Origin of the sequence: Priestia aryabhattai, assembly GCF_023715685.1 — a bacterium.
Lineage (GTDB): Bacteria > Bacillota > Bacilli > Bacillales > Bacillaceae_H > Priestia > Priestia aryabhattai_B.
Genome location: NZ_JAMBOQ010000009.1, coordinates 1 through 56,358 on the forward strand (window position 1 = coordinate 1; position 56,358 = coordinate 56,358).

General features: G+C 33.9%; 66 protein-coding genes and 8 pseudogenes (1 of these 74 only partly in view). 29 read left to right on the forward strand and 45 right to left on the reverse strand.

Going from position 1 to position 56,358, the window contains the following annotated elements; translation table 11 throughout:
* The first annotated feature begins 266 nt into the window (after positions 1–266).
* Positions 267–1,238, forward strand: coding sequence for a helix-turn-helix domain-containing protein (locus M3225_RS25070; protein ID WP_251399160.1), 972 nt, complete (start codon positions 267–269; stop codon positions 1,236–1,238).
* A gap of 234 nt (positions 1,239–1,472) precedes the next feature.
* Here the strand turns inward: M3225_RS25070 and M3225_RS25075 are convergent, their stop codons facing one another.
* Complete coding sequence (locus tag M3225_RS25075) at positions 1,473–2,057, reverse strand: DJ-1/PfpI family protein (protein WP_251399162.1); 585 nt, start codon at positions 2,055–2,057, stop codon at positions 1,473–1,475.
* 137 nt (positions 2,058–2,194) lie between these two features.
* Between M3225_RS25075 and M3225_RS25080 the strand changes: the two genes are divergently transcribed.
* On the forward strand, positions 2,195–2,638 hold the full coding sequence (locus M3225_RS25080; protein ID WP_251399164.1) for an Lrp/AsnC family transcriptional regulator: 444 nt from the start codon (positions 2,195–2,197) through the stop codon (positions 2,636–2,638).
* 576 nt (positions 2,639–3,214) lie between these two features.
* On the opposite strand, the gene M3225_RS25085 is transcribed toward M3225_RS25080, so the two are convergent.
* The 4 genes and pseudogenes from M3225_RS25085 to M3225_RS25100 form a co-directional block, all read right to left on the reverse strand.
* Entirely contained in the window at positions 3,215–4,366 is a 1,152-nt protein-coding gene (locus tag M3225_RS25085) for a suppressor of fused domain protein (protein ID WP_251399179.1), read from the reverse strand.
* 30 nt (positions 4,367–4,396) lie between these two features.
* Positions 4,397–4,821 (reverse strand): annotated as a pseudogene (locus M3225_RS25090) (DUF6985 domain-containing protein).
* Between the two features lie 359 nt (positions 4,822–5,180).
* Positions 5,181–5,608: pseudogene (locus M3225_RS25095) on the reverse strand (YrhA family protein).
* 2 nt (positions 5,609–5,610) lie between these two features.
* Positions 5,611–5,847: pseudogene (locus M3225_RS25100) on the reverse strand (HNH endonuclease); the annotation flags it as partial.
* Between M3225_RS25100 and M3225_RS25105 the strand changes: the two are divergent.
* From M3225_RS25105 to M3225_RS25135, 7 genes are all read left to right on the forward strand, one after another.
* Positions 5,815–6,099, forward strand: coding sequence for a hypothetical protein (locus M3225_RS25105; protein ID WP_445164677.1), 285 nt, complete (start codon positions 5,815–5,817; stop codon positions 6,097–6,099). The pseudogene M3225_RS25100 and the gene M3225_RS25105 overlap by 33 nt on opposite strands.
* Positions 6,100–6,112: 13 nt before the next feature.
* Positions 6,113–6,445 carry a YolD-like family protein gene (locus M3225_RS25110; RefSeq protein ID WP_251399182.1) on the forward strand — a complete coding sequence of 111 codons (333 nt, stop codon included), beginning with the start codon at positions 6,113–6,115 and terminating at the stop codon, positions 6,443–6,445.
* Positions 6,446–6,496: 51 nt separating this feature from the next.
* On the forward strand, positions 6,497–6,646 hold the full coding sequence (locus tag M3225_RS25115; protein WP_170959627.1) for a hypothetical protein: 150 nt from the start codon (positions 6,497–6,499) through the stop codon (positions 6,644–6,646).
* A gap of 461 nt (positions 6,647–7,107) precedes the next feature.
* Complete coding sequence (gene map / locus M3225_RS25120; RefSeq protein ID WP_251399185.1) at positions 7,108–7,854, forward strand: type I methionyl aminopeptidase; 747 nt, start codon at positions 7,108–7,110, stop codon at positions 7,852–7,854.
* Positions 7,855–7,974: 120 nt separating this feature from the next.
* Positions 7,975–8,121 (forward strand): hypothetical protein, encoded by a 147-nt coding sequence (locus M3225_RS25125; RefSeq protein ID WP_251399410.1) that lies wholly within the window; start codon positions 7,975–7,977, stop codon positions 8,119–8,121.
* Between the two features lie 477 nt (positions 8,122–8,598).
* Positions 8,599–9,579 (forward strand): aldo/keto reductase, encoded by a 981-nt coding sequence (locus M3225_RS25130; protein WP_251399188.1) that lies wholly within the window; start codon positions 8,599–8,601, stop codon positions 9,577–9,579.
* Between the two features lie 604 nt (positions 9,580–10,183).
* A complete protein-coding gene (locus tag M3225_RS25135) occupies positions 10,184–10,483 on the forward strand; it encodes a hypothetical protein (RefSeq protein ID WP_251399191.1) in 300 nt (99 codons plus the stop codon).
* Between the two features lie 142 nt (positions 10,484–10,625).
* Here the strand turns inward: M3225_RS25135 and M3225_RS25140 are convergent, their stop codons facing one another.
* The 3 genes from M3225_RS25140 to M3225_RS25155 form a co-directional block, all read right to left on the reverse strand.
* Positions 10,626–10,916, reverse strand: a complete 291-nt coding sequence (locus tag M3225_RS25140; protein WP_251399194.1) for a hypothetical protein — start codon at positions 10,914–10,916, stop codon at positions 10,626–10,628.
* A 366-nt stretch (positions 10,917–11,282) separates the two neighbouring features.
* Positions 11,283–12,086, reverse strand: coding sequence for a DUF5677 domain-containing protein (locus M3225_RS25145; RefSeq protein WP_251399198.1), 804 nt, complete (start codon positions 12,084–12,086; stop codon positions 11,283–11,285).
* A gap of 403 nt (positions 12,087–12,489) precedes the next feature.
* Positions 12,490–12,843 (reverse strand): hypothetical protein, encoded by a 354-nt coding sequence (locus M3225_RS25155; RefSeq protein WP_251399203.1) that lies wholly within the window; start codon positions 12,841–12,843, stop codon positions 12,490–12,492.
* Positions 12,844–13,230: 387 nt separating this feature from the next.
* On the opposite strand from M3225_RS25155, the gene M3225_RS25160 reads away from it, so the two are divergent.
* Positions 13,231–13,704, forward strand: coding sequence for a GNAT family N-acetyltransferase (locus M3225_RS25160; protein ID WP_251399206.1), 474 nt, complete (start codon positions 13,231–13,233; stop codon positions 13,702–13,704).
* Positions 13,705–13,844: 140 nt separating this feature from the next.
* On the forward strand, positions 13,845–14,201 hold the full coding sequence (locus M3225_RS25165) for a cupin domain-containing protein (protein ID WP_251399216.1): 357 nt from the start codon (positions 13,845–13,847) through the stop codon (positions 14,199–14,201).
* Positions 14,202–14,435: 234 nt separating this feature from the next.
* Here the strand turns inward: M3225_RS25165 and M3225_RS25170 are convergent, their stop codons facing one another.
* Both M3225_RS25170 and M3225_RS25175 read right to left on the reverse strand, forming a co-directional pair.
* Positions 14,436–15,686 carry a CynX/NimT family MFS transporter gene (locus M3225_RS25170; protein ID WP_251399219.1) on the reverse strand — a complete coding sequence of 417 codons (1,251 nt, stop codon included), beginning with the start codon at positions 15,684–15,686 and terminating at the stop codon, positions 14,436–14,438.
* 271 nt (positions 15,687–15,957) lie between these two features.
* Positions 15,958–16,527, reverse strand: coding sequence for a helix-turn-helix transcriptional regulator (locus M3225_RS25175; protein ID WP_251399222.1), 570 nt, complete (start codon positions 16,525–16,527; stop codon positions 15,958–15,960).
* A 318-nt stretch (positions 16,528–16,845) separates the two neighbouring features.
* On the opposite strand from M3225_RS25175, the gene M3225_RS25180 reads away from it, so the two are divergent.
* Together M3225_RS25180 and M3225_RS25185 are read left to right on the forward strand one after the other, a co-directional pair.
* Positions 16,846–18,012: an MFS transporter gene (locus tag M3225_RS25180; RefSeq protein ID WP_251399225.1), complete on the forward strand. Its 1,167-nt coding sequence runs from the start codon at positions 16,846–16,848 to the stop codon at positions 18,010–18,012.
* 510 nt (positions 18,013–18,522) lie between these two features.
* A complete protein-coding gene (locus M3225_RS25185; protein ID WP_251399228.1) occupies positions 18,523–18,903 on the forward strand; it encodes a hypothetical protein in 381 nt (126 codons plus the stop codon).
* Positions 18,904–19,037: 134 nt separating this feature from the next.
* Here the strand turns inward: M3225_RS25185 and M3225_RS29710 are convergent, their stop codons facing one another.
* The gene (locus M3225_RS29710) at positions 19,038–19,166 is read right to left on the reverse strand and encodes a hypothetical protein (RefSeq protein WP_285886028.1); all 129 of its coding nucleotides are present in this window, start codon (positions 19,164–19,166) and stop codon (positions 19,038–19,040) included.
* 193 nt (positions 19,167–19,359) lie between these two features.
* A complete protein-coding gene (locus M3225_RS25190; RefSeq protein WP_057240453.1) occupies positions 19,360–19,551 on the reverse strand; it encodes a hypothetical protein in 192 nt (63 codons plus the stop codon).
* A 675-nt stretch (positions 19,552–20,226) separates the two neighbouring features.
* Between M3225_RS25190 and M3225_RS25195 the strand changes: the two genes are divergently transcribed.
* Entirely contained in the window at positions 20,227–21,375 is a 1,149-nt protein-coding gene (locus tag M3225_RS25195) for a tyrosine-type recombinase/integrase (RefSeq protein WP_251399241.1), read from the forward strand.
* A gap of 467 nt (positions 21,376–21,842) precedes the next feature.
* Here the strand turns inward: M3225_RS25195 and M3225_RS25200 are convergent.
* The 3 genes and pseudogenes from M3225_RS25200 to M3225_RS29715 form a co-directional block, all read right to left on the reverse strand.
* Positions 21,843–22,700 (reverse strand): annotated as a pseudogene (locus tag M3225_RS25200) (Rpn family recombination-promoting nuclease/putative transposase); the annotation flags it as partial.
* A gap of 237 nt (positions 22,701–22,937) precedes the next feature.
* Positions 22,938–23,258, reverse strand: coding sequence for a hypothetical protein (locus M3225_RS25205; RefSeq protein WP_251399243.1), 321 nt, complete (start codon positions 23,256–23,258; stop codon positions 22,938–22,940).
* A gap of 32 nt (positions 23,259–23,290) precedes the next feature.
* Positions 23,291–23,422 (reverse strand): hypothetical protein, encoded by a 132-nt coding sequence (locus M3225_RS29715; RefSeq protein WP_285886029.1) that lies wholly within the window; start codon positions 23,420–23,422, stop codon positions 23,291–23,293.
* Positions 23,423–24,269: 847 nt separating this feature from the next.
* Here M3225_RS29715 and M3225_RS25210 point away from each other — a divergent pair.
* Complete coding sequence (locus tag M3225_RS25210) at positions 24,270–24,467, forward strand: IDEAL domain-containing protein (protein ID WP_251399245.1); 198 nt, start codon at positions 24,270–24,272, stop codon at positions 24,465–24,467.
* Between the two features lie 118 nt (positions 24,468–24,585).
* Here M3225_RS25210 and M3225_RS25215 read toward each other — a convergent pair whose 3' ends face one another.
* The 4 genes from M3225_RS25215 to M3225_RS25230 form a co-directional block, all read right to left on the reverse strand.
* The gene (locus tag M3225_RS25215) at positions 24,586–24,804 is read right to left on the reverse strand and encodes a helix-turn-helix transcriptional regulator (RefSeq protein WP_251399247.1); all 219 of its coding nucleotides are present in this window, start codon (positions 24,802–24,804) and stop codon (positions 24,586–24,588) included.
* Positions 24,805–24,994: 190 nt separating this feature from the next.
* On the reverse strand, positions 24,995–25,414 hold the full coding sequence (locus M3225_RS25220; protein ID WP_251399250.1) for a universal stress protein: 420 nt from the start codon (positions 25,412–25,414) through the stop codon (positions 24,995–24,997).
* Between the two features lie 112 nt (positions 25,415–25,526).
* Complete coding sequence (locus M3225_RS25225; protein ID WP_308215770.1) at positions 25,527–25,979, reverse strand: MFS transporter; 453 nt, start codon at positions 25,977–25,979, stop codon at positions 25,527–25,529.
* 305 nt (positions 25,980–26,284) lie between these two features.
* Positions 26,285–26,752 (reverse strand): GNAT family N-acetyltransferase, encoded by a 468-nt coding sequence (locus M3225_RS25230; protein WP_251399253.1) that lies wholly within the window; start codon positions 26,750–26,752, stop codon positions 26,285–26,287.
* Between the two features lie 202 nt (positions 26,753–26,954).
* Between M3225_RS25230 and M3225_RS25235 the strand changes: the two genes are divergently transcribed.
* The 3 genes from M3225_RS25235 to M3225_RS25245 all read left to right on the forward strand — a co-directional run bounded on the left by M3225_RS25235 (position 26,955) and on the right by M3225_RS25245 (position 28,452).
* On the forward strand, positions 26,955–27,416 hold the full coding sequence (locus M3225_RS25235; RefSeq protein ID WP_251399256.1) for a hypothetical protein: 462 nt from the start codon (positions 26,955–26,957) through the stop codon (positions 27,414–27,416).
* A 232-nt stretch (positions 27,417–27,648) separates the two neighbouring features.
* Positions 27,649–27,999, forward strand: a complete 351-nt coding sequence (locus M3225_RS25240; RefSeq protein ID WP_251399259.1) for an ASCH domain-containing protein — start codon at positions 27,649–27,651, stop codon at positions 27,997–27,999.
* Between the two features lie 12 nt (positions 28,000–28,011).
* Positions 28,012–28,452: a DUF2269 family protein gene (locus tag M3225_RS25245; RefSeq protein ID WP_251399261.1), complete on the forward strand. Its 441-nt coding sequence runs from the start codon at positions 28,012–28,014 to the stop codon at positions 28,450–28,452.
* Between the two features lie 297 nt (positions 28,453–28,749).
* Here the strand turns inward: M3225_RS25245 and M3225_RS25250 are convergent, their stop codons facing one another.
* Both M3225_RS25250 and M3225_RS25255 read right to left on the reverse strand, forming a co-directional pair.
* Positions 28,750–29,271, reverse strand: coding sequence for a GrpB family protein (locus M3225_RS25250; RefSeq protein WP_251399274.1), 522 nt, complete (start codon positions 29,269–29,271; stop codon positions 28,750–28,752).
* 449 nt (positions 29,272–29,720) lie between these two features.
* A pseudogene (locus M3225_RS25255) lies at positions 29,721–30,876 on the reverse strand (IS3 family transposase).
* Positions 30,877–31,477: 601 nt separating this feature from the next.
* On the opposite strand from M3225_RS25255, the gene M3225_RS25260 reads away from it, so the two are divergent.
* Positions 31,478–31,711: a hypothetical protein gene (locus tag M3225_RS25260; RefSeq protein ID WP_116515711.1), complete on the forward strand. Its 234-nt coding sequence runs from the start codon at positions 31,478–31,480 to the stop codon at positions 31,709–31,711.
* 276 nt (positions 31,712–31,987) lie between these two features.
* On the opposite strand, the gene hepT is transcribed toward M3225_RS25260, so the two are convergent.
* Entirely contained in the window at positions 31,988–32,395 is a 408-nt protein-coding gene (gene hepT, locus M3225_RS25265; protein ID WP_251399277.1) for a type VII toxin-antitoxin system HepT family RNase toxin, read from the reverse strand.
* Positions 32,385–32,792, reverse strand: coding sequence for a type VII toxin-antitoxin system MntA family adenylyltransferase antitoxin (gene mntA / locus M3225_RS25270; RefSeq protein ID WP_251399279.1), 408 nt, complete (start codon positions 32,790–32,792; stop codon positions 32,385–32,387). Before mntA ends, hepT begins: the two co-directional genes overlap by 11 nt.
* Positions 32,793–33,155: 363 nt before the next feature.
* Between mntA and M3225_RS25275 the strand changes: the two genes are divergently transcribed.
* The 3 genes from M3225_RS25275 (at position 33,156) to M3225_RS25285 (ending at position 35,810) form a co-directional block, all read left to right on the forward strand.
* Positions 33,156–34,337, forward strand: coding sequence for an Alp7A family actin-like protein (locus M3225_RS25275; RefSeq protein WP_251399282.1), 1,182 nt, complete (start codon positions 33,156–33,158; stop codon positions 34,335–34,337).
* 17 nt (positions 34,338–34,354) lie between these two features.
* Positions 34,355–34,729 carry a hypothetical protein gene (locus M3225_RS25280; protein WP_251399285.1) on the forward strand — a complete coding sequence of 125 codons (375 nt, stop codon included), beginning with the start codon at positions 34,355–34,357 and terminating at the stop codon, positions 34,727–34,729.
* A gap of 436 nt (positions 34,730–35,165) precedes the next feature.
* Positions 35,166–35,810, forward strand: coding sequence for a hypothetical protein (locus tag M3225_RS25285; protein WP_251399288.1), 645 nt, complete (start codon positions 35,166–35,168; stop codon positions 35,808–35,810).
* On the opposite strand, the gene M3225_RS25290 is transcribed toward M3225_RS25285, so the two are convergent.
* The 6 genes and pseudogenes from M3225_RS25290 to M3225_RS25315 form a co-directional block, all read right to left on the reverse strand.
* Entirely contained in the window at positions 35,755–36,117 is a 363-nt protein-coding gene (locus M3225_RS25290; protein WP_251399291.1) for an AbrB/MazE/SpoVT family DNA-binding domain-containing protein, read from the reverse strand. The two genes, M3225_RS25285 and M3225_RS25290, sit on opposite strands and share 56 nt — an antisense overlap.
* Positions 36,118–36,220: 103 nt before the next feature.
* The gene (locus tag M3225_RS25295) at positions 36,221–36,433 is read right to left on the reverse strand and encodes a hypothetical protein (protein ID WP_057240527.1); all 213 of its coding nucleotides are present in this window, start codon (positions 36,431–36,433) and stop codon (positions 36,221–36,223) included.
* A 169-nt stretch (positions 36,434–36,602) separates the two neighbouring features.
* Complete coding sequence (locus M3225_RS25300) at positions 36,603–36,725, reverse strand: hypothetical protein (protein ID WP_308215771.1); 123 nt, start codon at positions 36,723–36,725, stop codon at positions 36,603–36,605.
* A gap of 479 nt (positions 36,726–37,204) precedes the next feature.
* On the reverse strand, positions 37,205–37,867 hold the full coding sequence (locus M3225_RS25305) for an MBL fold metallo-hydrolase (protein WP_251399294.1): 663 nt from the start codon (positions 37,865–37,867) through the stop codon (positions 37,205–37,207).
* A 292-nt stretch (positions 37,868–38,159) separates the two neighbouring features.
* Positions 38,160–38,675, reverse strand: coding sequence for a DinB family protein (locus M3225_RS25310; RefSeq protein WP_251399298.1), 516 nt, complete (start codon positions 38,673–38,675; stop codon positions 38,160–38,162).
* A gap of 621 nt (positions 38,676–39,296) precedes the next feature.
* Positions 39,297–39,506, reverse strand: a pseudogene (locus tag M3225_RS25315) (IS3 family transposase); the annotation flags it as partial.
* 488 nt (positions 39,507–39,994) lie between these two features.
* Between M3225_RS25315 and M3225_RS25320 the strand changes: the two are divergent.
* The gene (locus tag M3225_RS25320) at positions 39,995–40,255 is read left to right on the forward strand and encodes a hypothetical protein (protein ID WP_251399301.1); all 261 of its coding nucleotides are present in this window, start codon (positions 39,995–39,997) and stop codon (positions 40,253–40,255) included.
* Between the two features lie 6 nt (positions 40,256–40,261).
* Here the strand turns inward: M3225_RS25320 and M3225_RS25325 are convergent, their stop codons facing one another.
* Both M3225_RS25325 and M3225_RS25330 read right to left on the reverse strand, forming a co-directional pair.
* On the reverse strand, positions 40,262–40,720 hold the full coding sequence (locus tag M3225_RS25325) for an SMI1/KNR4 family protein (protein ID WP_251399304.1): 459 nt from the start codon (positions 40,718–40,720) through the stop codon (positions 40,262–40,264).
* A gap of 109 nt (positions 40,721–40,829) precedes the next feature.
* On the reverse strand, positions 40,830–41,087 hold the full coding sequence (locus M3225_RS25330; protein WP_251399307.1) for a YolD-like family protein: 258 nt from the start codon (positions 41,085–41,087) through the stop codon (positions 40,830–40,832).
* A gap of 521 nt (positions 41,088–41,608) precedes the next feature.
* Between M3225_RS25330 and M3225_RS25335 the strand changes: the two genes are divergently transcribed.
* Together M3225_RS25335 and M3225_RS25340 are read left to right on the forward strand one after the other, a co-directional pair.
* A complete protein-coding gene (locus M3225_RS25335) occupies positions 41,609–41,881 on the forward strand; it encodes an AbrB/MazE/SpoVT family DNA-binding domain-containing protein (RefSeq protein ID WP_251399310.1) in 273 nt (90 codons plus the stop codon).
* A gap of 297 nt (positions 41,882–42,178) precedes the next feature.
* Entirely contained in the window at positions 42,179–42,592 is a 414-nt protein-coding gene (locus M3225_RS25340; protein ID WP_251399313.1) for a hypothetical protein, read from the forward strand.
* Positions 42,593–42,871: 279 nt separating this feature from the next.
* Here the strand turns inward: M3225_RS25340 and M3225_RS25345 are convergent, their stop codons facing one another.
* Positions 42,872–43,138 (reverse strand): HNH endonuclease, encoded by a 267-nt coding sequence (locus M3225_RS25345; protein ID WP_308215772.1) that lies wholly within the window; start codon positions 43,136–43,138, stop codon positions 42,872–42,874.
* Positions 43,139–43,190: 52 nt separating this feature from the next.
* Here M3225_RS25345 and M3225_RS25350 point away from each other — a divergent pair, with 52 nt between their 5' ends.
* Positions 43,191–43,898: an IS6 family transposase gene (locus tag M3225_RS25350; RefSeq protein ID WP_251399316.1), complete on the forward strand. Its 708-nt coding sequence runs from the start codon at positions 43,191–43,193 to the stop codon at positions 43,896–43,898.
* A gap of 115 nt (positions 43,899–44,013) precedes the next feature.
* Positions 44,014–44,169 carry a DUF1540 domain-containing protein gene (locus M3225_RS25355; protein WP_182528226.1) on the forward strand — a complete coding sequence of 52 codons (156 nt, stop codon included), beginning with the start codon at positions 44,014–44,016 and terminating at the stop codon, positions 44,167–44,169.
* A 79-nt stretch (positions 44,170–44,248) separates the two neighbouring features.
* On the opposite strand, the gene M3225_RS25360 is transcribed toward M3225_RS25355, so the two are convergent.
* Entirely contained in the window at positions 44,249–44,494 is a 246-nt protein-coding gene (locus tag M3225_RS25360; protein ID WP_251399319.1) for a hypothetical protein, read from the reverse strand.
* A gap of 342 nt (positions 44,495–44,836) precedes the next feature.
* Between M3225_RS25360 and guaC the strand changes: the two genes are divergently transcribed.
* Positions 44,837–45,820, forward strand: a complete 984-nt coding sequence (gene guaC, locus M3225_RS25365) for a GMP reductase (RefSeq protein ID WP_251399322.1) — start codon at positions 44,837–44,839, stop codon at positions 45,818–45,820.
* 146 nt (positions 45,821–45,966) lie between these two features.
* Here the strand turns inward: guaC and M3225_RS25370 are convergent.
* The 8 genes and pseudogenes from M3225_RS25370 to M3225_RS25405 form a co-directional block, all read right to left on the reverse strand.
* A pseudogene (locus M3225_RS25370) lies at positions 45,967–46,161 on the reverse strand (KGG domain-containing protein); the annotation flags it as partial.
* A 787-nt stretch (positions 46,162–46,948) separates the two neighbouring features.
* A complete protein-coding gene (locus tag M3225_RS25375; protein ID WP_251399325.1) occupies positions 46,949–47,716 on the reverse strand; it encodes a 3-oxoacyl-ACP reductase in 768 nt (255 codons plus the stop codon).
* 13 nt (positions 47,717–47,729) lie between these two features.
* The gene (locus M3225_RS25380) at positions 47,730–48,746 is read right to left on the reverse strand and encodes an ABC transporter substrate-binding protein (protein ID WP_251399328.1); all 1,017 of its coding nucleotides are present in this window, start codon (positions 48,744–48,746) and stop codon (positions 47,730–47,732) included.
* The gene (locus M3225_RS25385; protein WP_251399331.1) at positions 48,743–49,498 is read right to left on the reverse strand and encodes an ABC transporter permease; all 756 of its coding nucleotides are present in this window, start codon (positions 49,496–49,498) and stop codon (positions 48,743–48,745) included. Before M3225_RS25385 ends, M3225_RS25380 begins: the two co-directional genes overlap by 4 nt.
* Complete coding sequence (locus tag M3225_RS25390) at positions 49,495–50,241, reverse strand: ABC transporter ATP-binding protein (RefSeq protein WP_251399333.1); 747 nt, start codon at positions 50,239–50,241, stop codon at positions 49,495–49,497. The genes M3225_RS25385 and M3225_RS25390 overlap by 4 nt, the downstream gene beginning before the upstream one ends.
* 10 nt (positions 50,242–50,251) lie before the next feature.
* Complete coding sequence (locus M3225_RS25395) at positions 50,252–51,700, reverse strand: acyl-CoA reductase (protein WP_251399336.1); 1,449 nt, start codon at positions 51,698–51,700, stop codon at positions 50,252–50,254.
* The gene (locus M3225_RS25400; protein ID WP_251399339.1) at positions 51,697–52,785 is read right to left on the reverse strand and encodes a LuxE/PaaK family acyltransferase; all 1,089 of its coding nucleotides are present in this window, start codon (positions 52,783–52,785) and stop codon (positions 51,697–51,699) included. The genes M3225_RS25395 and M3225_RS25400 overlap by 4 nt, the downstream gene beginning before the upstream one ends.
* Before the next feature lie 836 nt (positions 52,786–53,621).
* Complete coding sequence (locus M3225_RS25405; protein WP_251399341.1) at positions 53,622–53,960, reverse strand: cupin domain-containing protein; 339 nt, start codon at positions 53,958–53,960, stop codon at positions 53,622–53,624.
* A gap of 314 nt (positions 53,961–54,274) precedes the next feature.
* Here M3225_RS25405 and M3225_RS25410 point away from each other — a divergent pair.
* Positions 54,275–54,403: pseudogene (locus tag M3225_RS25410) on the forward strand (transposase); the annotation flags it as partial.
* Positions 54,404–54,551: 148 nt separating this feature from the next.
* Here the strand turns inward: M3225_RS25410 and M3225_RS25415 are convergent.
* The 4 genes from M3225_RS25415 to M3225_RS25430 all read right to left on the reverse strand — a co-directional run.
* A complete protein-coding gene (locus M3225_RS25415; RefSeq protein ID WP_251399345.1) occupies positions 54,552–55,040 on the reverse strand; it encodes a hypothetical protein in 489 nt (162 codons plus the stop codon).
* A 162-nt stretch (positions 55,041–55,202) separates the two neighbouring features.
* A complete protein-coding gene (locus M3225_RS25420; protein WP_251399348.1) occupies positions 55,203–55,517 on the reverse strand; it encodes a hypothetical protein in 315 nt (104 codons plus the stop codon).
* Positions 55,518–55,573: 56 nt separating this feature from the next.
* Positions 55,574–55,792, reverse strand: a complete 219-nt coding sequence (locus M3225_RS25425; protein ID WP_251399351.1) for a hypothetical protein — start codon at positions 55,790–55,792, stop codon at positions 55,574–55,576.
* 109 nt (positions 55,793–55,901) lie between these two features.
* Positions 55,902–56,358, reverse strand: the 3' portion of a protein-coding gene (locus M3225_RS25430) for a L,D-transpeptidase (protein WP_251399354.1). 104 nt of this gene lie beyond the right edge of the window; 457 of the gene's 561 nt are visible here — the last part of the coding sequence; its start codon lies off the right edge, out of view — the gene reads right to left on this strand; its stop codon occupies positions 55,902–55,904.

Here is a 56,358-nt window from a genome sequence, read left to right on the forward strand (position 1 = left end):
TAATGTTTCCACTTAAATAAGGGTTGCTTTTCCATACTGATCACGTCCTTCTTTTAGAATAATAGTATCAGTATGTTCAAGTTTCAGAGATTACTTGCAATTGTCCTGAAATTTTTGCACCAGAACCAAGTAAATAATAAAACATATATTTTAATAAGTTAGTTGTACCATTTACATATCTACTTTAAAAACTTTTAATCTGTAACTCAACGTAAATATGATATAATAAATTACTAATTAATATAAGAATAAAAGGAGTGTTCTTTATGATTGATAATCCTAGTAAAATTATTACTATCGAAGATGTCATGGATATGTTAACTATTTCATCGAAGAAAACGATTTATACATATATTCAGCAAGGAAAATTAAATCCTATAAACAAAGATGACTGGCATATCGAAGGTCGTTATGAATTTGATCTGGAAGATGTGGTTCGGTTACAAGAAGAATTAAAAAAGCCAGGACTTACAACAAAAGAAGTGGCTCAACAATTGGATATATCGGTCACAACGGTCAATAAGTACATTAAACAAGAACTGTTACCTGCGTTCCAAGCAGAATACCGGGGAATGAATTGTTATTTTGTTCACGAAGAAGCGTTAGAAGAGTTTAAGAGTACTCATGAGGTAGGGAAAAAACCTAGTAAGCGTCATTTTTATCACGCCGAGAAAAACATTGCGCTATTTCAGCTTTTCGTGAAAAAACAGGACGAAAAAGAAGAGTTTGCCCGTATTATCTCGGTAGAAGATTCGATTATGGCGATTACAGAAAAGCACGAAGAGTTAACATTAGAGGAGTTAATTCACCGGGGCTTTGAAGCAGCCTATACTATTGAGTCTAAAAAGATGATTACCAAAGAAGGCTATGCCACGTTTGCCTTTAAGCAAACAGCTTATGCAAAATCCCATCTTTATAAACTCTTGGATTTATTTTATCAATATGTCAGTCCGACTAATATGAGAATTACGCCACAAGAAGAGAAAGAGCAATTTTTGATTGAAATCAAACCTGTATTGCTGACAGAATCCTCACAAGAACTCGTTGAGCTATTAGAGTCGGTTCTTGTCTCAGGAAAAATTAACAAGCGTAGCCGTGGCATTTATATTGATAGCGACTTAGAAGTTATACGAGTGAAAGTAACAAGTGATTTGAAAGAAGAGTTACAGCATAAAGCGAAAGAATTAGGTAAACGAAACATTGAGGAATTGTTATTATATGCTGTACAAAAATTATAAAATTGACTAACCAATCTTAAAAATAGCAAACAAGGCAAGCCAACAAGAATGGTTTGCCTTTACAAATGAATAAGATATCTATTTTAAATTTATGTTATACGCAGAGCAAGTTTACATATAACGTGTTATCGGAAATAATAAAGAACCCTTTTTTAATAAATAAGGGTTCTTTATTATTTAAAAGTTATAAATTTTCGTCTCTCAGCTGAAAGCAATACTTGTTCTAATTCTTAATTATTGAAATCCCATTAATTCTTTAACTCGTTTAACATTTTCTACTGAAGTTAATTTTTCTAATAGCAAAAATGATACATCAAATCCGGTACTAGGGTTTGAGGAAGTAATGATATTATTATCTACAACAATATAATCATCTTGAACAAATGCACCCATTTCTCTTAACTGTGCCTTTCTTATACTGCTAGGGTGATTATATGTAGTGGCTTTTTTGCCTTCTAAGATTCCACTTTTTCCAAGTGAAAGAGCCGCCACACAAATACTAGCTATAGGTTTTCCCATCTCATGAAAGTCTCTAATAACCTGTAAAAACCTCTCATCGTAAGCATCTTCATAAAAATTTGCTTCTTCAAAACCGCCAGGTATCGCAAGAGCATCAAATTCTTTCACATTAATATCTGATACTAATATTTCTGGGGTTACAGTAAAATTCCATGTGCAAGTTAGTTTTGGATGTAAACCTGCTGTCACCAATTTAGTTGTGCCGTCTCCCTCAAATTTATTCCACCCAAACACATCTGTAAAAACACTTGCTTCTACAGCTTCAAATCCATTTGCTAAAAGTAATAATATTTTCTTCACATTATCAGCTCCTTTCAATAAATTTTAGTAAATATCTATAACATTTCACATATAAATGATTAGGTTATTCCCAAAGATAACTTTACTAAATTAGGTAATTATTCAATAATAATTAATAAAAAAAGGTTGACGATAAAATGGACTTAATAGATAAAAAAATACTTCATGAATTGCAATTGAATGCTAAGATCTCAATGAAAGAATTAGCCCAAAAAGTTTACTTATCTTCTCCATCTACAATTGAACGCGTTAGAAGATTAGAGGAAAATGGCATTATAAAAGGATATAAAGCCATTATCGATGCAGAAAAATTAAATAGAAATATAACTGCATTTGTTTTATTTGAAACAACAAAGTGTAAGGATCTTGCAGCATTTTGTAATCTCCACCCTGATGTAACGGAGTGTTATCGTGTGGCTGGACAAATAAGTTACGTAGCAAAAGTATGTACAGAGTCAGTGCATACTTTGGAAGAATTTATTGATAAAGCTATGGCATTTGGTACCCCATCTACAAACATAGTTTTATCATCAAATGATAATATGGAAATGAAATTGTCTAAAGATAATAGCAACCAATAGCTTTTCAAAGATAATTACTACTGCTAAATATGTACGTTCTATACAATTTTAGTTACCATAATGTCTCTTTCCGGTACACAACCCAAAAAAGAACCCTTGGTAGGCAAGGGTTCAAAGTTTGTTGTTCGAACGGGATAATGCAGTTTTTTATACATCCTTGATTTAACGGGTTTTACCGTAAATATGAATGACCTAAAGATGTATAAAAACTCTGCGTTTTATACATATGCTAAAGGTTATCTTATATTGCCTTATTTATAAATTTATAGTACAATTATTCAGACTTTTCTATTAATTGGAACATATAAATTCCCTAAAAGCTATCCGTCCTGCAACGATGGGGTAGCTTTCTTTTTTGTTAACGATAATAATTACTTTAACATCTTGTAATAGGTTTAAATATCTTGTCCGTAAAAGTATACGTTTACGGACTTTTCTTTTGGATAGGAAGTTTAGCATTTTTAACGTTCACTTAAGTTTTGAAATTAATTACGAACGTCCTGTTAAAATAACACACTTTTACGAATGATATGTAAGTGGGGAAAAGAATCTCGGCCCATGTACTATCTACAAGTGTTATTGCATACCAACATTTATCCGATGTATGTCCAAAACATCTGAGATTCCTTTCTCACTCATTCTTTCCAGCAGATACTCATACCCTCTGTCAAATGCAAGATTTCTTTCTTCTTCATAGATAGGAACGAGTGTATAAATATTTATGTCTTCCCCTTTATTATGAATGTTATCCAGTCCGGGTTCTTGGGGACGACATATCATTATGCATGATAACTTTGTATTTGATGCAAATGGCTGAGGGGGTTCCCCATTTGGAAGAATAACCCCTTCCTCAAGCCACCCATCATAAAGATGTGGAATATGAGCCACTTTCCTTAACCACCCAAGAGGCCAATAATGATTTCGGTCTTTCATATTGTCCTTTTCAACTATCCAACTTGAAGGCAATTTTAGTAACAACTCTGCATACTTAAACATACTTTCCTCATCTGAATAATCCATAGGTTCATCACTCATACCGGTAGTTACAAGAGTGACAAAATCTTTATTCATTGACGGAGGGATTATGTGAATAGTAACTGGTACTCTACTACCTGGAACAATTTCACTTACAGTATTTTCAATAGGGCCAAAATGCTTTGTAATATGATTTAAAATCTCAACATGACGGTCCTGATCATTATGATTTGTTGTAGTTACATCCTTAGAGAGCCCTCTCTGACTTTCTAACAACTTAACAATTTCTTTTTGTCCTTGTTCCTTTGCAATAGTCAATGCGTCTATCTCTCTCATAGATTCACCACTATATGTAACATTCGTATCTATGCCACTTTCAATTAATAGTCCTGCAATATCAGCATGACCATTACTAATTGCACCAAACAATGGATTTCTTTCTGGATCGCTTACATCCATATCAGCTCCACAAGATAATAAATACCTTACTATATCAATATGACCTGCAGAAGCAGCTTCGTTCAATGCTCCACCACCATACACTCCTCCAACTACATTAACATTTGCACCAAGTTCTATTAGTTTCTTAATAATGTCTAACTCTCCTCTAGAAGCTGCAACATGAAGCCACGTTCCAAAAGGGGTCATCATATTTAAACGTTCAGCATTAGAGCCAATTAACTCAACTACCTTTTCAATATCGCCTTTTTTTATAGCCGAACGAATTTCTTTTGCAATTTGTTTACTATCCATTCCTAATTACCTCCTAGCGAATAGTTCTACTTAAATTGCAACATCTTGGTAGCCTACTTCAATTACTTTTTCATTTAATAGACGAATGCCTAATCCATTTTCTATATCCCATGTACAATTAAATGTAATTCTAATATCACGACCTTCAAAAATATCCGCATATGGTACAACAATTCCATCGAAAGTTATCATGTCTAGTATTTTATCAGTTGTTTCAACTAGGGGATAATCTTCATTTAATCTAATATTGATTGTAATAGACTTGGTTGTAAGTCATCCCAATTTTTTATTAGTGACTGATATGCTGTATACTGATTTTCATCAAACTTGCCATCTTCTTCACCGTCTATCATCAAAGCTATCTGAGTTTCTTTTCCAAAAAAACGAATAGTGGTATCCTTAATCCAACCATATTCATACTCAAGCTCACCAAAAATTGGATCGTTTATAGTCATTTTAATTCTTCTTTTTATTCACTCGCTTTATGTGTTTACCTTTATCACTACGTGCTTTGTCATTCTTCTGTGCAAATATGGATCAAGTAGTAAGAATTGCTTAACCACTGAAACCAATCTCATAAGTCTACTTAACACCCTGAAATATATGATTCAAATATTGGCTCATTTAATCGTAATAATGGTTAAAACATAAAAACCTTGAAAGGTGTATAGCCAATCAAGGTCACATTTTAACAATCATTTTCTTACTTTCATAAATATCATCGGGTAAAAGTTCGTTATGGTTTGAACCAAATAAGTTCACCAATAAATTTTTGACAACCACAAGAAAGATTTATACTAAGGATTCCATTTCATTACAAAAGAATTGTTTCAAATGCATCGCTCAACATGGAATCAAAATTTTCAAATGACTGAATTAAAGTTCCTGAGGGTTTGTCGAGTTCTACATATACACTCTCTTTTAGGTCATAACAATACCATGCTGTATCAGAATCTCCAAAAAATATATATTGCTTTTGCCAATCATTTTCATACCAAAGCTCGTTTGTTTCTATAAACCCATGGATATTTTCATCTACTTCCTTATCAAGTAGAACTTCATCAACACCGTAGATTACTAATCCATTAAAGTCTAACCCATTTATTATCTTTAAAAGTTCAATATATGACTTAGGTAATATAATGTTTCCTAATTTCTGTATCTGATGCTGGATTTCTAAGCGAACTTCCATATTTTTTCAATTTTTTCTATTTCTATCAATAAGTCTTTCCACTGCGGCATATCTACTCTTCCCTTCTTTTAAAAGGTTTTGGTGGGTAAAGATCATCCTCAAACATTGGCCAATTTATCGTTTTACTTTGTTTAGGAGCTAATCCTCTTGTTAGAGAGTTTTGTTCATTAGTAACGGCTTTATGATAAGGGTCATTCTTTATCAATACTAAATTAGTGAAATCATTTGTACCACCATCATCTAAAGGTAAATTGTGATGCACTTGCCACCCTTTAGGGTTAAGTCCATCTTACATACATATGATAACGGAATGCCGATTCGCTCCATTGGGATTTCCTTATCAAACACAAGCATTGAAGAAGAGGAGCAAATGAGCTTGTTTGAGGACATCGATCAACGTGAAAGAGCCTATGCTCTTGCCAAAACGATTGATGAGATTCGGATGCGTTATGGAAAGAATAGTGTACTACGTGCGTCTAGTCACCTTCCTTATTCAACAGCTCGTTATCGAAACGGTCTTATAGGTGGCCATAAATCATAAGGAGGAAAAAGATATGGAATATAGAGGAATGAAAAAATGGCGGCCTTTTGCTACAATGCCCGAGCAATACACAGGGTTAAAGGAAATTATGAATAAGCAAGTAGAAGTAGCTCAACCTGTTTTAACAGAAGAGCAAATGGAACAGATGAATTTCACCTTAATTGAAGCCTTACATACAAATAAACAAGTGTACCTTACATATTATAAGCAAGGCCAATGCATAACAGAGACAGGATTTATTCAGTTTGTTGATTCTCTTGGGGATTTATTTATTTTCATTGTTGACATATTTGAGTTAAAGAATAAAATGAGGTTAAGCGAGCTCATCGATGTTCGCTTGGCTTAGTTCCTGAAGAAATCGTGTACAGGAAGCATTTATTTTGGTGGAGGTACATTTATGTACAATTTTAGAGTATACACGTTACGTGACGGTTCAAAGAGAATCATTAAACTAAAAGAAGGAGAATCTTTTAAACAGGAACTCCAAAGAGCCGGTATTCAAGAAACACAAATTTTTCAGATGCAACTAGTGGAAAAACCAGAGTAATTTTAACATAACCCTTTTATATGGATGTAACTGTGTTAGTCTAAGGAAAGCCAAATAGAAAAGAGTAATCGACCTGGAAGAAATAAAAGAGCAAGAAATAGATATCACTAAAGTATATGATTATGCCGAATATCCAGATAAAAATTAAATAGACTAAACTAATAAGAGGATATTATGTTCAATATACGAGCATATATCCTCTTTTCTTATAAATATTAGATTCGTTATTTAGATACTACATATATAGTTTAATATGTATATATTATAAAGGAACTTAAGTTTGTTGCAAATGGAGGCGTGGTGAGGTCTTCAGACCGAGCGTTAATATGATTAAGGGGGTGAGTGGTATGAGTTTTGTAACTTTGTAATAAGTGATATTAAGCAATCGGACCAGTTTATGGAGGATCGGAAACATTACTTTGGGTAAAATAAAAACATCAAGAAAATTGGAGGGTTCATATATGACAGTTGGAGGTAAGGATGATATTGATGGGCTTAAGGAAATCGGCAAAATCGTTGCTTTAACAATAAGTGAAATGAAAAATCAGACACGTGCCGGAATGACGACCAAAGAATTGGATGAAATCGGGGGACGGTTTTTAAGAAGACATGGCGCGGTCTCTGCACCAAAGATAACTTACAATTTTCCCGGGAACACATGCATTAGCATTAACCATGAAGTTGCTCACGGAGTACCGGGGAATCGGAAGATTCAAGAAGGTGACCTAATAAATATTGATGTCTCCGCTGAGTTAAATGGTTACTTTGCCGATGCAGGTCATTCCTTTCAGATCCCTTTATATAACCCTTCTGTAACGCGTCTCTGTCAACACACACACAATACCATGATGAAAGTTATTTCTTCACTTAAACATGGGGTGAGATTGAATGAAATCGGAAGAATTATTCAAAATGAAGCCCGAAAAAGTGGTTACAAGGTAATTACGAATCTGTGCAGTCACGGTATTGGAAGGTCTTTACATGAGACACCTGAAGATATTTTACCTATCTATGACAAGGATGATAAACGGGTATTGAAAGAAGGTATGGTTATTACTGTTGAGCCTTTTTTATCAACTGGAGCAGAGTATACAGTTGGAAGTCCGGATGGGTGGACTTTATGTGTGCCCGATAATAGTCTTTGTGCACAATATGAGCACACAATAATTGTTACAAGGGATCAACCGATAATTACAACGATAGCTTAGATATTGTTTTCAGATGTTAGGCCCATAGATGTTTAAGGAAGTTCATCAAACGGGCGCGTTTGTTGAGCAAAGATTAAAAGGTTAATACATATTAGTCATGTGCAATATGTATCAACCTTTATTTTCTATGATTTTTTCGATTTGGGTATTGATAATAAAAATAGTGGTCGATGTGATAATTGCAATTCAGCTTACTTCAAAAGTTCCGTAAAAGGCGGCGTTTTCTTACGTGAATGTCGCCAATGCGGTATGAAAAAGAGTATCTAAGTATAGAGGATTATATAGTAAAAAGAGAAGGGTTTTACCCCTTCTCTTTTTTATTTGCCTTTATTTACTTCTCTTTAGGATCATGCTCTCACTGCTCTTCATTATGTTCTACTTTAGTCCTTGGGATATCTTTAGATCTCTCGTCCATTTCATGAAAAATATAAGCGACTAGGCCAATCCCTAACATATAAAAAAAGAGCACACATTGTATAACTAGTTAACAATCACCTACTGCGGTATCATTTCTTTTTTAATTCTAGGATTAGACAGGCAACCTTGCTGCTGTAGCTACATAGTATCTAAGGAATTACTACTCCATTCATGAATCAGTATCTATTCCTTTAATGTTACCGCTTATCTTTGCGCCAGAACCCTTATTCTTTACTCGTTTCTTAATCCTAGATTATAATAAAATCAGTTATATTCAGATAATTTTAACTATTTTACACCTTAATCTAAGCAGGAAGGATGATTAATATGAAGAAAAGAACACTTGGAAAATCTGATTTAGAGGTTTCATCTCTTGGTTTAGGCTGTATGGGCATGTCTGATTTTTACAGCGGACGAAATGATGATCAATCAGTAAAAACCATTCATCGTGCCATCGAACTGGGTATCAATTTTCTTGATACAGCAGATATGTATGGCGTTGGCCAAAATGAAAAATTAGTTGGTCAAGCTATTAAGGATCGACGTGATCAAGTTATTATTGCAACAAAGTTTGGGAATGTAAGAGGGGAAGATGGATCATTTTTAGGTGTTAATGGCCATCCAGACTATGTAAAACAAGCTTGTGATGCAAGTCTATCCCGCTTAGGAGTAGATTATATTGATCTTTATTATCAGCATAGAGTAGATCCTAATGTTCCAATTGAAGAAACAATTGGTGCGATGTCTGAATTAGTTCAAGAGGGAAAAGTACGCTACCTTGGCATGTCTGAGGCAGCTCCTCAAACGATTCGCCGTGCTTATACAGTACATGAAATAACAGCTATTCAGACGGAATATTCACTATGGAGCCGAGATGTCGAAGACGAAATTTTACCTGTTATCCGTGAGCTTGGAATTGGATTTGTAGCCTACAGTCCTTTAGGAAGAGGCTTTTTAACAGGGCAAATTCAAACATTTGAAGACTTGGCAGAAGATGATTATCGTCGCTTTTCTCCTCGCTTTCAAGGAGAAAACTTTACAAAAAATTTAGATCTTGTGAATCAAATTAGAGAATTAGCAAGAGAAAAAGACTGTCAGCCTTCACAGCTGGCACTTGCTTGGATTCTGTCTCAAGGTGATGATATTGTCCCGATTCCAGGAACAAAACGAATTCAATATCTAGAAGAAAATATTGGAGCCCTTAAAATTCAATTATCCAAAGAAGAACTTTATCGTATTAATGAAGTAGCCCCAAAAGGTGTGGCAGCAGGAGAACGTTATTCGGATATGAGCAGTGTTAATTTGTAAGGTTCTGGTGCAAAAACATTCACTAGAAACATAGAGATCCTGTTCCCTTTAAGTTACTAGCTTATGAAACTAATCCAAACAGTTGATGGATGAATTTTTTAATTTTTTGGACAGACGTCACCCTATGCTAGGCCCAGGTCGTTATAGAGTGAAAAGAGAAGGGCTTCCCTTCTCTTTTTTTATTCAATCGTGTTTTCACTCTTTTTAAAACTTGAGGCATATGATTCACCAAGTTCCCACTGATCCTCATTACGTTCTAATTTAGATGTTGGGGAATTTTTAATCTCTCTTCCATTTTATGAAAAATATAAGCGACTAGACCAATCCCTAGCATATAAAAAAGAGCACATATTCTATGACCATCTAACGATCACCTACTGCGGTAGCTACTTAGTATCAAAAGAATAACTACTTCGTTTGGTAATCAGTATCTACCTCGTTGGTGTTACTGCGTTAATACAGGCTTTATGTACGTATTGGAGCTAATTTTGGAATTTGTAAGGAAGCTGAGCCGAAGAGGCGAATGGGGCGACCGGATGCGTTGAGCTGAAATAACGGATACATGAAAGGTAAAAAAATAAAAAGAATGAAAGAAGGTAACAACATGAGAAAAACAAAAGGGTTCACCTTTCGAAACGTCTTTCCTCCATCTCTCAAACCATCTCTCACGAGACCTCGTCCTTTCAACGCGTATTCCTTTGTTCCGTTTAGCCCATTTGCCATGCTTGACCCCACCATTCTTATCCTAGGAGGCATTGTTTTGGGCATTGCCATCATCGAACGCATATTGGAGCGATGGGGTGTCATCGATCTCGTTGATCAGTTTGAAAAAGTGATGCGGTTTATCTTACCTGTCACCTTTTATGGAACCTTATTTTACTTCTTTGCGACATTTATATTTTAAGGGGGATTCCGATGTTTGAAAAGCTAAAATTACAGAGTTTTTTTATGTAGAAAAGGACTCCTAATTTGATTGAATAAGGAGCCCTTTCTTTTATTGATAGCAACTGAAATTATCGTCGAAACCTTAATTTGAATGTTTAGAATTAAGAGTGTTGACCGTGAAGTCCCCAATGAGGTGCTTCGTAATCTGTGTGATTTCCATGCTGGTCATAATGACCGGGTATGCCTACCCAATGGAATCCTTCAGGTGGGTGGACTTGAGGAGGCATTCCTTGTAGTTGTTCTAACACTTCACCTTGACGATAGTAGCCAATGTGAGCATGCTCGAATTGACCTAAGTGAACGTGGTCACCATGGATTACAACTTCATAATGCTCAGGAATATCAACATGTTCCCAGTGTTCGCTACCACCATGATTGTGCTCTTCTGGCATTTAACTTCACTCCTTTGTAATTTGATTCCATAGGGTATTATTGAACAAACTCTTTTTCTTAATTCTAGGTTAAAAAAGGTAAATCACCAATGTCTTTCAATGGGGGGACATCCTTTGGTTTTTCGCCTATCCCATGAAAAATAAAGGCCAAATTGATTTCAATTTATAATCCTTTAGTAACAATTCCTGTAGGTTGTCCACCTTTTAATGATTACACGGTAAAGCATGAATTGTATTTCGACGAGGGGTTGACGGAGCAGTTTGATTTTTCAACAGATATTTTCCAAACGGTTCAAAATGTATATATTAAAACAATCATGGAGACAGCAGGGATCAGGTGCCGATTTTACGAGAAATCGAATTACCTTATCGTGATGAAGAGAGGGCAACTAGTAACATTTGGCTTAATAAATGTATAGAGAGATTAACCAAGCTAATTACTGTACCCGCTTGAGAAGCAACGCTCTGACTTTGAAGATTATGTACTAGTGAAGCACTATGAGCAGCATTGGATGTAGAAGGATACATCTTTTGGTACATTTTTCCATCACTTGTAATTTCATAAAGAGTCTTGAAGTTTATATTCTTTTTCTTTTTCTCCTGGTCTGTCAAATCAGGATGGTTTTTGATGTCTTCAGATAGTGGAATGAAATACCAATCTTTTCTTTCTTTATAATTATTTTCTATGAAGCTGTATTTTTCTTGAAGAGGGCCTTCCGTTCTATTCTTAAATTGTATAAAATAAGGATCATATTTATAATCTGGATCGTTCTTATGTTCCTCTAGTTTGTGGTACTGAGCAAAAATCGTATAGTCTTCATAATACTTCATATTGGCCTCAAAGTTTTTATTGATATACATTAAATTAGCATATGTTTCAAATAAGGATCGTACTATATTATAGCTTTGAGTTACACAACCTATAGTAACTGTGCTGTGTATTACCAGTACATCGGATAAAGCTTTAGACAAAAGGGTTTTATATCCTTGGGGCATTGTATCAAAGATGCTTTCTTGATACATGAGAAAATGAGCAAATGCATATTGTTTCTTCAAACTCTCTAAAAGTGGTTTGTATGATATGCATCTTTTTTCTTGTAAAACGGCAATCTCTTTTTCTAGGTTGTTACTATACTCCTCTAATTGCTCCAAAATTGGATTCTGCTCCAATATACTCCCTCCATTTTAAACGTTATATATACAATATTCCCTATTTTCAAGAAAGCAACACATATAAACATAGAAAAAGAGCCTATAAATTTCATAGACTCTTTGATTGATTCTTTATATATACTTCTTCATTCCACAATTCAAATATTCACATAGAAACTTGCCTTTACCTACACTATTTTTGAAATTAACTCCATCGCAGTTGTTACAGTGTCCACTCTTCTTGTCAGGTAGCTCACTATATTCATAAATTTTTGTTAGATCAATGTTTGCGTACTTATCTTGTTGCTCCATCTTTTATCCTTCACATTCCTTGATTATCATAGCAGTAGATATGGGAAAAAGAAAGCTGTTCTAAATATAATGCAAAAAAAGAGAGCAGAGGTTTGCTCTCTTTTCTGATTTATACTACACCAGATAATACATTAGAAATATCGGTTTTTTTAGTTGCTAATCTATTTTTACCATTCATATACTTTACCCATGCTATTATGTTAGATAATAGAGACCTTCGATCCCCATCACAATAAAATGCAGATACAAGACCGTAAGCAAGCTCTAGGCTTATTTCATAGTTATTACCAGTCTTCGTGTCAAGTATGAAATGAGATTGAATATCTTTTGTATGGTCATTACTATCTACTATTTTGTAGGCATCTACAATTCGAAACTGTCCGATCATAAATAACTCTTTATAGCCACTCTGTATCTTATTTTCAACTTGAGAATAACTAATTTCTTTCATCCAGAACTTCATAAAAAACACTCCTTTGGAATATTTTTTTATCATTACGCTCCGTAATGTATTCTTCGTTCTTTTGAGTTTTTCCTTTATAAAAAGACAAAAACCCCTCGACAGTTTCCGCAGGAGTCTAGGGGGTTTTCAATAACAGATATCACAACAGGATTGTACATAAAGAGCTGCATACTCCGTAAATATGGAACCCAACAACCCCTTTGCGCCACAAGGGGGCCCTTTTGGTATGTCTTCCGTAAATAGTGATTATGTTAACTACGATTATATATTTCATGCATTTTTGTACTAGTGATTGATCTATTGGATCGATAATTATCAACATAACACTTTTTTTCTGTGATAGCATTAACTTGAGTGAATTTATAAATAAAATAGGGAGAGGTTAGAATGAAAATTCGTTCAGTAAAGGGAACAGATTATTATGTAATATCTCCATTAATTAACGAGTGGTGGAACGGTAGACAAATGTCTGATATGTTGCCAAAGCTATTTTTTGATCATTTTCAAAATACAAGTTTTATTGCTGAAGAAAAAGGCGAGATTATAGGTTTTCTAATTGGCTTTTTATCCCAATCTCATATGGATGAAGCATATATTCATTTTGTTGGAGTTCATCCTGACCATAGAGGAAAGAAAATTGGAAAGCAATTATATAGTCATTTCTTTGATGTTATTAAACAAAATGGGCGAAATACTATTCGATGTGTAACGTCCCCTGTTAATAAAGCCTCAATTGCTTATCATACAAAAATGGGATTTAGAATTGAACAAGGCGATAAAAGTTTAGATAATGTATCTTTACATACTAACTATGATGGAGTTAATCAGGATCGTGTTTTATTTATAAAGCATTTGGTCTGATGTTGTGATAAGGGAAAACAACCAAAATTAATTTCTACATAAAATCCCCTTCCTAGAATAAGAGCTATGTAAACTAGGGTTGTATATAGTATGTAATAATTAGAATGTATCTAATTTAACTAATAAAGAGGTAATGCATTTTGAAAATTTATAAGCTTAATAAGGAAAATGGCAAGAAAGTAGAAAAATATGATTCTAATTTAGCTACATACTTAAAACTGGTACAAACAAATGAAATAGCCAATATTGGATGTATGTACATAGATCTAAAAGGCATTCTAGGCTATCATCAAGCTCCTGTTTCACAACTATTTGTAGTTGTTCAAGGTGAAGGATGGGTGACTGGAGAAGATCAAAAACAAATTAATATTAAAGCTGGAGAAGCAGCTTTTTGGGAAAAGGGAGAATGGCACACTTCAGGAAGCAATAGTGGTATGACAGCAATTTTAATTCAATCAGAATCTCTAAACCCTCAATCGTTTATGAAAATAAAATAACTGTTATTTCCGATAACACGTTTTATGTTAACTACAAATGTATACTTTTACGAACTCAGTATTAGAAATTATTGCAAAGTGTTAAAGGAATTGAAATGTATATATATATGTTCCTTCCGAAAGTGGTGATTATTTAAATAAAGAGCGAATAAAGAAAAGCCTCCTTTTAAATAAAGAAGGCTTTTAAGTTTAATCTTCTGGTTATAAAAATATCTATCGTTCTTTTATCCCCAGTTATATGTTTTGTGAGTTAGTAGAGCTTATATATCGATCTTTAGCTGCACTAAGACCAAATATAAAGAGTAAGACTGATGCACCGACTAATATTAAAAGAGGAATAGTCCAACTATTAGTGGCATCATGTATAAATCCAAAAAGGGTTGGACCAATTGCTGCAAGCAAGTACCCAACCGATTGTGCCATGCCAGATAATTCTGCAGCCTGCTGCGCATTCCTTGTACGTAAGCCGAAAAACATCATGGATAGGCTGAATGCGAAGCCTCCTCCTATGCCTAAAGCAATGATCCAAAAAATAATTAAATTTGAACTACCGTATAGTAACCCAAACGTCCCGATTAAAAATAAAATCGCTGTAATAGTCACTAACGAACGTTGACCGGACATGCGTCCTGCTATGACTGGGACGATAAAAGTAAAAGGAAGAAGAGCCAATAGCATAACGGAAAGCATTAAGCCGGATTGACTTGAATTTAATCCCTGTTGCTTAAGGATTTCTGGCAGCCAAGCAACTAGGACATAAAAGAACATGGATTGTAGTCCCATAAATAAGGTTACCTGCCACGCTAGTGCCGAACTCCACAAGTTTACATGACTGTCAGCCTTCTCTTTATGAACGGTATCTCTTCTCACGTTACTATGTTTCATCTGTAATAACCAAAAAAAGATAGATATAAAGCTTAAAACACCCCAAATTCCCAATGCACCCTTCCAGCCAAATCTCCATCCAAGTGCAATGGGAACACTTACACCGGAAGCTATTGCTCCAAATAAGTTCATAGAAATAGAATACACGCCAGTCATTAGACCTATACGTTTTGGAAATTCACGTTTAATTAGTCCAGGTAACAATACATTCCCAACGGATATAGCCAAACCAAGGATTGCAGTACCTATATATAAAGAAGCAACTCCTGATAAGGAACGTATAGCAATACCAACTGTCAAAAAGACGATAGAGCCAAGAATAATTAGTTCTACCCCATATTTCTGCCCTAACTTGGGAACAATAGGTGAAAATAACGCAAAGCTTAATAACGGCAGTGTGGTAATCATACCCGCCATTGTATTTGAGATATTTATATCATCCTTAATAAAACCAACCATTGGCCCTACTGAGGTCAAAGGGGCTCGTAAGTTAGCTGCTATAAATACAATACCAACAATCATTATCAAAACGGAATATTTTCCAACTGTTGATGTACGCCCTTTATTCTCCTTTTTAATTACTTGATCCATTGAACTCATTCTGTTTCCTCCTAGAATTTGAAAAATCATGTAATGTAGTTTATTCATTATGAATTACTGTAAAGATAAATAACGAATAAAGAAAATATTTGTAGTTGAACAACTTTTATATATTATAATATATTTAATGTCCCGTAATATATAATATAGTATAACAATTGGATTTTGTCTATCCTCAAATAAAGAACTATTTTAAATAAATACAAGGAATGCTCCAATCCACCTAATGGATCGGAGCATTCCTTGTATTTGGATAAGCTAAGAAAAAAATTTAGATTGCGTATTTCAATATAATATGAAGAACAACAACATCGTTAGTATGATTGGTGTACGAATGTGTACCATTTGTAGAAAAACTAATTGAATCATATTGATTTAGGCTATATGATTCATTGTTAACTTTAATTGTGATAGTTCCAGACATGACAGTTGCAAGTTCTGTTGTGTTATGATGATGTTTTTCCGGATAATAGGAGCTATTTGGCTGTAAATAAGCACGGTACATTTCCATATTATTATTTACATTTTGAAAAATGGGTTCGATTGCCCAATTAGATTCTTCTCCAACAATACGTAATCCTTCCCCAGCTCGAAATAGATTTACATCGCTTTCAGTTGAGAATAGAGCCATGAGTGGTATAGATAAACTTTTTGAAATTTTCCATAACACTCCTATTGTGGGGTTTGTTTCTCCTCGTTCTATATTTCCCAGCGTTAACTTGCTTACACCTGATAATTCTGATAGTTCTTCAAGATTTAAATTTTTTTCTTTACGAAGTTTTCTTAGTACTCCCCCAACTTGTAAAACAACTTGCTTTGGATTATCAGTTTCTAAATGCATTTTAGCCACCCTTTGCAATATCATGAGAAAACATTAATTTGTTAAGTATTATAATGGATAGAATACTATTGAACAAACAATTTGTTTAATATGTTATACAATATTGGTTATTATATGTACTAAAATATACTTTTTATACAAAATGCTTCTGTTTATTCTATTACAACTAAACATTTATAATAAATACGGTTCTATAGTGGTAGATGCCCCACGGCGTCTTTATGCAGATTTCTTATAACCTACGTTATGTGAACTAAATTTGTATATGTTATACCGTTAGAGAATACACATGAAATATAACGTTGTAGGAGGAATGTAATGAAGGGACAAGGAAGAGTAAGCTTAAGCATTGGATGGATTACCTTATTCTTAATGGGGACTGATTTATTTGTTGTATCCCCATTATTACCATTCATTTCTCAAGCATATAAAATTAGTTCAGCGACGGCTGGATGGATGGTAACTGTCTTTGCGATTACGTATGCTTTTTCAGCTCCATTCTTTGGGTGGCTCTCAGATAAAAAAGGCAGAAGATCTTTGATTACATTGGGTTTATTACTATTTGCTGCTTCTAATATCCTAACGGCCTGTGCCCCATCCTTTTTGTGGTTGATTGTTAGCCGTATTTTAGCTGGGTTTTCAGTAGCTTCCATTACCCCTTTAATATACGCTATCATTGGAGATATCGCACCACCTAGTCGAAGAGGAACATGGCTTTCAATCGTTGTTTCTGGTCACTTAACAGCCCTTTGGGCTGGAACACCACTCGGTACATTATTGGAGCACTTTCTAGGTTGGCGTTCTGTATTTATTGTAATGGCCACACTCGGAGTTATATTGATGTTTGTAAATTTTAAAGCATGGAAGTCTGTTCCTAGTAATAAATTAACATCAAATTTATTAAAAGGAAATCTAATGAGAATACTTGGTTCCGTAAGCGTTACTGCCATTTGGGCCATTTCAATGTATACCCTGTATGTTTATTTAGGTGCAGCTCTACACTTTAATAATGGATTTTCATCGGCAGAAATTGCATTAGCTGTTACTTTTTACGGTATTGGTGCAGTTTTAGGAAGCCTTTCAAGTGGACAATTAACTGATAAGTTTGGGGAAAGAAGAATTTCTATAAATACATTGATTGTATTGACCCTAATACTCCTTTGTTTAGGCATATTTTTCTCATCTGGTGATTGGCTGTATCTCTTTATGTTTATATGGGCTTTAGTTGGATATGCAGGGTTTACATCTTATCAAGCTCGATTAGCCGTTGAGTATCCTTTAGAACGAGGAATTGTAATGGCGTGGAATAATACGGCTCTGTATATTGGTATTACCCTCGGGTCAATGCTTGGCGGTTACGTAATATCGAATTGGGGCTATTCTACTCTTCCATATGCTTGTAGTATTGCTGCCGTTTTAAGTTTTATAATCAGCACCCAAAAAAGACAGGTGTTAAAGGGAAAATCAATTTCTATTAATAGATAAAAGATCTAATAATCAGATCTTTTTTTACTATATTAGATTTCTCTTTGATACCTAGAATGGTGAATATGTTAACTACAAATGTATGAAGTATATTGTTTAAAACTAACTAATTTTAGATTTTTTATTGAGCTTTTTTGATAAATAAAAACAGACTAATCCAGTACCTAGTACTTTACAGAAAGTAAATAATGCATAAGATGGTGCTATTAAAACAATAACGAACAAATATGCACTTATAGCAAATATAAGCCAACTTGTTATAAGTAGAAAACTAGATAAAAACTCCTTCATAGACTTCATCCTTTAGAAAATATTAAAAACTTTATTGCTTTATCATAGTAGATATACTTTTTCATAAGTCCATTTATTTCCGATAATCCGTTTTATGTTAACTAATACTGAATAATTAATAATGGTACACATTTTAAAGAAAACCATAATTTATGTTATTATTATAACTTATCAAACACAATTAAGTTATAGAGCAAGTCAAGTATGGAGTGAATATAGTTGAGTAAAATTGTTAAATTTGTTTTAGGATCTCTTATAATTATTATTGTTTTATTAATAATTATATTTATTAACTGGCAAAATGTATTTAGTGATAATCGACCAATAGCAAATATGAAAGCTATATATCAATTAGAAATTAAAGATAAGCCTATGGCCAAAACGTCAGATGTAGATAATAATATCTTATATTTAGTTCCAAAAGGACACTTAGATACATATATTGATATGATGAAGAAAAAAGGATATAAACTTACTGAAAAAGATGTAAACCATAATACGCTTATTTTTGAAAAAGGTAAGAACTTTACAAGTATTTCTTATAAAAGATTTGCTCGTAAATATACGATAATTGAGAGTCCATTTCTAAAAGAAGTGTAAATATTAATAAAGCGCTAAGAAACTTTAAGAGTTCTTAGCGCTTTATAGTTCTTATAAGGAACATTATGTGAACTATTACTAAATAGGTAATAATGAATAAATAAAAAAGGCGTTGGGATAATCAAACGCCTTTTTTATTTATTCATTTCTGCAATCCATACCAAAATAGTAACAACCCAACCTATTACTAGTGAAACAGGCAAAAAGATTGTAAAAAATACATCCCATTTATCTGGAGGGCCTGATTGATTTTTCTTGTTCATATAATCGTCCTTTTGTTGTTTAGTTTCGCTAAGAAGTAATGTTTTTTTCTAAGGTTCCTAGTTATGTATTTGTATATATTTCCCTTTAATTCTATCAAAAGGGATTAAGAAAGTATACATTAATGCTGCTTCTTATACTAGGTTTTATGTTAACTAGAAACGTACGGAATATAAATAAAAAAGACTTTAAGCCTTAAGAAATATATTTAAGGCTTAAAGCAAAGTAAATAGTAAATGAAATGACTAAGTAGCAACTGATAATCCCTATTCTTACAGGTTTAGAATACCCTTTTAGCCAGCCCCATCTTTTATCGTCGTAATCGAAAATAAAATAGTCTGCAACGACCGACAAAATAATAATGATACCTACTATTAGCAAACTCATTTTTATCCCCCATTTACGTGTTTATTAAATAATATACCAAAATTAACAATAAATAACAAAGTATCACCTGAAATATCTGCTATATTAATTTCAAATACACATAAACAAAAAGAACCCTTTGCCCATGTAGGCAAAGGATTTTCAAATTTATTGGAATAGGGGGGATACGTTATTAGTCTGGCCAGATTTGTAGATTCATATACATATAACTTTAAAAATAAATGTTATGATCGACGCTACTTAAGAAAATCAATCTCTTTCTTTTACCTACGTTTCAAGATTCGTTGAGTAAATATTAAAGTACTTCGTATATTATTAAAGTTTTACTATTTACTCTAAGTGACGACAAATCGAACATTTTTCTACAAGATAGATAAAAGATAAAATTATTTTTAATAAAGTAGGTTTGCACTTTTACTTCTATATAGGATAAAATAAAGAAGTAACAATTATAAAAAATAAATTTAAATATGTACTTATCTATAAAGATGTTTGATATTTAATTAGTATCTTTGATGATTTTGACATCGTGATAAACATTACTATTATTATCTAAAGGTTCTTTATGGTCTATATACATATGCATACATACTTAATCTTTAATAGAGAAGAAAATACCTTAATACCAGAAAGAGGTAGGAATAAGAAGACATGATCCGTGAAAGGAGAGGTTTTATGCAAGATTTTTCTTTGGTGAATATAGGAACAGAAGTAAGGGAGAGAAAAGGGGATTTTCACAAAGTCGTTTCGTTGATGCTGGATACTACGTATTATGATTCCTTAGAAGAAAGAAATGAGCATCACCAACGAAAAGACGAAGACATGTTCAGCGATTTTACAGATGAAGAAATGATGTACTACTACGTCCATCAACGAAAGCATATTCGAAAGGATCGAGGACGAAAAGAAAATACAAAGACCGAATACTTACGGATCTTATTGCAGTTTTATCAGTATGCGGCAGAAAGTGAGTCGTTCTTACGACAAGATGTAGACAATTATATAGAAGAAACGATTTTTAAAAATCTAAGGCCTTGGCATATACGGAACTACCAGGCATATTTAAGCACCGCATTATTAGGGAAGGGTGGTAAACCTTATTCACCGGCAACCTTAGATGCCAAAATGACAATTTTAAAGAGTTTTATGAAGTGGTTACATGACACTAGATATATTCAGTATCCGTTACATAAAGAAATCTTAAGCACATCATTATCCGAACAAGAAATTCCAAATCGTGATTTTTATTATCATGAAGTCAAGCAGCTCCTAGACTATTATAAAGATCATCCTATCAACCATGGATTGTTAACCATGTTGGCCATGACAGGACTTCGTGTACAAGAAATAGCCAATGCTTCGTGGGGAGATGTGTATCTAGACAGTTTAAGTGGACATTATCGGTTAAGAGGAGTCGGTAAGGGGGGAAAGAAATTTGATAAGTTACTTCATCCATCTTTATATGAACGAATCCTTGCCTTTAGAGCACGACGTCATGTCAGCACGGCATTAAACACAAGTGATCAAGGGCCATTATTTCCGGCCAAAGACGGAGGATATTATCAATATAAAAACTTAAGTAATTATATTGTGCGTATTATTGAACGAACGAAGCTACCTTTTGTGAAAGAACGGACTGACAAGATTACGCCCCATTATTTTCGGCACTTTTACGCAATTTACAGTAGGCAGCAGGGAGCTGACATCTTTCTCATTCAAAAAGAATTGGGGCACAGCGACCGTAAGACAACAGAGCGTTATCTCGAGAAGGTTTTGCAGCGAGAACAAGAAATTGGGCTGATGTGGAAGGAACAAGATTTTTAACCATTACTGTATATCACCGTCTTTGCGTTTGAGATACACTTTTATAGAAAGAATAAAAAAGAGCCTGCTTGATATAAACAATCAAACAGGCTTTATTTTTTCGTTAAAATCCTTTTCATTGACTTCCCACACATCATATTCTTCACCAAATTTATCTTTGATGTCCATAGCTATTAAATCGGATAGAATCTCATAATTATTTCTTATAGATTCATCTACTATATCTTCATTAAGCTCACCTTTAACGGTATTCCATCTAATAAACCTTTCACCATTGAACTTACGATGTAAAAATACCTAGTTCTGAATTTATCTCTTTTGCTGTTTTTTATATAACTCCCTTTTAAATCTTAATAAATCTCAATTGGATTATCACTTATAAAATTCATTTACATAAAACGGATTACAAAAAGTAATTCATTCTCAAAACAATGCAACTTAAGCATCATAATGGATTATTAAACTGATTACTGCTGAAGTAGCTTCTTAATTATTTCTTCTGGAATTCCTGTTAATCCTGCTATTTCAGTAGGATTCATTCCTTTTTCAGTCATACTCAATACCACTGTTCTCCGAGCTTTTGTCTCTCCTTGGTTTTCTGCTCTTCTTAACGCGGATTTTTCATCTAACAATGCTTTTCGTCGGGCTTCATATGCTAGTATGACTTCGGGATCCTGACTTACACGTTCCCATTCATCCATTGCTTTTTTTAATACTTGATCTTCTTGCATCGCAATCTCCTCCAATACATGAGTGATTTCTTCATCTTCGGATGCTTCAAGTAGTAATAACCATCGTACGAGTTGATCCTCTCGAAGGTCAACCTCTTTGTTACGTCACTTAATCAATAGCTTAGGTAGCTCCATGAAATGGATTTCGAGCATATCTGTTAAGAGTACTTTTTGTTCTCTTTCATATAATTGAAAGATCGAATGATAATCATGGATATGAGATAAGTAACGGAAGTTTACAATGTTAATGGTAATCGTTTTACACAGTTCTCCGTAATCCATGCCCTCTTTCATTTGACTACTATACATTTTAGACCAGTAATAGAGTGTTCTCTTTTCCATGTCATGTTTATTATTGAGCTGAATCTCGATATTTACTCGGCTTCCATTCTCAAGTTGTGCATGTACATCTAAAATAGATCGCTTATCTTCTTGATTTTCTTTATTAAAATGGGGATCCAATAACTGAACCTTATGGATTTTTTTCTCATGTGGAAAACGGAGAGCAGCATTTAAAAAGGCAGCTAAAATTGATTCATTTCCATGTGTCCCAAAAAGAGACTTGAAAGCAAAATCAACACGTAAATCTAATTGGAAGTAACATGACTACAGCGAATCTGTTTATGTTACTTCACTACAAATGAATAATATAGTTATAAATGATAGCTTAGTGATGAGAAAGACGCCATTATCCTTCTACTCTATAGAATCGTTATCGATACTGCTACCGTCAATGATAACGCTAGGCGATTTTAAGTGTGATCAATAAGGAGATTTAAAGTGATTTATCAGTATGTAAACAAAAAAGCGACCTTATTGGTCGCCGTGATACTACTCGCTATCCCCGAATAAATTAAGAGAAAGTTGCTCGGATCTTTTCCTATGGTAATAAGCGTTTTTAACTCGTTTTACTCGCTCTCTATTTTTAACGTAATAATCTCGGTCGCGAACAGAAACGCAAACTCTGCAGTATGGCCCAAGTTGACCGAATCCATCGCTTTTATAATGATAGTTCTTTGCGTGTTTTAATTCACGGCATTTACGGCAAGTCTTAGCGACAACTTGGCTGTCAGCGTCTGTAAAGTATACGAATCCTCTCGGCTTTGTTCTTTCGACATATTCCTGCGCCAGTAGTTCTTCTCGTAAGCTCATATTCGCTCACCTCCTCGGTTGCCATGGTATTGCTACTGATTCTCTTTTATTATACGAATTAATTCCTTTCGATACCAGTCCGCAAATACATCGCCTTCTTCGCGTATAACAGTTTCGTCTCCTGCAGACGATTGGATTGACCCGACTTTATCTAAGCCGATCAACTCCTCTAACTCTTCCGTTATTAAATTTTCTAAACTGCCTCTCCAATTGTCATCTCCGGAGTCTTATAACGATGTAAGGCGAAGAAAGTTTCACACAGGAAAGTGCGCGACCTATAATATAACGTCTGCAAGAGAAACGAAAACAGTAGACCAAATGACCGTGCGGGAATTACGCGAGGTAAAAAAGGCGATCAGCCCTGAAGGATCGACCATCTAATTATACATTTACGAACAGTTGTTCCATATAAGAAATCTATCATTTTTATCGTTCGTTTAAGTTTTTAAAAAAATTGTGAACGTACTCTAAAACACACACATTTTTACGAACGTTTTTGATGAAATAACAGAGATAAATGTATAAAAAGGTACGGAAAATGGAAAGAAGAAAAGGTTCTATTTGTCGCCATTAAGAGTAAATAATAAAACCGTTATTTTTATAAGTTAGTTTATTGATTTACTTCTTTACATGAAATACGTTAATTTTTTATTTTTAATAAAGTTTATTTTACCAAAACCGCATTAACATTAAATACTTTTGATTTTTTTTGTTCAGCTATCATTAATATAACAATTTCTTAAAAGGGGAGTAGAAGAGAGATTGCTATATGATAAGAAGTGAAAATCGACATTCGTGGTTAATAAGTATAGTTAATAAAACATTGATCTTCAAAAGTTAGTTTTTATCTTTTCTTATCTAATTGAAGACATATGAAAAATATCTAAAAGGACATAGGGGCGTAATCATCATATTATTCTATGGCTCACTTCATCTATCAACCTTGCATAAAAAGAATAAAAAAGGGAATACTGTTTGTAAAAGAGAAAAAGCTAAAGGAGTTGACGTTTTATGGAAAATAATGTGCTTAACGAAATGGATCGAGTTGTTCCAAGTTTACAAGATGAAATGTTGGCTGAATTGTTTTTGGATCAAGTTATAAAGGACTTTAAAAAAAGGAAAATCCTTAAGGAAATTGATCATTCCTTAAAAAATAAAGATAAAGAAGCTTTTTTACACTTAACTGAAAAACTTAAATCTGAATCTTAATACAAACAATATAATATAGAAGAAACTTGTCAAAAAGAAGCCTTTGCCATTACAGGAAAAGGCTTTTCAATTTAAAAGGATTTTAATAAAAACAAACTTCTTATGCTAACAGTAGAAATTAACTAGTTTTTTCAAAAAAATCAGCTACAAAGATAGGTAGTGTTAGATCGTCAAGATTAAAGGCATTTTTAATCTTATTCTCAAGATCCTTTGTTACTCTTCTTTTCCCAACTTCAACTAAAGCAATTAGTGAAAAACTACAATTAACTGCTTTGGCAAAATCACGTTGATTCATGTTGTAACTTTTTCTTATTAGTTTAACGAGATCTTTATCCATTCGCTCCCACTCCACATTTAAACTAGTTGGGTCTCCCTTTTCTGATAAAAAGAAAAGCCAACACATGCTAGTTCAGCTTCTTTCTATTAAGAAAAGTTAAATCAATCATTCTATCTTCTATTTATTAAAGTACAACCTGAAGAAAATTGTTATGCTCTTATAAAAGACCATTTAGAAACTATATGAAAGTTTATTTTACAATGATAACTGGGCAGTCAGCAGAATGTGCAACTTTATGGCTTGCGCTTCCCAGCAACGCTTCTTTTATCATACCTTTTCCCGTGTTCCCTACTATAATTACATCGTAACCTTCTTTCTCGGCATACGATGTAATTATAGTTGAAGGATCTCCATAAAAAGCATGCACGTCATACTCAACGTTTGATTCAGAAAGAAATTGAACAACTGAAGATAAAAGCTGTTGATCTTCGTCATCAATTAATTTATCTAGATCAATATTAAGAACGGGTTCCTGTAGGGGAAGTTCTTGATTAATATGTACGACTGTTATTCGTTCTGATCCCATCGTTTTGGCTAGTCCTGCTCCGTGTTTCAGGGCAGAAACAGAGGACTTTGAACTATCAAATGCTACTAAAATTTTTTTATACATACGAGGATCTCCTTTCAAGGTGAAACTTTTCTCTTAATTGTTAGTAAAAGGGTATTTATTTTTAAATGCCCTTTAAATTTGGAGAGTTGCATTCATCTGCTTGTTAAGTTTTTTAATGAGTAATTTTATCAACATGTAATAGATGTTTGCGCCCAAATGCAACGACAAGCATAGCTAAAAGAACAAAAACAGCTCCCGTTATAAATGGAACATGTGGAGAATAGGTTTCAGCTAACTTATTAGCTAGCCATGGACCGATTGCCCCTCCAATAAAACGGACAAAACTATATGCAGCAGAAACTGTTGCTCGTTCCACGGGTGCAACCTCCATAACGGCTGTTCTAATGAGAGTATTATTTGTACCTAAGAAAAGACCGGCAACAATAACCACAATAATGACGACTGTTGGAGAATTTGTCCAAATCCCCATCGCTAGTAAGGTTAATGCAAATAAAATGAGCATTGTACACATAGATTTAATCGTTCCAAATCTTGCTTGTGGTCTTGGAGCGATTTGGATAGTTGAAAGAAACGAGAATGTATGAAAAGCGCACATTTTATACATATGTAAAGATGGGAAAATGTGTATTTTATGTCAAAAATGTTCTATAATTGGTTTGAATCGATTTTAACACGTTTATACGTGTGAACCCTGATAAAAACCGAGGTAGCTTTTTATTTTGCTTACCTTTTGACTGGACAAATTATAACCTAATACTATATTTTAGATATGTACATGTATATATTTCACTTTTATCAACTATTAAAAGCAGCTATGATCAACCACACATGTAAGAGTAAATAATAAAACCAATAATTTTAACGATATTTACTTAACGTAATTGATTTTATCGGCGTCAGAAAAAGACCTTAAAGTTTAAGGTCTTTTTCATTTTTAATAATTTGTTTATCTAATGGCTTTGAAAAGCCCGTACTTTTGTCTTTATAGCCCATATTAAGATAGAACTTATGAGCTATCTTTCTCTCTTCTCTGTTTCCACTATTTAACATAATATAAGTTGCTTCTTGTCCTATCGCCCATTTTTCTGCCTCGTTCATTAATTTCTCGCCAATTCCTTTACGCCTATGGTCAGCGTCTACAATAAAAGCGACAATTCTTACATAGGAACTATCATACTCATAAAATAAGTTATGACATAACCCCACCATTCCAACTACCTTGTTATTCAGTTCTGCTACTAATGTATGATAATTAGGTTGAGACTGGATATTGCTAAATCTACTCTCTAGCTTTTCTAAAGAAGTCGGATAGCCAAGCTGATCCATTAAATACACTAATTGAGGCATGTCTTCTGTTTGAAACTCCCTTACTTTCATAATTTTCTCCTTTAACTCTTTAGTCTTTATCCGTAATAAATTCTATAGCATTAATTAAAATCCTCTGAGAATGACTTATAGGATATACAAGGTTAGTTACCATAAAACTGATTATCAGAAGAAATCATGTATGCAGGATATTGGCTTAAGAGTCATGAATATATAAACCTAAAAGCATAATGAAAGCAGGTGACTTTTATTTATGTTAATAGGTGAAATGCTTACTAAAATAATGAAAGAAGAAATGACAATTAAAGAATTAGCCACAATGTACAGTGTTACTACTCAAACCATCCAAAGAAAATTTAAGAAACTAGGATATGAATGGGATAATAAAAAGTCTGCTTACAAATATACAGGGAAATCACCACAGCCGTTAAATGTTGATTTCAGTACCCTATTTAGAAAAACACCCACTATTAGTAAGGATTTAAGCCACCTTAAAGGTAAAGATAAAAAGAAAGGAATTGGTCGCAATAGGACTAGTGACGTAGTAGACGTTTTATTGGCAGGTACGAAACCGCCATCCAAAAGAGTGTATCAGGGTTTTTATTTTGATAAAGACGTTTTAAACATTATAAATAGTGTTCCTAAAAATTATAAATCTGAACTAATTAATGAAGCGTTAAGAAAAGTATTTAAGGAAAAAGGGTTACTCAAATGAAAAATTCAAGTGACTGTTCAAAAAAAGAAAATTTCGAGGGAAATGAACATCTGTGGGTTGAAGGAATAACTTATTTAAAGAAAAGGCTCTGTTATTAGAACATCGAATAAGAAAAGGGATAAATTATAACAGATTTATTACAGGGAATTTCAAACTAATAAATTCAAATAAAATTTGTTATTGAAAGTGTGATACATTGTATAAGAGACAAAAGATGAAAGGAGTTTTTTTAATGAGTAATCATGAAGCGCAAAATGAACTACCACCCAAAACATGTACAATCGATCGACTTGTAACAATGCCGGATGATGTAAATAAAGTAATCAAGGGCAGAAAGACAGCAACTCGCCGAAATGGAAGGTATGCTGATGTAGGAGAGATAATGGTCTTAGGGAATAAAAAATTCATAGTGGAACGGGTTTATTCTCAATCACTAGGTGAATTAACGGATGAAATTGCTCGCCAGGAGGGCTATGATACAGTAGAAGAATATAAGCAATCTATTTTATCTTATCATCCTGGAATGCCCTGGCTTCCGCAAATGAGGGTATGGGTGCATGAGTTCAGACCAGTTAACGATTGATAGGTAAAAGAAATGGATTTGTTGTACCGCATATTAGTATATATTCATGTTTCTAGTGTTATTTTATCTATTGGTCCTTTCTTTATTCTATTGCCAATGGTTAAAAAACTACATATAGCAAAAGAACAGGAAATGAATGCCTATTTGAGTACATTTCAATCTGTTGTTAGGCTCGCAAAACATACAGGCCATGTTCTTGTTATAACAGGGATACTCCTCGTTATGTGTGGCCCGTGGACGTGGACTACTCCGTGGATTATAATGACACTGATTTTCCTCTTTTGCTCATTGTTCTTTCTGGCTCGTGCGTTTTCACCAACACTTCGAAAGTATAATGAGGAAGGTCAAAATAAAAAAGAACTGGCAACTAAACTAAAGCGATCTATTTGGATTTACATCATTTTATTAATGACTATGCTTTGGCTTATGGTCGGTAAGCCGACTTTTTGGTGAAATTTCCTATATTTGTCGTCACTAAGTGTAAAAAGTAAAACTTTGATAATCCATAAAGTACTTTAGTATTTACTTAACGAATCATGAAACATAGGTGAAAGAAAAAGGTTGCTTTTTTCTAAGTAGAGTCGATTACAATATTTATTTTTTAAGTTATATGTATATGAATCTACAAATCTGACCAGACTAATAACGTATTCCCCCCTATTCCAATAAACTTGAAAATCCTTTGCCTATATGGGCAAAGGATTCTTTTTTTTTCAGTGCAATTTATTAAGTAATTTTACGTAATGCGCATTATAGGTGATTCTTATCGTTTTTAGCTTTCCTAATAATATCTGTTATAAATGGTGCCTTTGCTTCTGTGTATGCTACCCTATCAAAATGATGTTTTTCAGCCAAGTCTCTTTTCAACTGCTGATACTCTTGAAGTACCAGAGGATGTGTTCTTAGATAGTCCCGAAATAAAAGATTACTAGTCCATTCTTTACTTCCATATTTATATACATGTAAATGATGAGTTCCTGCTCGCCATAATCCTCTTCTAAAAAATCTTCTATTAGGAAACTGTGCATGGGATATATGTTCATATCCCACATCTTTTAAAGGCTCGATAAACTCCTCTACATCTTTTAGATGTTGAACACCAACCATTATATCTATTATCTCTTTAGCTCCTAATCCTTTGACAGATGTACTTCCAATATGTTCAATGGCAATAGCTTTGTCTTTCATAATGGATTTTAAAATGCTTTTTTCTTCTTCAAATTTAAGTATCCAGTTAGCATTATAATCCTCAATTATAATAGGTTTATCCATATTCCTCACTCCAGTTTAATCTTTCGTTTAAATATAATACCAATATGAACTATATGGAGCTAGTTCAATAGTTAACATAAGTAGAAACCTTCACAATCCCAATAAGATAAAGTCTAAATTATTTGTAAATTGATTTTTATAATGTCTTATAAAAACTGTATCAAAATGATTATCGTTGTAAATCCACATTTCTCCAACGTTACTCATCATGAATAAATCTTTATTTCTTGAGTAAGCTACCCATGATGTCGCCAAACATTGACTCATGTAACTAGATATACAACCAAAAAAGCTACTGATCCCTATTTAGTAGCTTTTTTGGTCTTTTTAATGTATATAATATACATCTTTAGTCACCATAATGTCTCTTCCGGTACACATACTAAAAAAGAACCCTTGATGCAGGACGGGACTGCACCCTGTTTGTGAGACAGGAATCAAAGCACCTTTTAAACAACCATTTGCCGGTATTGTACTGGTGACCGGTTGTTTAGTTTCGTTTGAATACGGGCATTGTTGTAATAGGTAATATAGTTTTCGACGGTTTGTTCGACGATGGTGGTCGTTGTATATGTTAACTCGTCGAGGTAGAACGTTTCAGACTTTAGCGAGGAATGAAACGATTCAATGGAGGCATTATCTGCGGGTGTCCCTTTACGGGACATACTCATAGTAATGCCTCTTTCTTTGATTTTTTGTTGATAGAGATGCGATGTGTACACAGAGCCTTGGTCACTATGCAACGTACATCCTTTAGGTAAAGAAGGAAGTTGGCTTAACGTATCTAAGACAAATTCTACGTTTTGATAATCACCAATCGAATACGCAATGATTTCCCCATTAAATAAATCTTGAATACTTGAAAGATACAACTGTTTAGGTCCAAAGGCAAGTAGGTTATATCAGTTACTAATTTCTGAAGAGGACGATCAGCTTGAAACTCACGATTTAATACATTCTCTGCAACCTGATAAGGTTGCCCTGTTTGCTTTCGTTTTTTTCGTTTTACGCGACATTGCCAACCGTATTTCTGCATGACACGTTGTACAAATTTATGGTTAATCTTCATCGTTCGATTGAGTAATGCTGTAATTTTTCGATAGCCATATCGGAACTTATGTTTACGACACTGCTTACCAATCTGTTGTTCCATCCATTTCTTTTTCTTTGTCCGTTCTGATTGTTCCTGTTGCCTCCAGCGATAATAAGTCGATCGAGGGATATCAAGGTACTGACAGACTTGATAGACTGGTATCTTATCTTTTAACTCTTCCACTACGTTCACTACGATTTCTGGGACCACTTCCTCTCCAATTCCTTGTACTTTTTTAAAACCTCAATCTGTTGTATTAAATACCGGTTTTCTGCTTTCAATTTGGATATTTCGTCTTTAAAGCCAGGTCCCTTTCCGTACGAATATTGCTTGCCTACAGGCTGTTCAAATCGATGCATTTCTCCATTTTTATACCATCTCATCCACCTTTTTAATTGGGTGTAACTGCGAATATTTAATTGGGAAAGCACTTCTTTGACAGGTACACCAGCTAATCTCATCTCAATAGCTTTTATCTTTACCTCTGCTGGATAACTAACTCTTGTCCCCATAGAAAAAACACCTCCAAGTGATTGTTAGGTAGTATATACCCGTTTTTTAACTTAAAGGTGTTTTTTATTTGTCTCACTATAGGGGGTCAGTCCCGACGGTTCTGCCAAGGGCCCTTTTTCCGGAGTATGCAGCTTTTTATACACTGTTTGTTTGTCAACGCTTTCTCAGTAGGTGGTTGAGAAACTAATGTATAAGAAGTGCACCTTTTATATATATACTCACCCCTCTAAAAATAGTATTTTTGGAAAAAATATGATATTGTTTACATGCGGTTATATTTTGGTACTTTATAATTGTGAATCCTGATAAAAAGCTACCTCGCTTGCCAATGCTGGGGGAGCTTTTTATTTTTGCTACAATTCTTAGAAAGGAGTATTTGATGTTATTAAAAACGCTAGTTACAGCAATTATTGGAGGTGTTCTTTTTCCTTTGTCAACAAAGCTATTTATGCAAAAAAAGACCACTAACAAAGATATAGTTATATTACAATGAGTTTGTCATTCGCTATCATCTTCTTTATTATGCTTCTATTTACAAAAACCTTCACTTAAAAAGAACAGAAGATTTAAACATTTTCAGTCGATTAAGGAGCTTTTCAAATGAGTAATCACGAAACAACTAAGAATAAAAAAAATATAATTTTAGGTATTATATATGCTCTAATTGTAATATTTGTATATGCATTTAACTTACCTCTACAGATAGCTTTGTCTATACTTACTCTTGTCATAATATTTGAACTTGTAACTTCAATAAAAGAAGATGACAAAGCTAAGAATGTTATAAACATTATTACTCTATGTTTATTTATACTTGGAATTGTTTTTCTCTAACTAATACTTACTAACAAATAACAATACAAAAAGAACAAAGACTTCTTATAAATTAAGAAGTCTTTGTTCTTTTTTATCTTTCCAACTCTTGTTCCTTACGTTTATCGTGCTTTTGAATATCGCCAAAATGTTTTAATTTAAGATTGAGATGGTCTGATATAGATAGTCCAAAAAGGTACACTTTTTCAGACGGTAAAAATCGAATAAGTATCTACAAAACACCAAAAAGGACAAACATTATAACTTGTTTGTCCTTTTTGAATAGAGTAATCTTCTCTATTGATAATCAAGAATCTCCTTGGTATACGTAGTAAAATCACTTAAATGCTTATCTAAGATTTGCTGAAGAATATCTTGATTGATTGCTTGATAATCGTGAACAGCAATGTTTCGAAATCCTACCATCGCTTTCATTCTGTACGCAATCTCACTTGTAATAATCGATTGTGACTCCAACATGTCAAAAGCTTCTCTACTTGTTTGAGGAAGACCTAATCGTTCCTCAGCTACAATATGCATCGCTAAATCGATACACGCTTCACACGCACGTTGTATATTTAAGATAATAGAATCCTGTTTGGTGTAATCCAGTAAGTTTTGTGGATTTTGTTGGTATACATCCAGGATACGCTTATTACATCTTTCAATTACACTTATTTTATTTAAAATGACATCATTTCTCATAAATACTCCCACTCTCGTCTACTTTCTGTAATACATCTTTTCGTTCTTCATTTAATTTCGCATACATCTTTAATGCCTTCATTTGCTCATTCATACGCAACGTGTCATCACCTGAATAAATAATTTCTCCAGTCGTATAAATTTGAGCCTGAAAAACGGTCGAAGCTTCCGCAATATTAACTAAATCCACTTCTCTCTTTAACAAGGCAGCCAAATCTTGCGCGAGCATGAAGACCTCATATTTATCTAATTTTTTATCCTTCACATAAAAAGCAATATCAATATCACTTTCTTGATGGGTAGTTCCTTTTGCAAAAGATCCAAACACAATGATAAAGGAAGGTTGTATATGAGTATGTAAAAATTCAGTAATGGACTGAGCTATCTGACGATCCATAAAATCACTCCCTCGATTAGCTCTATTGTAGCAAATTTTATTTCTCTCGATAAGAATAGGTTCTGTGTATTCTTTTATTTTCCTTTTAGTGTTTTAGAAGCTATCTACCTATTTTGTGTGAAAGTCATATTTTTCTTACCATTTATTTCTCATTATAAGCGACTTGTTATCTTCTTATTCTACAAAAATGCTCTCTTGACCTTCATCTTCTATCCTCACAATAAGTTCAACTTAAAAAATATAATTGTTGATATATGCAAGTTTTTGATGACAAATAAGTTGAACTAAAAGATTGAATATCTGGCTTTTTTCTTGTATAATGAGTTCAACAGAAGTTCAACTTAAAAAATGAGGTGTATAGATATGAAAATTTCACGTTTTAATAAAGACTGCGGAAACTCCGTAGATATGAATATTATCGATGGGTATCTATTTGATTTCCCAACAAATGTAGTCGAACTCCAGAAAGAAGCAGCTGATTCTTTCTTTACTGATGCAGTGACAGCACCAGAAGAATTTAAGAAGCGTATCTTACTATCTACGACCATTGGTGATGAAGAGAAAGAACGTTATTTCTTAGTAGGAGATATCGCAGCAAGCCAACAACTTGCGAACAACCACATCAATCGTTTACATAACAAAATTACAAGTCATATTCCTTATGTGACATTTTTAGCAGCTATTGCTTACTACCATGCGTTGCATGCGAAAGATCAAAAGGATAACAGCATCGAGATTGACTACTTCTCTACGATGTTACCAATCTGGTTACTGAAAAAAGAAAACACATTTGGTGAAGCGCAAAAAGCGATGGCGAATCGCTTCGTAGGTGACCATACTTTCCGTATTCATACACCAGGGTTCGAAAAAGAAGTAAATGTCTCTGTAGCAGAAAGTGCATGCTTAAAAGAAGGCGAAATTGCACGCTTTGCATTAAAGAAAGACCTAACGCTTCAAAACCGTGAAGATGCTAATGAATATGTCGAATGTGAAACTGTGATGGTCGATATCGGTGGAGGATCAATCGATGTTGTAATCTTACCTGAAGGGTTAAAGGCTGCGAACAGCCGTGAATCATTCCAAAGTATCGAAGGTATTCCCTACTTAGCGCACATTGATAAGTTACGAAAAGAGAAATTCCCAGAGTTGTTTACCGATTTGCGTGCTTTTGATCAGTTTATTTTAGATAACTACAGTAAACAAAAATTTGAGTTAAAAAATGAAAACACGGGTGAATCCATTGATTTAACAGCTCAAATTACATCTTCTCTAAAAGACTATGTAGAGATTTTACTAGCGAAGTTAAATGATGTGGCCCCACCGCCAGCAAATAAGATCCGTAAATACGTATATAGTGGTGGTGTTGCTCCGACACTAGAAGTAGCCATTATGACGAGTATGAGTGAAAAGATCGGTGAGGAACGTACAGAGAAATATCATAAAGTACCGGAAGATAGCCGTCACTTAAACTTATTTGGCTTAGAAATCCGAAGCATCGGTTACCTTCAAAAGAAACAAGCTGAGAAGAAAGCCGTTAAATCCTAACAGCGTAGGTGATAACCATGTCAGAGCGTCAGAACGCCTTTACGATTAAAACCAATCAGTTAAGTGATGAAGTCTATGACATACTTGCAAAATATGCGAAGTCTCGAAAATTAGGGGACTATATTTCATCTTTAATTGTTCGTGACCTTCATCGTGTATCTACCAACCAAGTAGAGCCAGGGCACAGAACAGAAGAACTTCTTGAACATATCAATTCCGAACTACGAGAGATAAAGCAATTAGCCCAGTCCAACGGATTTGTGGGTAAACAAGAGGATATAGAAGAGAAGCCTTCAGAAAGTCAAACCTTCAAAGAAGGTAAGATTGCAGATTTAGAACAGGTGTCTGGGTCCTTAGACGATGATGATCTCGAAGAATATAGCGATTTTTAAAACACTAAGCCACTAGATATCCTAGTGGCTTTTTTTGTTAGAATAAAACGTAACTTTTTATAAACTTTATCCTACTTCATTACGCACTTTAATAAATGTCATTATGTAATATAGTAGAAAAGTATATGCTTCCCATTTATTCATTAAATCGAAGACTTTATCTTGTATATCCTATGCTAGGTTGCACTAGCATTTTTCTTTTTTTTTCACAGGTAATCCGTACTTATTGGAGTTTTCCTTTATTTTTTTTGCGATTTCTTGTGCTTCTTCTTTCGTCATTTTCATACAAAAGACTCCTCTCATGTTCTACTATTATAAGTTTTTTCCAATATCTAAAAAAATATACATGCTCCTCCCTCCCCTGCCATATACATATTTTAGGTATGTACAAAAAGTCATTGTCCTAGAGATAAATTTAGATTTTAGGAGTGATTGTGTGAGAGTAGAAGAGAAGAAGAGGAAAGTTCGAAGTGACAAAAAACGAGATGTAAAACCATCACTTCCAATTGATCTTAAAGAATGTATTTATCGATTATCTTACATCACAAATACCCCTGTAAAAAATGTGGTTGAATCAATTTGTATATCAGGTCTTGCTTCTTCAAAAGTTATGGATTATTTATCAAATTATTTTAGAAGAGGATTTAGCTCTGGCAGCACAGTGTATATGGGTGATATGTCCAAAGAGCCAATCAGACAGTTATATAAAAACATAGAAAAAGAACGTGTTTCTACTCGATTAAAAGATGGACACGGAGAAACGTATGATGTTCTGAAACGTTTAGCCTATGCTTTAGATTGTTCTCCTGCATTAGCAGCATCTTTCTTAATTGAAGCGAGCATAAGGAATTCTGATTTTGTAGATGAGTACATGACTCGACATTTAGAAGAAGAATTGGACCAGGGAAGGCTAAAGGAATTAAAAGAGGTATTAAAATTCATCAATAAAAATAACCCTTATAAGGAAGAGTACAGTTTACCCAATTTAATTTCTTATATTATGGATGAATTAAAAGTGGGAGCAACTAACCTGGGTTCTTCTGTACAAAATTGGTTAGATAATATACACAATAAAAAATAATTCTACCTAAAAAACCTTTGACTTTAAGATTCAAAGGTTTTTGCTTGTCTTTTATTTCATTATATAAAATTCTTGCACCTAATGGACTTAGGACCACATTATTTGCATATCTGCGATTTTGAGGGGTGACCTCACCTGTAATTATACATTTATCGTATTCTTTGTGTTTTTTTATTTCTATATGATCATCTTCTAATAAAATTTCTACTGAATCATCTTTATCTATATTCAGTACCTTTCTTAGTTCAATGGGAATCACTATACACCCCACTGCATCTATCTTTCTTAACGTACTTAGTCCCTTCATGCTGACTCTCCTTTTATATGTTCATAATTGCACCTTTCACATCATACTAGAAATGTATAAACTAACCAATATTAATTTTATAAATAAGCTTTTGAATACAGGTTTAGAACTTTTTCTTAGATTGCTCTTGTACGTAAGTACACGTACGCGCATGTTCACGTGAAAAGAAATGATCTTGTTTATGATAAACTTTCACTCCACAAGAGGGGCAAGCAAAGAAACCCACTTTAGGACCTTGAGTCACTTCGTGTGCATAAAACTCACCAGCTGTTTCAAACATCACTACATGGTTCGCTTTCTCAATCTTAGCTCTCATACAAGCACCTCCCACCTTATTTTGAATTTACTTCCATAATAAGGTTTAATACGGTGAATTGTAAAAGAAAATGTAAAGGTATATACCTATATCTGCAGAAAAAAGCAGCATTTCTATGCCATTTACGCATGAGAATGCTGCTTTTTAACTAATTTTCTTTTTAATGATATCATTTGAACTCGTAACCGTATACGCACGTCAACTCTACAAAACTTTTATATAAATACGTAATGGCAATCGGTGTACCTACTTCAACCTTATCGTATAACTTTTCAATAGATGCATTATGCATTCTGCCAAAACCTTGACTCACATATTTTCCAATGCTATTTTTATAAATTTCATATATATTTCTTATAATCTTAATCGATTAAAAATATTCTAAGTAGACAAAATCTAAAAAGTAACACCTATTTAGACAGTGAAAAAGCCAATGATAAAACGTCTATTTATTATTTAAAATAAATCTTATTGTACGTATAAAAAGTAATTAATCTTTTTATACGTTATGCAATTCTATGTTACATAAAGCTGATTATCAGCATGAAAAAAAGGACCTTCAATCGAAGATCCTTTTGTTGCTTATTCAATTAAAGCACCCTTTAATGAAATAACATGAGTATCTAAATAACAGTATTGAAAAGATTTAAAAGACCTAGATTGAAAAAACTTTAAAACATAGGATGGTGTATGTTAGTTAGGTACAAAATGTCCCATTCTTTTGACTTTCTTTATATACTAACACTGTTTTTTGAAGAAGGAACAAGAAATTTAATATGAAATTACTTTTTGAATCTGATCATTAATATTTAATTTAATTAATCCTCCATGATAACAAATCATAGATTCAATATCAAGATCTAAATATTTTTCTAAAGAGAGTTGAGCCACCTTTATATCAAGTGTTGTTGGGGCATGAATTCCTCCAATTATTCCATTTACACTGTACATCGAATCCCCAGCAACGAGTGTTTTACTTTGCCTCAAATATAAGCTGATATGGCCAGGCGTATGCCCTGGAGTATGGATGACCCGAATTCCCCCGCAATACGGTAATTCTTGACCATCTTTCAAGGTATCGTCCACTCTACCCTTCGGGAGATTCTCTAGGTGCCCTTCTTTCAATAGAGGTAATTCCCCTTGGATATAAGGCTTATCCAACTCATGAGCATATACTTTAATATTACTTCCACACTCCTGTAATATCTCAGGAACACTGCCTATATGGTCCAGATCCTGATGAGTTAAAATTATAACTTTTAGTTTGTCGAACGATACTCCTACTGCATCCATTGCCAAGCACAAATCTTCAATTTGTCCCGGGAATCCGGTGTCAATTAAAACTGCCATTTCTTGATCCCACAAAAGAGTTGGATGAATAATATTCCCATGAAATTCAAGATGGAGCATCTCCACTCCCTTAGAAATTTTCATAACTTCGGACTCCTTTTAATTATATTTATTGACGAAAGAGAATGGGTTTAATTACGCCAAGAGGGTTAAAAAACAAGCTAATGTTGCACTTAATATACATATTGCCTAGTTTTACTCACACTACTTGCTTTGATAATTGAATAACTTAGAGTTTCGATTCACTTTCTAATAATTCCTTCTCTTATTCAAGAATTTGGCCCGATTGCTGAACAAAATCTCCTAGAATCTGATGAATGCTCTATACATTTTTAGTTTATATAAAACAAATTATCGGTAGTTAGCAGAGGAAAATCTACCTTTTCGTCTTCATTGCATACAAATAAACAACATAATCAGTCATAATACCAGGATATCCTAACTGTCGCAACATAGCTGTTATATTCCCACGATGATACGTTCCATGATTGACAACATGCTGTACCAATTCGAAAAGGTTAGTTTCCAACCGACCAAAATTAGGATGTTCTGGGAAAACTGCTTGATCTAGATTCCCTTGACGATCGAAAAATGCTTTAAATCTCTCGGATAAGTTAAAAAACATCGTCTCCATTTCCTCAATACTTTTTCCTTTTGTTTTCTCCCTCAGTTGGTTTCTTAGTTTTGTGATTTCATCAAAACCGTCGCCAGACATAACACTCAACCACGTGGTATCAGCAGTGTAAATATGCGCCAACACCTCTGAGATGGAAGAAAAAACACTTTGAATCTCCTTTTGGTAAATATCTTGTGGTAGTTCTTTTAAGTGCTCAAAAATTCTTTGATTTGCCCATACGTGATAATCATATAGTGATAATGTTTGATGTTTCATTTCGGACTCCTCCTGTTTCACTATTCATTATTGATATAACATAAGGTACTGGTAGTCAATCTATCTATTTAGAATTCTATAGAAATCCTCCCAGTCCTTGTTCTGAAGAGATTTCTTGTTAACATAAAACAATTTATAGGAAACCGCACAAAGACAGCGCTCAATCAATTGAGCGCTGTCTTTATACAAAAAGGATTTTTTCGGAATCTTCAATCAACTATCCTTATACTACTAGAAATTGATATAAAAAAACTATAACTTTGTTATGATTCCTGACATAGATAATTAAATATTATTTTTTGTGCAAAATAAAAAAGGACATTTCTTCTATGCCCTGTTCCCTCGTATCAGCCCCACCTACGCTAAATACTATGACAGCCACTCATGCCATCCAACCTATCCTTAGTATAGATGAAAGCGATTACAAAGTAAAGTGATTATTAAAATATTCTGCCTATTTCTTTTATTATATTTAACTTGTCTAACTTGAATAATATCAAATATCATGAGTAAACTACTAAAGATGTTTTCAAAGAAACATCGCCTTAAAAATAATGGTACGCACAACAGAAAAACTACTGGTCTCTGATTGAACTGAACCCAAAAAGTTAGACACTTTATCTAGGCAGCTAATGAGGATTGAATTCTGTATTGTACAGGAGTCAATCCTTTTAATTTTTCTTTTATTCGTAGGTGGTTGTAATAGAGGATGTAGGCCTCTAATTCCTGTTTGAACTGCTCTATATTTTCAAATTCTTGTAGATAGAGTAACTCTGATTTTAATAGACCAAAGAAATTTTCAATAACTGCATTATCTAAACAGTTACCCTTATATTTCTCCATCAATTCATGAATACTTGCTACCTGTATAATGCCTCCTATGGTCAGAATGGTGGGGTCAAGCATGGCAAATGGACTGAAAGGAACAAAGGAATAAGCGTGGAAAGGACGAGGTTTCGTTGGAGATTTTTTCAGACGAGGTTGAAAAACATTTTGAAAACCAAACCATTGTGTTTTTTTCATGTTGCTACCTACTTTCGTAAATTATTTATTTTTTCACATTTGATGTATAGCGTTTTTCAACATCGTGCATCCGGTCGCCCCCTTCGCCTCTCCAGCTCAGCTCCCTTACAGATTCCATGAAGGGCTTCACTAGGCGCATAAAGCTTGTATTAACGCGGTAACACTACCGAAATAGATACTGATTAGGAAATGGAGTCGTGATTCTTTAGATACTATGTAGCTCCTTCAGTAAGCTTGCCTGTCCACTCAAAAAATAAAAGAGAAACTCTACTGCAGTAGGTGATGAGTAGGTAGTGATGGAAAATGCGATCGGTTTTTATATGCTGGGGGTTGGCCTAGTGGCTTATATTTTTCATAAAATGGACGAGAGATCGAAAGATGTTCCAACGCCTAAAGTAGAACGTAAGGAGAATCAGCGAGAGCTTGATAAATCAGATGCCTCAAGTTTTAAAAAGAGTGAAAATGCGATTAAACTAACACGAAGGTGTAAGATCCTTACTCATGAAATCAATAAAAAAGAACTGACAATTGAATGCCAGTTCCTTTTTATTGTATAAATATAGTCATTCTTCATCTTCATAAATAAATAAGTCATTTACAAATGTTTCGAAGTTAGGAGCTAATTCAAAAATAAGTGTGTCTGTTCCCCATTCTAGATCCATATAAATTATAGGAGGATTATCCTTTGTATTCCGATAATCGAATGCAACCCACCAATGTCCTTCTCCACATAATAGAACAATATCTTTAGGTAAGTCCCATTCTTCTATATAATAATCACTGGATAAAATGCCTTCTTTTCCTATTCCATAAATTTCAGGAACGTTTACATGATCGTCTGCCCAATTTGTTGGAACAGAGGTAGGGTAGTCACAATACTTTAAATTGCCCCCATTCTGTATTTTACATAACTCAATATAGGATTTTGGTAACTTCACACCCAACTTCTTTTCTGCTTCGTTGACCATTTCTTCTGTTAATTTTTTTGATTGACTGTATCCATCATCCCAAATATCTCTCATTTCCCCATCCCTTTCAACCCTTACCAACTAAATGCTTTTCTTCCACGTTGATCACTCTTTTCTAAGTGACTCTTATTAGACTACCACAAAAAGCGAAGGTGAAATTATTTTATGTAAAACGAACATCAATTAGTTCACTTAACCTCATTTTGTTCTTTAATTCAAATACTTCATCGATAAAAATAAACAAATTCCCCAGGGAATCAACAAATTGGATGAATCCTGTTTCGGTTATACATCGCCCCCGTTTGTAGTGTGTAAGGTACACCTTTTTATTTGTCTGTAATGCTTCAATCAGTGTTAGATTGATCTGTTCCATTTGCTCTTCTGTTAAAACAGGTTGATGGACTTCCAGTTGTTTGTTCATGACTTCCTGTAACCCTATGTATTACTCCGGCATGGGGGCAAAGGCTCTCCATTTTTTCATTTTTTCAAAGTTAGGGCTCATATTATTTCCTGTTATGTAGCTTTGAAATAAGCTACAACTTATTATCTTCAAATTTCTAATCATTTTTTAAGGGTTTTCTAAGTATATGTTAATTTTTCACTGGTATATTACAACAATAATAGAGGATATTTCGGAGGAATGCTTGATAAAAATCGTATTTTGAACATCTGGATTTAAAGGATGTCTAGATGCTGAAGAGGTAGCTAAAAAGAAAATGTCCTGTATCATTTTTAGAGTGATATAAGTCTTTTTTGATTTAATCGTCTCCGTCTATTTGGTAGCATCAGGACTTTGAGAATTTCCGATAGAAAATATGATATTGCTGATAAGCGCTGTGACGCAATTAACTTTTGTTTTATGGGAATTCTCCATTCTCATTATTAGTTGTGTAAATTTCAGCATTTATCATAGCAAGTAATAGCAAGGAAGGGAAATGAAGAATGAAATCAAAAGGTATTATACGAAGAGTAGATGAGTTAGGGCGTGTAGCTCTTCCAATCGAGATACGACGCATTTTTAATATTAAAGAGAAAGCTCCTGTAAAAATTCATATGAATGAAAATGAAGACAAGATTATTTTAAAGAGAAATACGCATTTGCTCGAATGTATGATAACAGGTGAAATCTCTCTACAAAACAGGTTATATTCAGGTGGAATAGTGTTAAGTACAAGAGGAGCAGAAATTTTATTTCATGCATTAAAAAATAACTAACTGAAATAGTGGTAGCAACATTATAAATTGCATGTCTCAAGCTTTAAAAAGACTGAAGACACATTTACATTAAAAAAGAGAAGGTTAAAAACCTTCTCTTTTTATTATATAGTCATCTATGCTCAGATGCTCTTTTTCAATCAACATTGTCAATATTCACGTAGAAAAACTAACGGAATAGATACTGATTAATAAACGAAGTCGTTATTCTTTAGATACTATGTAACTACTTCAGTGAGCTTGCTTGTCTACTTATAAAAATAAAAAAGAAAATGTACTGCAGTAGGTGATCGTTAGATGATTATCGAATACGTTATAGGCAGCAACATTGGAAATCGAATGCCTCAAGTTTTAAAAATACGCCTTTGCAATAAATATAATCTCTCAGCCTGTACTAGTTACAAATCTGGCGCTGATTTATTTGTACAATTTACTAATATGAAACTTAAATTTTTAAGGAGAGAGAAAATGAGAACATTATTTAATCAAACACCCCGAAAAGATTATTTTGATAATGATGCTGTTAAATTTCTTGATACAGTAAAAACTCTTGCAAGAGATCATGGCCTGACAGTTGAAGAGACCTGTCGTATTTTAGAACTATCTATGAAAATTGATGATTATGATCGCAAAGATGAACAATTAGCCGGATTAGGACGATTAATAAAAGATTTAATTGAAGAAATTTCTATGTTAAGAGAAAAGTTATAACATAATAAATTAGAAAAAACACCTAGAGAGTAAGGTATTTTTTCTAATTAAAGAGGGTTAAAACACAGTTAAACTAAAAAAAGAGAAGGTTTTTTAACCTTCTCTTTTTCTATATCATCTATGCTTAGATACTCTTCTTCAGTCGGGTAGGTCACGAATGTTACCACTCCTTTCCCCCCTAAGAACCGTACGTGTCCCTTTCAGAACATACGGCTCAAGTGTACGTTTACCGGTCTATCTTGAACACATTGCACCTTGCAAATCAATTTTATAAGTACCTTACAGTTTTCTTTTTCTTAGCATTTTAGAAAATGCTTTAGTTTGTTTACCGTTTGGGACTTCCCCTTTTGCTGGAAATGTTTTATGCCATAGAATATGGCAAGATGTATGAACCAATGTTAAATTTCTATACTCATTTGTTCCGCCGTGAAACTTAGGGTTTTTGTGATGAATTTCTAATCCTTCACCCGTTAAAATTGACGTCTGACATAAAGAACACTTATATTTCGGCTCTGGTGCAAAAATACAACCTAGCTTGAAACAAATCTTTTAAACTTGGACATACTGATACTAGTACTCTAAAAAGGAAGTGATCGGTATGGAAAAGCAAAATTCATTTAAGTGGAAACACTATCAACCTGATATCATTATGTTAAATGTAAGATGGTACCTACGGTATAACCTCAGCTTTCGTGATTTGGTTGAAATGATGGAAGAACGAGGACTTTCCATTGCTCATACAACAATTATGCGCTGGGTTCATCAATATGGCCCTGAATTAGATGAGCGAGTACGGCGTCACCTTAAGACAATTAATGATTCTTGGCGAGTGGATGAGACCTATATAAAAGTAAAAGGACAATGGATGTATTTGTATCGTGCCGTTGATTCAGAAGGAAATACAATTGATTTTTACCTAAGTAAAACAAGAGATCATAGGGCTGCAAAGCGCTTCTTCAAGAAAGCTTTGCGGTCTTTTCATGTTTCCAAGCCCCGTGTGATCACAGTAGACAAGAACCCAGCCTATCCTATAGCCATTGAAAAGTTAAAGAAAGAAAAAAAGATGCCTGTAGGCATCCAAATAAGGCAAGTCAAATATCTAAATAACATCGTGGAACAAGATCATCGTTTTATTAAAAAGCGAGTTCGTTCAATGTTAGGACTAAAATCTTTTCGCACAGCTACATCCATTATTTCTGGAATAGAAGCAATGCATATGATAAAAAAGGGGCAACTTGTTTTACAGGACAAGGCTGTCCGAAATCAAATGAAGTTCATCTATCAACTATTTGGAATGGTTGCCTAAGAACAGATTCGGTTAGGAATCTATATGCTTCTTTAAAAGGGACTTAATCTTTGCACCAGAACCGTATCAACTACCTCCAACTTGTTAATCATAACAAAAGAGGAGGTGTGATAATTTGGAACAAAATATTCTTTGTGAAGTAAATAACTGTAAGTATTGGCATTCTGGCAACAAATGTACGGCAGATGAGATTTACGTTGTCAGCCATAAAGGCAAACAAGCATCAGATAGTGAAGATACAGATTGTAAAACGTTTATACCAGAAGCTTAATAAATAAGGGTAACCATAAGGAAGATGGTTACCCTTATTTATTAATAGTATTGATAATAATAATCATTTTCATTCATGATTATTTTATTTTTAGCTTTGTTTCATTTTTAAATAATAAGTAATGTGCTTTGTCTACCTTTTCTTCTAAGTATTCAAGTGAATAGTTGCCGAATGGATCTGCTAAGTTACCGAGTGCTCGTGGGAGGTTATCTATGACTATTTTTGATGTAAGACAGTCTGTGTATTCATTATCTTTATTCATTTTATCCATAATTTCATGAGCCAGATGTTGGATTCGTCGTAATCGCATTTGTTTTGTTCTCATATTAGTTTCCTCCTCTATAGATGAATTTATATCGTCTAAATATATGGAGGGGATAAAAAGATTATGAAACGATTTCCTATAAGGAACATTATGTTAACTACAATTGTATAGAGCATACATCTTATAAATGTTCATTATCCTTTGATTTAGTTGGTCGTTGATCTCCTATATTCTAGCATGAGAACTAAGCTTAAATAATTGAGCTTAGGTGTAGATTTGAACTAATTATGTAGCATAAATAGGCTAAATTTTTGACATACTTATAGAAATAAACTATATTATCATAGTACGAACTTTTGTCGGTTATTAATTATTAATTATTCGTTTTTAGAGGTGTATTTAATGGAAAATGTGTTTGATTACGAAGATATTCAGCTAATTCCTGCTAAATCAGTAGTGAACAGCAGGACTGAGTGTGATACGACTATAACATTTGGGGAGCGTAAATTTAAGTTACCTGTCGTGCCCGCCAATATGCAAACAATTATAGATGAAAAACTGTCAATTTACTTAGCAGAAAACGGCTATTTTTATGTGATGCATCGTTTTCAGCCAGAGAAGCGAATGTCTTTTGTTAAAGATATGAAAGAACGTGAGTTATTTGCTTCTATTAGTGTAGGAGTTAAAGAAGAGGAATATAGATTTATCCAACAACTAGCAGAGGAAAAACTTTCACCTGAATACATTACGATTGATATTGCACATGGTCATTCAGATGCCGTCATACAGATGATTCAGCATATAAAAAAAAACTTGCCCCATAGTTTTGTTATTGCAGGAAATGTGGGAACTCCAGAAGCAGTAAGAGATCTAGAGCGTGCTGGTGCCGATGCAACAAAAGTAGGGATTGGGCCAGGAAAAGTATGTATTACAAAGATTAAAACTGGATTTGGAACAGGTGGTTGGCAATTAGCAGCTTTGCGTTGGTGTGCAAAGGCAGCAAGCAAGCCTATAATTGCAGACGGTGGTATTCGTACGCATGGTGATATTGCGAAATCAATCAGATTTGGTGCGTCCATGATAATGATTGGATCACTATTTGCTGGACATGAAGAGTCTCCAGGTGAATCAGTTGAGAAAGATGGAATTCTATATAAAGAATACTTTGGTTCTGCCTCTGAATTCCAAAAAGGTGAAAAGAAAAATGTAGAAGGTAAAAAGATGTTGGTAAAACATAAAGGGTCTATGAAAAATACTCTTATAGAAATGGAACAAGATCTTCAGTCTTCTATTTCTTATGCGGGAGGAAATAAGCTAGAAGCAATTCGTAATGTTGATTATGTTATTGTGAAAAATTCTATTTTTAACGGAGACAAGACATATTAATCATTTTTTGATAAAAACAGAAGCTAAATTCTTTATATATAAAGAATTTGGCTTCTATCCATGTTGATTATACTAACTAAAAATGTATATGATATCCAGCGTAAAACAGAAAAATTTAGTTTTACAAAAAATTAGTCGTTATCACGTTTGTTGTTGGATTTTCCACCCTTTTCACCGATTTCCTGGTAGAATTCTTTATCATGGTTTTTAGCTGTAGCTTCTCCGCCTTTTTCGCCAATCTCTTGGTAAAATTCCTTGTCATGATTTTTAGAGGTAGCTTTGCCACCCATTCTTCCAGCCTCTTCACGGCTCATTTTGCCATTATTTTTATTAGTTGCCATTTTGCATTCCTCCTAATAATTTTTAATATATTTTTTATCTTCCACGTTTAAAAAGAGCTAAACTATTTATTTTATTTTCCTAATAGTTGAGAATCATTTCCCTCTTTTTATATTGTAACTCCTCTCTTTTTGAAGTCTTACTTATATTTGCTGATATGCTTTCTTTTAATATGAGGATATCTATAAAATCAATTATGTTAAGTAAATCTTAAAGTATTTCTTAAAAACAATTAGTTTAACTATCAACTTTCTGTGACGACAAATATCCAAATCCACTTCTTATCATATACCAATCTATCTTCTACTTCCCTTTTAATAAATTGTTGTATTTATAACAACTAATTAGAAAATGTATAAGTATTTTATATATAGAAGTAAAAGGTAAAACTAACTTATAAAATTTTATGTTTTATCATTTACTCTAAGTGACGACAAATAGTGTATTTTTATACAATATGTGTAAATAATAACAATGTTTTTAATAAAGTATGTTTAGATTTACTTAATGATATGACAGAAAGTGAGACTAACATAATCAAGCTTATATAAACTAGAAATGAATAACGTATACAGACTAAAAATAGAAAAACCTACTGTGCAGGGAGACTGACCCCACATTCAGTAGTTTTTTTAGGTATGATACTTTACATATCTTAAGTAGTTTGCTCAAATTAAGAGTACTTACTAATGCTTAAGCATACAAAAGCTATCCTTTTTGTAAACTGACAAATCTACAAAGGCACAAAAGAAGGAGTCGGCATTTTAATATAAATACCGACTCCTTCCATTACATTACAAATCCTCCATCGACAAACAAAGTTTGCCCTGTCATAAATTGACTCCAATCTGAAGCCAGGAATAATACTGGTCCAGCTATATCTTCAGGAGTAGCAATTCTACGAAGAGGTGTTTGGGCAATAATCATTTCCTTTACTTCTTCCTTCGTATTCTTACTGGCATCTGTAGGATATACAAGCCCTGGAGCAACGCAGTTAACTCTTATACCAAAAGACCCCAACTCTGCTGCTAAATTACGGCTATAGCCCATTAGAGCTGTTTTAGCTGTATTGTACTCATGATAAGGAACAAGTGTTCTTTCAACTAAATTACTAATAATATTTACGATACTTCCTTGGCTTTGTTTTTTCATAATAGGAAGAACTGCTTGACACATATAGTGCGCAGAGCGTACTGCTCCATCAATTTGTGCTTGATAATCTTCCCAATTCAAATCCCAAGCCATTTTACGTTTTTCTGGATCAAATTTATATGATTTAAAGGCATTGTTTATTACAATATCAATTTTTCCTACTTCCATTAAAATCTGCTCTACCATTCGGTTAATATCTGATTCGGAAGTTACATCTGCTTGAATAGCCCATCCATCACCGCCGAGTTCAATACAAGATGATACAACTTTTTCGGCAGCCTCCTCATTTTGGAGGTAATTTACAATAACAAAGGCTTTTTCCTTGCCAAATGCACGAGCAATTGCAGCTCCTATTCCCCGGCTCGCTCCTGTAACAAGTACTACTTGCCCTGAAAATTTCCCCATTATCCTTCCCCCGTTACTTCTTAGGAAGAAGTTCTTGGTTTACAACCTCTTCCATATTCAATTTATTCTTAATTAATCCTAATTTTTGATATGTGTCAGCAGCTTTTTGCAGAACGGTTGTATCAAGGGATCCTAATCCCTTTTCATCTGTTAAGGAGGAAACACTGGAAGTGTTTCGTAATTTAATAATCTCTAAATTTTGTTTCACATCGGTTCCATCAATTGCATACTTCTTCGCTAAAGAAGCTGCTCCTTCTGGATTTTCAATCATCCACTCAGCACTATCTTGATAAGCTGCTAAAAATAGTTTAAACTCTTCTTTCTTCTCTTGATACGTTTTTTCTGTTACCACAAATACATCACTTGGTACATTTAAAGAGTCTTTTACTTCCATTACATTCACTGCACCTAAACCTTTTTGTTTACCCGCGGCTAATCCTGTATCTGTTGCTGCCGTAGCGTCTACTTGCCCCTGCATTAAGGGAGCAAAGTTTGAAATACCTGTCTCTACAATTTTTACATCTTTTTCAGTAAGACCAGCTTCGTGTAAAAGTACTAACAGGTTTTGACGAGTTCCACTTGTTAAACTATAGACACCAATCGTTTTTCCTTTTAAATCTTCGGGTTTCGTAATATTTTTTTCTTTTAGTGAAACGATATTGAATACATTTTGCGGATAAATATTATAAATTACTCTCAACTTTTCTCCCTTATCTAATGCAAAGAAAAGTGATCCAGGATCTGCAAAGGCAATATCAGCTTTTCCAGAAAGAATATTTTTCACAGCATCTCCTCCTCCAGCACCAGGAAGGATGGTTACATCTAATCCTTTATCTTTGAAAAATTCTTTTTTCTCATCCACTAATAGATTTGTTTGTTCTGTAATTGGCTTACTCCAATTTGCAACTCGAATTTTTTCTATTTCTTTTTTTTCTGATGTCGTACTTGCTTTTTCTTGTGTCCCGCATGCTGCAGAAAACACTGTAATACATAATAAGACAATTGCTGTTAATAATGTTTTTGTTCTCATTTTTTTATCTCCTTCGTATATCGTCTTATCCATTTCTTTTCCATTACGTTAACGAGTTGATAGAGAAGCATCCCTATGATAGTTAGCAAAATTAAAGACGCAAACATTAAAGGTGTATCCATCATCCCCTGAGAGGCTACAATTACGGCTCCCAATCCTTCACTACCACCAATAAATTCACCGACGACAGCTCCTACTATTGCTAATACCACAGCGACACGAAGTCCCGCAATAATTCCTGGCATGCCAGCAGGTATTTTTAAATGCAGTAATGTTTTCCACCGGCTAGCTCCTAACATACGGAACAATTCTTGTTTCTGTTTATCGGTATACTGGATAGCTGTAACCGTATTCTCAAGCAAAGGAAAAAAACAGATCAATGCTGTAATTACTACTTTGGATGTCATCCCAAAACCGAACCAGAGAATGAATAATGGAGCTAAAGCGAGTTTTGGAACAGCTTGACTTGCAATAACATAAGGAAAAAAAAGCTTCCTTATGATTTGAATTTCTCCCATAAGAATCGCAGCCAGAAAGCCAAATAAGCCTCCAAATAATAGGCCGAGTAATACCTCTGCCATAGTCCGCATAATATGGGGCATGAAATATCCACTCTTTATACCCTCCAAAAGAGTAGAAAAAATAATAGAGGGAGCAGGCAATATGAGTTCTGACATATTTTTTGCTGCCATTTCCCACACGATAAGCAAGACAATAAATAAGAGAAAAGAATATAACGGCATCTTCTTCATAATTGTTCCCTACCCATTACATGACGTATGTTTAGGCAAAACTCATTAAAATAAGATTCATATTTCATTTTCATGATTCGTGGTCTCGGAAGATCAACCGCCGATTCATACGCAATCTTTCCCTCTGCCATGACAGCTAATCGATCTGACAAATAGACAGCTTCTGAGATATCGTGAGTAATAAAAAGAACAGTTGTGTTATGCAACTTACAAACCTTTAGAAGATCATCCTGTAGTTCTTCTCTTGTAATTGCATCTAATGCTGCAAATGGTTCATCTAGAAACAACATAGATGGCTTTTGAATAAGGGCTCTGGCAATAGCAACACGGCTCTGTTGCCCTCCCGATAATTGCATAGGATATTGATTAACATAGGAAGCTAATCCAACAAGATCCAATAAATTTGTTGCATTTTTTCGATCTTCTTCGGTTATCTTTCGTAGAAGAGAAATAGGAAGCAGCACATTTTCTATCACTGTTTTCCATTCCAATAATGTCGGTGATTGAAAAACAAATCCGCATTCCGTGGAAGGTTTCATAACTTCTCTCCCATTTAATTGAATACTCCCATCATTGGACTGCAATAAGCCTGCAGCAAGCTTTAGTAATGTTGTTTTCCCACAACCACTTTTACCCAGCAAACAATGAAACTCGCCTTTTTCAATACTCCAGTTCACCCTATCAATAACCAAATTTTTACCTTGATAACTATATGTCACATCGTTGATTGTTAAAAAACTCATGTTTTACCTCCTAATCCACATAAGGAGCAAATCTCTCACTTTCCTCTTCAGCAGAAGATTCTATATCTACCATATGAATCAAATCTAGTAAATTAAATCGACCATCGTGATGCCAGCCAGCTTCTGGAGACGTCATATTTCCTAATGCTGTAATACGTGTGAGTCCTATTTTTCCTAATAATTCTGCCCAATGAAAAAGTTCTTTCGGGCTTGTTGCTATACCAACCGTTTGTAGAAAAGACCGGTTAGGTGCAATAGAAGGAATAATATCTTCTATTCTTTCAAATGCAATCACTCTTATCATACGATTTAAACAGCTGGGACTAAAACTTATGTCATTCTCTTCATAAACAACTGTCCAATCATTTGCAGCATTCCCTAATACCTCTTTATAAGGGTTAGAATAAATATCCATCTCTTCTCTTTGGCGCCATGATGCTAATGATGCAGACTCTTCCATTGAAAGACTACGGCGTGGAAACCTTTTTTCAAAGTTATCTAGTTCATGAGCCATATACCTTGCAAACTCTCTCGGAGAGATATTTCCCCCATTTTGTACATAAAAGAGATGGGGAGAATAACAACCTTGCTGATCATAACGAACCACATCTAGAGCTGCTTGACGTGCGGAATGCCAAGCTTTGTGAGAATCAAGGGAAGATTTAGAAACGACTCCAAAACTGATTTTATGTCCAAATGGCAAGAAACGAGTAGTAATGGGAATACGACTTTGAATAGATTGCAATGATTCATTCCCCCCATAACCAACTACAACGTCTGTTTGTTTAAATAGAGAACGTTCTCGCTCTTCGTTGCCGCCTTTCCACCAAACCACCGCAAAACAGTCTGATAAACGCGGTTCTATTTCCACTAATAATCTAGCAAACCAGCCAGCAAATAAAGGCTCAGCACTTGGGACTTTTCCGACATTTCCTGCTTTAACCAATAAACCAGAGATGAAACTCCATAATGGTAAGCCCGGGACATTTCCTGACCAAATATGAGTAATAAGATCCGGTCCAATTGCCTTTGAAAAACCCCCTTTTACTCGAGGTTGAAATTCATCGAGTAAAGAAAGATTTCCTAAATCCTCAATAAGAAAACGTTGCAGTTCATGTTTTCGAAAGTTTTTTAAGTAAGAAGTAAGACCGAGTCGAATTAGCTCCTCACTATAGCCGGTTACAATAGGTAAAAGCTTTTCCGCCTTTTGACGGCAAGATGTATTTCGATCAAGTAATCTATCAATGACTTGATCTATGATCTTCACAAGCTCCATAACCGAGAAAGATTTTAACGTCTCAGCACTCGCCTTCTTGACTTTCTGGATAACCTTATCCATCTGTTCTTCTGTAAGAAGTGGAATTTCCACCTCTAATACTTCCTCTTTGTCTCTGAACAGCAAAACTTTTTTCTCAAATTCTTCTCCTATATCTGGGAGATACCCTGCAGTTTCTCTCATTTTGGAAATTCCTTTGTTGCCTTTAAAAATTCCTCTACAGCAATCGAGCATCCTTTGGCTTGAGTGCCTTCCACTCTTCCTAATAAAAGGAAACCACAGTCGACCTCAATTCCCACATCTTCTGTCAAAATTGTCGTTACCGAGTTAAAGTTTGCAAGATCACAATGTACAAGTACTCCACGCTCACCCTTGGATACCTCCTCGCCTGTTAATGGATTTATAACTCTTGTTCGTATCCAATGTGGTCCTGATTTAACAGATGGAACATTTGTATTTCCATTGTCGTAAAATTGTGTGCTTAATTCGGTAATTCCGTACATATTAATACACTCAGCACGATCTACTCCTAAAATGGAGGAGAGTAACTGATAGAACTCATCCAAATCCAATTCCTTTGATTGATTTTTAAATCCTCCTGTATCTAGGATTTTGCTTCCTTTTGGTAAAGAAAACGTTTTTCCCATGCCTTCCAGTTTTTCTAACATGTGTACGAAGCTAAAGCTTGCTCCTACAAGAGCATACGGCTCCCCAGTTTCTTCAGAGTGACTTAATTCTTCTAGCAAACGATCCATGTCAACTCCGTTATCATTTATTAGATAGTGACTATCTTCAGTACCAAACTCCTTCATTCCTAAAGCTAAATAGTGAGCTAATGAAGAGTTCGGCAGTTCTTTTGCTGTGGGAAAGAGAACTCCCATACGTATTTTCTCTGTGTCCTTCATAAACCTTTGTTTAAAATTTAAAGTCATTGATCGATTATATATATGTAAAATCGGGTGATAATGCTTACCCTTAATTCCTTTCGTAGTACCACTTGTCATAAAAACAGCTGCTGCTTCATTAGGATCAGCACAACTCAATGTAACTTCTTTAAAAGCGTTAATGGGAACTGCCGGAATATCCCTCCATGTTTTGACCATTCTTGGCGTTTTCCCTTTTTGCATACAAAACGTCCGATATGGAAGATTATGTTGATATTGATATGAGAATATTTGTAAGGCTTGTTCATTGAAATCATCTTCTGAAGAAAGTTGATTTTGTATAAATTGAAGCGTACTTTCAATAATTTCTTGTTGCTGTTTCATCTGCTTCCAACCCTTTCCTAAAAAAATAAAAAAGCACTCTACATAAGTAAAGTGCTTAGACTATCGCTATTATCACTTTCCCTACGCTGGCATGATCCAACAGGTTCAACGGTCTACGACAGATTAGTCGTACTCTCAGCCTGATTCCACAGACTCCCGATAAAATCTATTTTTCATTCAAAGTTTACTCCTTCTTTCAAAAGAATGCAATTGTATTATTAACCAACCCTTAAATATGAATAAAAATTATTTGTAATGTATTTTTCATTCAAACAGGGAGTTCTTAATAAATTAGAACATTTTACAGTTATACCTACAAGTTAATATGATTATGAAGAAATGACTGATATAATACTGGCACCTATTAATAGTAAAGAAATTGCTTAATAATCTACCTTAATACCTATTGTTTCACAAAAAAGGACTATCTCTTTAAACTGAGAATAGATGTCCTTTTCTGGTTTATACTATATACTCTACACATTTTTGGTTTACACAATTCCCCTTTCATAAAGCTGCTATGTTGATTGTATAGAATTTGCAAAGTTAGTTGACATAAACGTTATTATATTTAGTTTCATTTCCCTAAAGACTATTTTTATGAGGACTAGCATATGTATAAAAAGTGCGCTTTTTATACATTTTTTCTTTACCCACACCTGAAGAGGATACCGTCATATCAAGGGTGTATAAAAAGCTGCATATTGGAGAGAAACCAACTCTTTAAGAATCCTTCTACGCCAAGGGTTCTCTTTTTGTATGTGTTCCGGAAACTTTAATTATGTTAACTAAAAGTGGATATGATATCTACTTTTAGTTAACAAGTTGATTTAAAATTAAACTGGTATTCTATCTTCTTTGGTTGTTGGTTGAGAAATAACAAGAAATTCAACGTCTTCATTAGATCGGTTCATCATTTGATGAGGGACATGAGGAGGAACTTCTACACCTTCAAGGGGTGCTATATTTTCTAATTTCCCATCTATCTCTAGAGTAGCAGTGCCGATTAATACAAAGAAAAATTGCCGGGATTTTGTATGATAATGACGTACTTCAGAGGTATTAGGTGGCATACGTTCGTGAATAACACTTAAATCATTTTGATTTACTAAACGCCATCCATCACATTTGTCTCCCCATATATAATGTTCTGCACCTTTTTTACTAATTTTCATTTTCATCAATATCCTTTCACTATTGTCAGATAATTATGTAAAATTCAATAGTACAACTATAACTTTCAATAAGTATTTTTACAATATATCCCTTCAGATAAAAGGCTTTATGTAAACTAGGCTTGTATATCCTATACATACTCTAAATATATGACATAACGTATAAAAAGATTAATTACTTTTTATACGTACAATAAGGTTTATTTCAGAAGATAAAAAGACGGTTTTTCATTAGTTTTCCTATCGTCTAAAAAGGTGTACCTTTTTGGATCTGGAGTTAGTATAGTTTCATGGACACCATTTAATTAAGTCCTTACAATGATGAGTTTAAGAAAAACATTGTGGATTTATATCATGTGGGAAACTCGGTTAAAGATTTAAGCAGCGAATATGGTGTATCAGAAGTAACAATTTATAAATGGGTAAAGGTATTTACGCCTATCAGTTCAGAAGAAGGCTCTCTTTGTTGAGAGCAATAGTATAAAAAACAAACCGTAATTAAAAGGTTTGTCTCTTTAAGGCTATTAGTTGTTAATGCACTGCAACGAAGCCGTATATTAGTGCAAATAGGAAAACAAATGTAAAAACAGCCTATCTTTTTCTTAAAATTAGTCGCCATTTATTATGGAATTTCTCAAATTGAATACTATAATTTTCTTTTTCATAAATAAAAATATTCCCAGGTTCTGTTGGTTTACCCATTATCTCCAAAATTTCATCTTTTGAATAATCAAGTTCAACTTGAATTGTATAAATTTCGTTCATTTCATCTTCGTCGATAATGAAATTTTGATTTTCAATTGTATATCTATATGTTTGAATGTCTTCATTGTCAAAATGTTCGTTTGGTTTGCCCCAAATTCTTTCTACATCACTCATTTTAGTATCATTATCAAGCCTTAAAGGTGTTCCTTTTATGATTCCTTTTTCTAAGTCTTTAATAGTTTCAGCATCTAAATTAAATACCCTATGCCTTAAAATATCTTCTACCTTATTTTTCTCTTTTGGTACTTGCGTACTGCAACCAGATATAAAGAGTAAAACAGCAATCAATGTCATTAATAAATTCACTATTTTCAAATTCATCACATCCTTTCAGGGTGCTTTTTGGATTAAAGTATATTTAACAGAGCTAAAGGAACTCATCAAAACCCTTTAGCCCAAAGCGTTCCCTTTTTGATGAAGTTCCGAAAAAAACATTATTTTAGGCAGAAAAATTTCTCCTTTATTTAAACAAAATAATTACTCCAGTTTTTCATCTTCCTGCTTTTCCATCATTTTTCGATGACTGCTTATAAAAGAAGGGATTTTTCTAAAGTAATGTTTTTTCACTTCATGAAAAGGTATCCATATGTCCTTGGCTACAATAACATCATAAACTTCGTCTAAAATTTGATCTCGTTTCCTGGGGTGTAATTTGACGTGAGGGTAGTTGATCGCACTAATATAGCGTTGTCCTAATTCGTTAGTTATCCATTCTTTCTGCTTTTGCTTTAATGCTGAAAACTTTTTATTTGTTTGAATTAAGCGTCCATTTTGATAAACATGATTTTTCATATAATTTCCCCCCTTTTCTCCGTAATCTCATATAAAATTGTTGAACCTTCATTTACCTAGTAGGCTTTTTTCTTAAATTGTTCCTTCACATAGTTGCAATTTCGTGTATGTTCACGGGAAAAGAAATGGTCGTATTTATAATAAACTCTGACTTCACAAGAAGGACAGATAAAAAAGCCCATTTTTAGTTTATCTTGATTTACCTCATGCGCATAAAACTCCCCTGTAGCTTTAAACATTAACACATGTTTAGCTTTTTCGATTTTCGCTCGCATAATTATATCCTCCCTCACCATATTTTTCATATATTTCTATGATAAGGGCTATATGGCAAGAAGACAAAGAAAAAACAGCATCCCGTGATAACGGAATGCTGTTTAGATATTAGTTGTTTTTTAACTTGTAGCCTTTGAAATAATACCCATAAACTTTAGTTAGATCAACAAAGCTCTTATAGGAATAAGTAATTGCAACCGGTGTGCCTACTTGAACTTTATTATAAAGCTTCTCAATATTTGCATTATACATTCTCACGCAACCTTGACTCACGTATTTTCCAATACTACTTTCATTGTTGTTGCCATGAATACCGTATGTATCGCCATACGTACCGTTAGCATTTAATCCTAACCAACGTTTTCCTAAGGGATTGCAAGGATCGCCCCCAGGAATATGTCCTGTATAGTAAGGGCGGTTTTTAATCTTGTTTACCACTTTAAAAAATCCAACAGGTGTTTTCTCCCACGTTTTTCCCGTTGCTACTGGATCAACGATTTCAATATAGCCATTATGAAAATAAGCAAACTTGTTGTAGTACTTGTTAATAATAATCAAATCTTGA

What these genes read in the sequence shown, in the direction of transcription:
- M3225_RS25070 (WP_251399160.1), top strand. Translation starts at nt 267, where the DNA reads ATGATTGATAATCCTAGTAAAATTATTACTATCGAAGATGTCATGGAT.
- M3225_RS25080 (WP_251399164.1), top strand. Translation starts at nt 2,195, where the DNA reads ATGGACTTAATAGATAAAAAAATACTTCATGAATTGCAATTGAATGCT.
- M3225_RS25085 (WP_251399179.1), bottom strand. Translation starts at nt 4,366, where the DNA reads ATGGATAGTAAACAAATTGCAAAAGAAATTCGTTCGGCTATAAAAAAA.
- M3225_RS25105 (WP_445164677.1), top strand. Translation starts at nt 5,815, where the DNA reads ATGCACTTGCCACCCTTTAGGGTTAAGTCCATCTTACATACATATGAT.
- M3225_RS25110 (WP_251399182.1), top strand. Translation starts at nt 6,113, where the DNA reads ATGGAATATAGAGGAATGAAAAAATGGCGGCCTTTTGCTACAATGCCC.
- M3225_RS25115 (WP_170959627.1), top strand. Translation starts at nt 6,497, where the DNA reads ATGTACAATTTTAGAGTATACACGTTACGTGACGGTTCAAAGAGAATC.
- map (WP_251399185.1), top strand. Translation starts at nt 7,108, where the DNA reads ATGACAGTTGGAGGTAAGGATGATATTGATGGGCTTAAGGAAATCGGC.
- M3225_RS25130 (WP_251399188.1), top strand. Translation starts at nt 8,599, where the DNA reads ATGAAGAAAAGAACACTTGGAAAATCTGATTTAGAGGTTTCATCTCTT.
- M3225_RS25135 (WP_251399191.1), top strand. Translation starts at nt 10,184, where the DNA reads ATGAGAAAAACAAAAGGGTTCACCTTTCGAAACGTCTTTCCTCCATCT.
- M3225_RS25140 (WP_251399194.1), bottom strand. Translation starts at nt 10,916, where the DNA reads ATGCCAGAAGAGCACAATCATGGTGGTAGCGAACACTGGGAACATGTT.
- M3225_RS25155 (WP_251399203.1), bottom strand. Translation starts at nt 12,843, where the DNA reads ATGAAGTTCTGGATGAAAGAAATTAGTTATTCTCAAGTTGAAAATAAG.
- M3225_RS25160 (WP_251399206.1), top strand. Translation starts at nt 13,231, where the DNA reads ATGAAAATTCGTTCAGTAAAGGGAACAGATTATTATGTAATATCTCCA.
- M3225_RS25170 (WP_251399219.1), bottom strand. Translation starts at nt 15,686, where the DNA reads ATGAGTTCAATGGATCAAGTAATTAAAAAGGAGAATAAAGGGCGTACA.
- M3225_RS25175 (WP_251399222.1), bottom strand. Translation starts at nt 16,527, where the DNA reads ATGCATTTAGAAACTGATAATCCAAAGCAAGTTGTTTTACAAGTTGGG.
- M3225_RS25180 (WP_251399225.1), top strand. Translation starts at nt 16,846, where the DNA reads ATGAAGGGACAAGGAAGAGTAAGCTTAAGCATTGGATGGATTACCTTA.
- M3225_RS29710 (WP_285886028.1), bottom strand. Translation starts at nt 19,166, where the DNA reads ATGAACAAGAAAAATCAATCAGGCCCTCCAGATAAATGGGATGTATTT.
- M3225_RS25190 (WP_057240453.1), bottom strand. Translation starts at nt 19,551, where the DNA reads ATGAGTTTGCTAATAGTAGGTATCATTATTATTTTGTCGGTCGTTGCA.
- M3225_RS25195 (WP_251399241.1), top strand. Translation starts at nt 20,227, where the DNA reads ATGCAAGATTTTTCTTTGGTGAATATAGGAACAGAAGTAAGGGAGAGA.
- M3225_RS25205 (WP_251399243.1), bottom strand. Translation starts at nt 23,258, where the DNA reads ATGAGCTTACGAGAAGAACTACTGGCGCAGGAATATGTCGAAAGAACA.
- M3225_RS25210 (WP_251399245.1), top strand. Translation starts at nt 24,270, where the DNA reads ATGGAAAATAATGTGCTTAACGAAATGGATCGAGTTGTTCCAAGTTTA.
- M3225_RS25215 (WP_251399247.1), bottom strand. Translation starts at nt 24,804, where the DNA reads ATGGATAAAGATCTCGTTAAACTAATAAGAAAAAGTTACAACATGAAT.
- M3225_RS25220 (WP_251399250.1), bottom strand. Translation starts at nt 25,414, where the DNA reads ATGTATAAAAAAATTTTAGTAGCATTTGATAGTTCAAAGTCCTCTGTT.
- M3225_RS25225 (WP_308215770.1), bottom strand. Translation starts at nt 25,979, where the DNA reads ATGTATAAAATGTGCGCTTTTCATACATTCTCGTTTCTTTCAACTATC.
- M3225_RS25230 (WP_251399253.1), bottom strand. Translation starts at nt 26,752, where the DNA reads ATGAAAGTAAGGGAGTTTCAAACAGAAGACATGCCTCAATTAGTGTAT.
- M3225_RS25235 (WP_251399256.1), top strand. Translation starts at nt 26,955, where the DNA reads ATGTTAATAGGTGAAATGCTTACTAAAATAATGAAAGAAGAAATGACA.
- M3225_RS25240 (WP_251399259.1), top strand. Translation starts at nt 27,649, where the DNA reads ATGAGTAATCATGAAGCGCAAAATGAACTACCACCCAAAACATGTACA.
- M3225_RS25245 (WP_251399261.1), top strand. Translation starts at nt 28,012, where the DNA reads ATGGATTTGTTGTACCGCATATTAGTATATATTCATGTTTCTAGTGTT.
- M3225_RS25250 (WP_251399274.1), bottom strand. Translation starts at nt 29,271, where the DNA reads ATGGATAAACCTATTATAATTGAGGATTATAATGCTAACTGGATACTT.
- M3225_RS25260 (WP_116515711.1), top strand. Translation starts at nt 31,478, where the DNA reads ATGAGTAATCACGAAACAACTAAGAATAAAAAAAATATAATTTTAGGT.
- hepT (WP_251399277.1), bottom strand. Translation starts at nt 32,395, where the DNA reads ATGAGAAATGATGTCATTTTAAATAAAATAAGTGTAATTGAAAGATGT.
- mntA (WP_251399279.1), bottom strand. Translation starts at nt 32,792, where the DNA reads ATGGATCGTCAGATAGCTCAGTCCATTACTGAATTTTTACATACTCAT.
- M3225_RS25275 (WP_251399282.1), top strand. Translation starts at nt 33,156, where the DNA reads ATGAAAATTTCACGTTTTAATAAAGACTGCGGAAACTCCGTAGATATG.
- M3225_RS25280 (WP_251399285.1), top strand. Translation starts at nt 34,355, where the DNA reads ATGTCAGAGCGTCAGAACGCCTTTACGATTAAAACCAATCAGTTAAGT.
- M3225_RS25290 (WP_251399291.1), bottom strand. Translation starts at nt 36,117, where the DNA reads ATGAAGGGACTAAGTACGTTAAGAAAGATAGATGCAGTGGGGTGTATA.
- M3225_RS25295 (WP_057240527.1), bottom strand. Translation starts at nt 36,433, where the DNA reads ATGAGAGCTAAGATTGAGAAAGCGAACCATGTAGTGATGTTTGAAACA.
- M3225_RS25300 (WP_308215771.1), bottom strand. Translation starts at nt 36,725, where the DNA reads ATGCATAATGCATCTATTGAAAAGTTATACGATAAGGTTGAAGTAGGT.
- M3225_RS25305 (WP_251399294.1), bottom strand. Translation starts at nt 37,867, where the DNA reads ATGAAAATTTCTAAGGGAGTGGAGATGCTCCATCTTGAATTTCATGGG.
- M3225_RS25310 (WP_251399298.1), bottom strand. Translation starts at nt 38,675, where the DNA reads ATGAAACATCAAACATTATCACTATATGATTATCACGTATGGGCAAAT.
- M3225_RS25320 (WP_251399301.1), top strand. Translation starts at nt 39,995, where the DNA reads ATGGAAAATGCGATCGGTTTTTATATGCTGGGGGTTGGCCTAGTGGCT.
- M3225_RS25325 (WP_251399304.1), bottom strand. Translation starts at nt 40,720, where the DNA reads ATGAGAGATATTTGGGATGATGGATACAGTCAATCAAAAAAATTAACA.
- M3225_RS25330 (WP_251399307.1), bottom strand. Translation starts at nt 41,087, where the DNA reads ATGAACAAACAACTGGAAGTCCATCAACCTGTTTTAACAGAAGAGCAA.
- M3225_RS25335 (WP_251399310.1), top strand. Translation starts at nt 41,609, where the DNA reads ATGAAATCAAAAGGTATTATACGAAGAGTAGATGAGTTAGGGCGTGTA.
- M3225_RS25340 (WP_251399313.1), top strand. Translation starts at nt 42,179, where the DNA reads ATGATTATCGAATACGTTATAGGCAGCAACATTGGAAATCGAATGCCT.
- M3225_RS25350 (WP_251399316.1), top strand. Translation starts at nt 43,191, where the DNA reads ATGGAAAAGCAAAATTCATTTAAGTGGAAACACTATCAACCTGATATC.
- M3225_RS25360 (WP_251399319.1), bottom strand. Translation starts at nt 44,494, where the DNA reads ATGAGAACAAAACAAATGCGATTACGACGAATCCAACATCTGGCTCAT.
- guaC (WP_251399322.1), top strand. Translation starts at nt 44,837, where the DNA reads ATGGAAAATGTGTTTGATTACGAAGATATTCAGCTAATTCCTGCTAAA.
- M3225_RS25375 (WP_251399325.1), bottom strand. Translation starts at nt 47,716, where the DNA reads ATGGGGAAATTTTCAGGGCAAGTAGTACTTGTTACAGGAGCGAGCCGG.
- M3225_RS25380 (WP_251399328.1), bottom strand. Translation starts at nt 48,746, where the DNA reads ATGAGAACAAAAACATTATTAACAGCAATTGTCTTATTATGTATTACA.
- M3225_RS25385 (WP_251399331.1), bottom strand. Translation starts at nt 49,498, where the DNA reads ATGAAGAAGATGCCGTTATATTCTTTTCTCTTATTTATTGTCTTGCTT.
- M3225_RS25390 (WP_251399333.1), bottom strand. Translation starts at nt 50,241, where the DNA reads ATGAGTTTTTTAACAATCAACGATGTGACATATAGTTATCAAGGTAAA.
- M3225_RS25395 (WP_251399336.1), bottom strand. Translation starts at nt 51,700, where the DNA reads ATGAGAGAAACTGCAGGGTATCTCCCAGATATAGGAGAAGAATTTGAG.
- M3225_RS25400 (WP_251399339.1), bottom strand. Translation starts at nt 52,785, where the DNA reads ATGAAACAGCAACAAGAAATTATTGAAAGTACGCTTCAATTTATACAA.
- M3225_RS25405 (WP_251399341.1), bottom strand. Translation starts at nt 53,960, where the DNA reads ATGAAAATTAGTAAAAAAGGTGCAGAACATTATATATGGGGAGACAAA.
- M3225_RS25420 (WP_251399348.1), bottom strand. Translation starts at nt 55,517, where the DNA reads ATGAAAAATCATGTTTATCAAAATGGACGCTTAATTCAAACAAATAAA.
- M3225_RS25425 (WP_251399351.1), bottom strand. Translation starts at nt 55,792, where the DNA reads ATGCGAGCGAAAATCGAAAAAGCTAAACATGTGTTAATGTTTAAAGCT.